The sequence below is a fragment of the Burkholderia sp. CCA53 genome (assembly GCF_001685525.1).
In the GTDB taxonomy this organism is placed as follows: domain Bacteria; phylum Pseudomonadota; class Gammaproteobacteria; order Burkholderiales; family Burkholderiaceae; genus Burkholderia; species Burkholderia multivorans.
In genome coordinates this window covers 516066-572572 of sequence record NZ_BDDJ01000003.1, presented here as the reverse complement: position 1 = coordinate 572572, position 56507 = coordinate 516066, and the positions used below count along the sequence as shown (strand labels likewise).

The following is a 56507-nucleotide window of genomic DNA, read 5'->3' as shown; positions in this document are numbered from 1 at the left end:
ACGAGCAGCGAGCCGTAGCGGCCGAACTGGGCGCGGCTCTGGATCATCTGCGGTACGCCGACGAGCGGCCCTTGCGCGGAAGTGAGCGCGTGAAAGATCGCGCCGAAGAATTGCCCGGCCACGATCGCGAGAATCGCGCTGACCAGGTCGAGATGAAACACCAGCACCGACGTGGCGCCCGAGATCACGGCCAGCGGTGCGACGTTCGTGCAGAACCACAGGGTGAAGAGATCGGCCGGCTTGCCGTGGCGGGCCTCCGGCGGAACATATTCGATCGAGTTGCTTTCGATGGCGAGAACGCCGCGTCGCTGTCCTGCTTTGTCATGCTGTCTCCATCGTTATTGCCGGACCAAGCGGCGCCGCGCGGGCGCAGCCTGGTCTCCGTCGCTTATGAATCGATACGGCAGGCGATCGGATCGCCGCTTAGCGCATCACGAACGGGTCGCCGATCGGATCGTCCGACGTGCGCAGCCATACGGACTTCGTGGTCGTGTATTCGAGCGCGGCGCTCAGCCCGCCTTCGCGGCCGTGTCCGGATAGCCCAAAGCCGCCGAACGGCACGAGCGGCGACACGGCCCGATACGTGTTGATCCACACGATGCCGGCGCGCACGCGCTTCGACACGCGGTGAGCCCGCGTGAGACTGGTCGTGAAGATGCCGGCCGCGAGGCCATACGCGGTGCCGTTCGCCTTGTCGATCGCTTCCTGCTCGGATTCGAACGTGTCGACCGACAGCACCGGCCCGAACAATTCGGTCGTGATGCTGTCGGCGTGCGCGACGCCGGTGCAGTCGAGGATCGTCGGCGCGTAGTAATACCCGTCGCGCTCCAGCTTCTTTCCGCCGGCGAGCACGGTCGCGCCCTGACGCACCGAGCGCTCGACGACCGTCTCGATGTGGCGAAGCTGTCGCTCGGTACACAGCGGGCCGTATTCGGTTTCCCGCTCGCCGGGGGAACCGATGCGAATCCGCGATACGCGTTCCACGAGCATCGCGAGGAATCGATCCTTGACCGAAGCCTCGATCAGCAGGCGCGAACCCGCGACGCAGCTCTGGCCGCTCGCTGCGAAGATGGCCGCAACCTGCGCATTCACGGCGCTCTGGATGTCGGTATCGGCGAACACGATGAACGGCGACTTGCCGCCGAGTTCGAGCGACACCTTCGCGAGGTTATCGGCCGTATTGCGCACGATGTGGCGCGCGGTCTCGGGGCCGCCGGTGAACGCGACCTTGTCCACATCGGGATGGCTGCTCAGCACCGCACCGCATTCCGGGCCGAAGCCGGTGACGACGTTGACGACACCGGGCGGGAAGCCGGCCTCGTGCACGATGCGCGCGAACTCGAGCAGCGGTCCCGGTGCTTCCTCGGATGCCTTCAGCACGACGGTGCAGCCCGCGGCGAGTGCGGGGCCGAGCTTGACCGCGGACAGGAACAGCTGGCTGTTCCACGGCACGATCGCGGCGACCACGCCGACCGGCTGCCGCTCGAGCCATACCTGCATGTCGGGCTTGTCGACGGGGATGCTGCTGCCCTCGAGCTTGTCGGCGATGCCGGCGTAGTAGCGGTAATACTCGGCAACGTATGCGATCTGGCTCGACGTTTCGCGGATGATCTTGCCGGTGTCTTTCGTTTCGATTTCGGCGAGCCGCGGTGCAGCCTGTTCGACGAGGTCCGCGAGCCGGTACAGCAGTTTGCCGCGCGCCGACGCGGTCAGGCCTGCCCAGGCGCGATCGGTCAGTGCACGGCGGGCCGCCGCGACCGCGCGATTCACTTCGTCCGTGCGGGCTTCCGGCATCTGCGCCCACACGGCGCCGGTTGCCGGGTCGATGCTGCCGAAGGTGGCGGCGCCGGGCTCGAACTGCCCGTCGATATACAGCTGAAAATGTGCATTCATGACATCGTCCCCTTACCGGAACGCCGGCATCACGTCGCGGATCATCCGCTCGAGCGACGCCTTCTTGCGTTCGAACGGCATGCCCGTGTCGATCCAGAACGAGTACTCGTCGAAGCCGAGCGCCTCATAGGTCTTCAGACGTTCGATCACTTCCGCCGGCGTGCCGATCACGTTGTTCCGGCGCATCGCTTCGGGCGTGTAGAACGGATGCGCGGCGATTTCCTCGCGGCTCAGCGGCTGGATCATCCCGCGACTGACCGGACGTTCGTTCTTGAACCACGCGCCGAAGTAGTTGTAGAACACGTTGATTTCGTCGGCGGCTCGCTGCGCGTCGTCCTCGTTGCTCGCGACGTAGGTGTGACGCAGCAGCATGATCTGCGGACGCGGCACGTCGCTGTACTTCGCACACGCGGCGTTGAAATGGCCGACGAGCTTCTCGACTTCGTCGTCGCCGAGATGCAGCGGTGTGACCTGCACGTTGCAGCCGTTGGCCACCGCGAACTCGTGGCTGTTCGGATCGCGCGCGGCGACCCAGATCGGCGGATGCGGTTGCTGCAGCGGCAGCGGCGACGATGTCGTCGACGGGAACTTCCAGAATTCGCCGTCGTGCGCGTAGTTGCCTTCCCACAGCTTCTTCACGGCTGGAATCAGCTCGCGCATGCGCTGGCCTGCGCTCCACGCGTCGAGACCCGGCATCAGGCGCTCATATTCGAACGAGTAGGCGCCGCGCGCGATGCCGAGCTCGAGGCGCCCGCCCGAGATGATGTCCGTCATCGCGGCTTCGCCGGCGAGCTTGATCGGATGCCAGAACGGCGCGACGACCGTGCCCGTGCCGAGCCGTACGCGCTTCGTCTTGTTCGCGAGATCGGCGAGGTTGATGAACGGGTTCGGCGCGATCGTGAAATCCATGCCGTGGTGCTCGCCGGTCCAGACGGCGTGCATGCCGCCGCGGTCGGCGATCTGGCACAGCTCCACCATCTCGTCGTACAGCTGCTTTTGGCTGGTCTGGTCGGAGACGCGCTCCATGTGAACGAAAAGCGAAAAACGCATGATGGGACCTTTCAGGAAAGAAGCGGACGGACGGTGCCCGTGCTGTGATCGCCGAAGTACAGGCCGTAACTCTTCAGCTGGCTCTCCTTGCGATAGCGTTCGAGCATGCTGGCGAGCGCGCTGTCCTGGAACGCGTCCGCGTCGAGATCGTCGAGGCTCACGAATTCGCCGGCGGCCGCCGCTTCGTCCGGTGCGCTGCAGAGGAACGAGATGTACTGGTAGTGCGTCTCGGTATTGTTGTAGACCGAGTAGATAAAGCTTGCCGATGCGTCGGGCTGGTATTGCCGGAAAAGTTCGGCGAGCGCCTTGTCGGCGCCTTCACGGCCGATCTCCTTCGCGGGCAGTGTCCACTTGCCCTCGGCGGTGCGGATCATGAGCACCTTGTCGTCGCGCGCGATGATCGCGCTGACGACGACCTTCGGGCCTGCAATGACTTCGGTCGACAGCTTCGCCGGCGTGAAATACCCGCCGCGGTAGTAACCGAGCCCCGCATAGCCTGCCGAATGAAACGCCTCGACCTTGCCGATGATGATTGCGTGATCGCCCGCATCGATCACCTCGTGCGTCGTGCAGTCGAACCACGCGCTGACGTCGTCGATCAGCGGATTACGATGTGCGCTCAGATGCCAGCCGACGTTCGCGAAGCGGTTCTCGCTCGGGCGCGCGAACCTGTTCGACAGCTCCGTTTGCCCTTCCGCGAGGATGTTGATCGCAAAGTGGCCGGCCGTGGAAAACGTCTGGAAATTGCTCGACGTCTTCGCGATGCTGACGAGCAGCAGTGCCGGATCCAGCGACACCGACGAGAACGAGTTCGCGGTGAAGCCGAGCGGCTGGCCATCGTCGCGCGCAGTCGTGACGATCGTCACGCCCGTCATGAACGCGCCGAACGCATCGCGCAGCTCCCGGGTGTTGATCGTCGAGGCTTCCTGGCTGATTGCTTGGCTCATGTCACACTTCCGATTTCAGGGTTTCCGCCTGCGGCACGGTCTGCAGCCACGCACGCAGCGCGCGATTGACCGTGTCGGGCGCGGTCAGGTTGACCATGTGGCGCTCGTTCTCGATCACGACGGCCTTGCCATCCTGTGCGGCTTGCGCCATCTGTCGCGCCATCTCGGGCGTCGAATTCGGATCGTCCGAGCCGGTGAGCACGAGGGCGGGGCAGGCGATCCGGTGCCAGGCGTCCGCATACACCTCGTCGCCGTTCGCGAAGGCGTGGTACGCGGTCGCATAACCGACGAGGTCCACCGACTGCAGCCACGATTGCACCTTCCGTGCTGCGGCCTGCTGCGCTTCTTCCGCGTTGAACCAGCGCTTGAGCGGCGTATCGACGTCGATGGTGCCCGACCGCAGTTCGGCGGCGCGTTGCAGCACGGCTTCGCGCGCCTGCTCGGTTCGGCGGTAGACGCCGTTCAGGACTGCCACGCGCTTGACGAGATCCGGTCGCGTCACGGCGACGCCGGCCGCGATCAGCGAGCCCATCGAATGGCCGGCCAGGTTGACGGGGCCGACCTTCAGCGCTTCGATGAACTCTGCCGCCCACTGCACGAACTGCGGCAGCTCGGCGCCGGTGTCGAGCGGATCGCTTCTCCCGTGGCCCGGCATGTCGACGGAGATCACGCGAAAGTCGCGCGACAGGTCGTCGATCTGCGGATACCACGCGCTCGCCTGCATGCCGACCCCATGAATCAGCACCAGCGGTTCGCCCGCGCCCTGGTCGAGATAGTGGGCGACGCGCTTATTTGACAGCGGCAGGGTTCTTGACGTCATTTCCGAGCTCTGCGAGATCTTTGTAGCGGTCGCCGATGCGGTGATGCGGCCGGCCGGCGGTGGCCGCGCCGAGGGCAATGACGAGTTCGTCGGCGGCCGGCGCGTCCGGAATCGCGAACTGAAGCGTCAGGTAGTGCGAACGGCGGCCTTCGTCGTTCTTGTCCATCATCGGAATCAGCAGCGGCGCATTGGCCGGGCCGCGCGTGTTGTTGAACGCGAGATACGACTTCGCGCCGACGGCCGTCCGATACGTATTGCCGAAATGCAGCGTGTGGATCAGCGCGGATGCGTGCTCGATCTCGCCGTCGAGACCGACGATCGCACTCTTGCCGAACGCTTCGACGGCCTCGCCCGAACCGGCTTCGTCGAGGATCAGCTTCGTCAGGTGTTCGCTCAGTTGCGGCGCGAGCCTGCGGATCTCCGGCGACAGGTCCTCGACGTATCCGCGGCCCACCCACGGGTTCTTGATCACCGCGGCCGCGCCGATCATCTTCAGCGGTTTCGCAGCCACCTTGTCGCCATCCACGTACAGCGTTTCGACGTGGAGGACGGATTTCCGAATCAGGCTCATGGCACCTTCCTTTCATGCGTTGATTGTCGGATTCATTGTGGTATACCATGTTACGGCATGCCATGAGTGTTAACCCGTGTCTCGAAATTGCGCGAAAGCAGAGGTGAAAAATGAGTGCGTACTGGATTGCTCACGTGCAGGTGCTGGATCCCGTGAAGTACAAGGACTACACGGATCTCGCGCCGCAGGCGTTCAAGAAGTTCGGCGCCGTATTTCTCGCGCGCGGCGGCGCGTCGCAGACGCTCGAGGGCGAGGCGTTCGAGCGCCACGTCGTGATCCGCTTTCCCGATATGGACGCCGCGCTCGCGTGTTATCACTCGGCCGAATACCAGACGGCGAAGGCGAAGCGGGATGGACATTGCCGCGCGCAGATCTCGATCGTCGAAGGGCTGGAGGACTGAAACGGCGGCGTCGCCGGGCACGCTGCCGGCGGGATGGAAAGCTCGATGACAGTTAGGTCATAATATGGCATTCCATGTCGGCCGCCGCCTTTTGGGCTGGCGGCAGGCCCATTTCGTTTCCAGAGTGCCGTCCATGCAAGACCTGAAAATCGACCGCAATGCCAAGACCCTGCGCGAACTGACGCTCGACAAGCTGCGTGGCGCGATCGTGCAGGGTTATTTCCGACCGGGCGCGCGGCTCGTCGAACGCACGCTCTGCGACGAACTCGGCGTGAGTCGCACGGTGGTGCGCGAGGTGCTGCGGCATCTCGAGACGGAAGGGCTGGTCGAGACCGTGTCGCGGCAGGGGCCGGTGGTCGCGCGGCTCGATCCGGGGCAGGTCGGCGAGATTTACGAACTGCGCGGGCTGCTCGAAGCCAATGCGGCGCGCGCGTGCGCGGAGGGCGCGACGCCCGAAGTCGTGCAGCGACTGCGCGAAATTCGCGCGGTGATCGAGGATGCGTTCGAGAAGGAGGATCTGCCGCGCGTGCTCGAATACACCGAACGCTTCTATGAAGCGCTGTTCGAGGCGGCGGGCAAACACGTGTCGCTGACGGTCGTCAAGACGCTGAATGCGCGCATCAATCGGCTGCGTGCGCTGACCATCGCAATGCCGGGGCGCGGCAGCGATTCCAATACGGAGATGAACCGCCTGCTCGACGCGATCGAGCGGCGCGATGGCGACGCGGCCGCGGCGGCGTCGGCGGCGCACATCAAGCGCGTTTCCGAGCTGGCGCAGTCCGCGCTCGCGCAGCAGCAGGACGAGGCCGTCGACGACCGTTGACGACACGCCGGCGCGGGCGTCGATACGCGCGATTCACCACGAAAGGCCGTCGGCACACTTGCCGGCGGCCTTTTGTTTTGTGTGCCGATTCGACTCATGGTATTCCATAATACAGCGTCCATTGTTGTAGCCCATAAGATGGCATACCATAATCTCATCAAGCAGCACAGCCATCCCGGGAGGACGCCATGACCGAGTCGATAACCGAGCCGATCGAGCAGCAGCCATTCGACACGTCCGGCTTTCGCCGCGCCCTCGGTGCATTCGTCACCGGCGTGACGGTCGTCACGACGATCCAGCCCGACGGTTCGCCGCGCGGCTTCACCGCCAACTCGTTCACGTCGGTGTCGCTCGATCCGCCCTTGATTCTCGTGTGCATCTCGAAGACGGCGTCGAGCCATCCGGTGTTCTCGGCCACGCAGCGTTTTGCGGTGAGCGTGCTGGCGGAGAACCAGGCCGACGTGTCCGGCGTGTTCGCCTCGAAAGCACAGGACAAATTCGCCCGAGTACCGTGGGATACGCGCAAAACGGGTGCCCCGGTGATCCGGGATGCGGCCGCGAGCTTCGACTGCGTGACGCACGACGTGGTCGACGCGGGGGACCACATCATTCTGATCGGACGCGTGGTCGACTTCGCGCAGACGAGCGCGTCGCCGCTCGGCTATTGCCGCGGCGCATACGTGAACTTCAGCCTGTCGCAGGACGCGTTGTCCGCGGCGGGGTGCGCACGGGTGGGCGCGATTCTCGAACATCGCGACGGGCTGGTGCTCGTCGATACGCCGCACGGCCTGCGCCTGCCGACCGGCAGCCGGCTCGAACCGGCGAGCGACGCGGCGAGCCTGCGCGGTGTGCTGACGAAGCTCGGGCTCAACGCGCATCTCGACTTCCTGTTCGCCGTCTTCGAATCGGCCGGCGGCCGCGAGCCGGGCGTGCACATCTATTACCGCGGCCGCGTGATGCCCACCGGTTCGCCGTGGTTCGACAGCAGTATTCGCATCGTGCCGCTGTGGCAAGTTCCTTGGGACGAAATCGCCGATACCGCCGTGCGCTCGATGCTCGAGCGCTACGTGCGCGAACGCAGGCAGGACGCATATGGAATCTACGTCGGCGACACGGAGGCCGGTACGGTCCAGCCGCTGGCTGCCGCGTAACGGCATCGGCGGCGCGCGATGCGCCGCAGTGACGAACGAGGCGATCGAGCAGCCGGCGCGGCGGGCGCTGCCGGACCGAGCACGCGTATTCGGAGGGCTGCCGTTCCGGTGGCCGCAAGCCGCACCCGTTTCATCTGGAGAGAGACCATGAGCAGCAGAAGCATCCCGCGTTTCGCAGCACCGCGTCTGGCATCGCAGCTTGCCTGTATCGCACCGTTGGCCGTTCTTTGCGCCGCACCGGCGGTCGCTGCGGACCCGATCGTGTTCACGAGCTGGGGCGGGACGACCCAATCGTCGCAGCAGAAGGACTGGGCGCAGCCGTTCACGCAGGCGAGCGGCATCAAGGTGCTGATGGACGGACCGACCGACTACGGCAAGCTCAAGGCGATGGTCGAAAGCGGCAACGTCAGCTGGGACGTCGTCGACGTCGAAGGCGACTTCGCGTATGCGGCGGAAAAGGCCGGACTGATCGAGCCGATCGACTATTCCGTGGTGAAGAAGGCCGACCTCGACCCGCGCTTCGCGACGCCGTCTGCCGTGGGCAGTTTCTATTATTCGTTCGTGCTCGGCTACAACAAGGCGAAGTACACGGGGGCGCAGCCGCAGAACTGGGTCGATCTGTTCGACACGAAGCGTTTCCCGGGCAAGCGTACGCTTTACAAGTGGTCGGCGCCGGGCGTGCTCGAGATCGCACTGCTCGCCGACGGCGTCGCGCCGAACAAGCTGTATCCGCTCGATCTCGACCGCGCGTTCAAGAAGCTCGATTCGATCAAGGGCGATATCGTCTGGTGGAGCGGCGGCGCGCAATCGCAGCAGTTGCTCGCATCGGGCGAAGCGCCGATCGGCATGTTCTGGAACGGCCGTCTGCATGCGCTCGCGCAGACGGGCGTACCGGTCGGCATGTCGTGGAATCAGAACCTGACCGCGGCCGACATGCTTGTGATTCCGAAGGGCGCCAAGCATCGCGACGCGGCAATGAAGTTCCTGGCCGCCGCAACGAGCGCGGAGGCCCAAGCCAGGTTCGCCGCCAATACCGGCTATGCACCGATCAACGTGAAGTCGGCGGCGCTGATGCCGCCGGCGATCGCGAAAGCACTGCCCGACCAATACAAGGGTTCGCAGATCAATCTCGACATGAAGTACTGGGCCGAGAACCGCGATGCGATCGCGAAGCGCTGGTACGCGTGGCAGTCGAAGTAAGCCGGCGCGTGGCGTTGTACCGACCTGAACGCCGTTCAGGAGCCCGAACTGGACGGAACCGCCCGGTAGCGCAACGAACCTGCATGGGGCCAGTGGAAACAGGCACTGAAGTGCCGGCGCTGGCCGACAAAGGAGACACCATGCCAAACGTATTGAGTACCGTCGCGCATCCTGCCGCGACACCGCCGCGCAAGCGGCGCGACTGGCGCAGCGTGCGGCTGCTGGCACCCGCGATGCTGCTGCTCGTGATCTTTTTCCTGCTGCCCGTGCTGTCGCTGCTGTTGCGCAGTGTGCTCGAGCCGGCGCCAGGGCTGCACAACTACGCGCAGCTACTCGGCTCGACGACGTACGTGCGCGTGTTCGGCAATACGTTCATCGTCGCGACGGTCGTGACGCTCGTCACGCTGACCGTCGGCTTTCCGATGGCGTGGCTGCTCGCCATCGCTCCGCGCAAGCTCAGTTCGGTGCTGTTCGCGATCCTGCTGTTGTCTATGTGGACGAACCTGCTAGCGCGCACGTTCGCGTGGATGGTGCTGCTGCAGGGAACGGGGCCGATCAACCGCGCGCTGATGGCGCTCGGCGTGATCCGCGAGCCGCTGTCGCTCGTCAACAATCTGACCGGCGTGACGATCGGCATGACCTACATCATGCTGCCGTTTCTCGTGATGCCGCTGCATGCGACGCTGCGCGGCATCGACCCGTCGACGCTGCGCGCGGCCGCGGTGTGCGGTGCGAGCCGTTGGCAGGCGTTCTGGCGCATCCTCGTGCCGCTCGCGATGCCGGGCGTGGCGTCCGGTGCGCTGATGGTGTTCGTCATGGCGCTCGGCTACTTCGTCACGCCGACGCTGCTCGGCGGGCCGTCGTACATGATGCTGGCCGAACTGATCGCGCAACTCGTGCAGGAGCTGCTGAACTGGGGGCTCGCCGGCGCCGCGGCCTTCGTGCTGCTTGCCGTCACGCTCGCGCTCTATGCGTTGCAGCTGCGCTTCACGGGCAGCGCACGCGCCGCCGCCGGAGGCCGCTGACATGTTGCTCGATTTCGATCGCCTCGGCGCGCTGCGCTGGATTCTGGTGGCCGTGGGCGCGGCCGTCGCACTGTTCCTGCTGTTGCCGATCGTGTTTATCGTCGCGTTGTCGTTCGGCGATTCGCAGTGGCTCATTTTCCCGCCGCCGGGCTGGACGCTCGAATGGTATCGGCAGCTGTTTACCGACGCCGGCTGGATCGACTCGCTGCTGACCAGCGCGAAGCTGGCGATTATCGTGACGATGCTGTCCGTCGCGATCGGCTTTCTTGCCTCGCTGGCGCTCGTGCGGGGCAGGTTCCGGGGCCGCGAGGCGGTGCGCGGCTTCTTCCTGACACCGATGGTGCTACCCGTCGTCGTGCTCGCCGTTGCGCTCTATGCATTCTTTCTGCGTATCGGGCTCAACGGCACGATGACCGGCTTCGTGATCGGTCACCTGATCATCGCGCTGCCGTTTTCGATCATCTCGATCAGCAATTCGCTCTTGAGCTTCGACACGGCGCTGGAAGACGCCGCGCTGATCTGCGGCGCATCGCCGCTCACGGTGAAGCTGCGCGTCACGCTGCCTGCCATCCGGCTCGGCCTGTTTGCTGCCGCGGTCTTCGCGTTTCTCGCGTCGTGGGATGAAGTCGTGGTGTCGATCTTCATGTCGAGCCCGACGCTGCAGACGTTGCCCGTGCGGATCTGGGCAACGCTGCGGCAAGACCTGACGCCCGTCGTCGCGGCCGCGTCGTCGCTGCTCGTCGGACTGACGACCGTATTGATGCTGGCGGGCGCCGTGGTGCGCCGCGCACGCGCTCACTGAGGTACTACGCCATGACTGCTTTCCTGCAAATCCAGCGCCTGCGCAAGACCTACGATGACGTCGTTGCGATCGACCACGTGTCGCTCGACGTGCGCAAGGGCGAATTCATGACCTTCCTCGGGCCGTCGGGTTCGGGCAAGAGCACCACGCTTTATATCGTCGCGGGCTTTCAGGAGCCGACCGACGGACGCGTGCTGCTCGACGGCAAGTCGCTGCTTTCGGTTGCGCCGAACCAGCGCAACATCGGAATGGTGTTTCAGCGCTATACGCTGTTTCCACACCTGAGCGTGGGCGAGAACGTCGCGTTCCCGCTGCGCGTGCGGCGCCGGCCCGACGCGGAAGTCCGCGCCAAAGTGGAGCAGATGCTGAAGCTCGTACATCTGTCCGAATGCCGTGACCGGATGCCTGCGCAACTCTCCGGCGGCCAGCAGCAGCGCGTCGCGATCGCGCGTGCGCTGGCCTACGATCCGCCCGTGCTGCTGATGGACGAGCCGCTGTCCGCGCTCGACAAGAAGCTGCGCGAGGAAATCCAGCTCGAACTGCGCCGCATTCACCAGGAGACCGGTGTGACGATCCTTTACGTCACGCACGACCAGGAGGAGGCGCTGCGGTTGTCCGACCGTATCGCCGTGTTCAACCAGGGGCGGATCGAGCAGGTGGGCACGGGCGAGGAACTGTATGCGAATCCCGCGTCGCGCTTCGTCGCGAGCTTTATCGGCAACTCGAATTTCCTGCCGGTCAAGGTGACGAAGACACGCGACGGTCGCATGGGCGGCGTGTTTCCCAACGGTATCGAAACGGCCTCGGACGCGTTCCATCCCTCGCTCGCTGCCGGCGACGATGGCACGCTGATGATTCGTCCGGAACAGATACGCATCCGCCCGGTGCAATACGCGGGCGCGGCAACTGCGTCGGCCGTCGGCGCGGGTCTTCCCGTCACGGTGCGCGACATCACCTATCTCGGCGATGCGATGCACTACGCGGTCGCGACACCGTGGCAGCAGGAAATCTCGATCCGCACGCCGGCCGCCCATCGACACGGCAACGGCATCGTGATCGGCGCACAGGCGCTCGTCGAGTGGGATGCGCGCGACGCGCGCCTGTTCGCGCAAGCGTGACGGCAACGGCCATGCGTCACGCACTGCCGTCACTGAAAGTCGAGCGGCCTACTGCCACGCTGCGGGAGCTCGCGCTCGAGAAGATGCGCACCGCGATCCTCGACGCGCATTTCCAGCCGGGCGAACGGCTCGTCGAACGCTCACTGTGCGAGATCCTGGGCGTAAGCCGGACCGTCGTGCGCGAGGTCCTGCGCCATCTGGAAACGGAGGGCCTCGTCGACTCGGTCCCGAACCAGGGGCCCATCGTCGCGGTCCTCGACTTCGACACGGCCGCCGAGATCTACGAGATCCGCGCCTTGCTCGAGGGCGAGGCCGCGATGGCCTGCGCGGAGCATGCCGATGCGTCGCTCGTCGCAGATCTTTCGACGTGCATCGACCGGATCCGGCACGCGTTCGATACGCAGGATCATCACGCGGTGAAGGCGCTGACGTCGGCGTTCTACGAGCGCATGTTCATCGCCGGTAAAAAGCACGTTGCGTGGGAGATCGTGCAGACGTTGATCGCTCGCATCAATCGGCTGCGTGCACTGACGATTGCTTCCGACGATCGCGGTCAGCAGGCGGTCGAAGAAATGCGCGAGATTCTCGCCGGGATCGCGGCCGGCGACGGGAGGGCGGCACGCGAGGCAGCCGTCGCGCATGTGGCACGCGTGGCCGAGATTGCGCGCAAGCTGCTGACGCATGGCCGCGAGAGCGCCGCGTGGCGCCAGGCCGGGTAGCGCGCAGGCTGCAGCGTCGCGGCCGTGGCCATTGCCACGCGCATCAATCGACCGGCGGAATCACTCCTTCATTCAAGGTCTTGAGAAGACGCGCCCGACGCTTTTCCAAATCGGCGATCTGACGCTCGATCGCCTCGAGCCTTGCCCGCTGAACGTCGGTGATCTGATCGCAAGAACGGGCACCCTCGATCAAAAGCATGCAGTCGGGGAAACCGCGAATATCGTCGATGGTGAATCCGGTCGCGATCATGCGCTGAATCTGCTTGACCTGCGTGACGGCCTTCTCGGGAAACATGCGATAGCCATTGCTCGCACGTACCGAAGCGAGCAGACCATGTTCGTCGTAGTGGCGGATCGACCGCACGCTGGCGCCAGTGAGTTGCGAAAGTTGTCCGATCGCCAGCAGCTGCCGGGAAGGCGTGTTTTTCATGCAAAGCAGCGTAGCACGATTCGCTTGACTCTCACATCAGTGTAAGGGTTGAGAGTAAGCGTACCGACACTCTCCCAGGCAAGACAATGAGCTTACGGACGTTCTCTCACCTTTTGATTTCCGCGCTCTCGGCGGTTACGCTGCTTGCGTCCGCCCCCGACGCGTTTGCCGCACCGAACAGCTATACGGTGACATCGGCGGACGGGGTAAGGATCGCCGTTCAGGAAAGCGGTAATCCGGGCGGCCCGCCGATCATTCTGGTGCATGGACTGCTCGGCAGCCGCCTGAACTGGGATGCGCAGGTGCGAAGTCGCGAATTGAGCCAATACCGGATCATTACCTATGATCTGCGCGGCCACGGTCTGTCCGGCAAGCCGTCCGGCCCGGAGCCCTATCACGACGGGAACCGCTGGGCGGACGACCTCGCAGCGGTAATCCGCGGCTCGCATGCGCGCAAGCCCGTCGTGGTCGGCTGGTCGCTCGGCGGCGTGGTGATCTCGAACTATCTCGCGAAATACGGCGATAGCGGGATCGCGGGTGCCGTGTATGTCGACGGCGTGGTCGAGCTCGCGCCCGGTCAGATCGTCGCACACCCCGACGTTTATCGCGACATGAATTCGGCCGATCTGAAGACGCATCTGGACGGCGAGCGCACCTTCGTCGGCCTTTGTTTCAATCATCGGCCCGACGCCGACACGTTCGCGCGGCTGCTCGCGAACGCCGCCATGGCATCGTGGGACATGCAGCGAGAAGTGCCGACCATGACCGTGTTCGCCGCGGAAGGGCTCGCCAAGGCGCGCGTACCGCTGCTCTTCATCTACGGAGGTCGCGACGTACTGGTCGACACGCGTGCGACGCTCGCCCGCGCGGCCGCGCTGAATCCGCACATCGTAAGTGAGGTGTACGCGGACGCCGGCCATGCGCCGTTTATCGAGGAGCCCGAGCGTTTCAACCGCGATCTGGACGCGTTCGTCAGGTCGGCATCGCAGCAAGGCCGCGACGTTTTACAGGGAGGTAAGGATGGAACGTGACGTCGGATGTTTTCGGCCGACGGTTCGCTACCTCGTCGTCGAAGGTCCTGCGCCTTTCCGCTTCGTTGTACGGCGCGCTTCGCGCAGTATTACGAGATCGCCGAGCGCGACGGCGTGTCCATATCGGCCGTCTCGACCACGACGCGTCCGAGCGCCCTGAACGGCGCAAGAAGCGCCTCGTCGGCCATGCTGGACGTGATCAACCGCCAGTCTCGTTCGAGCGGCGTCCAGTGTTGCTGCCGCGAGCGACCGAGCTTGTCGGCGTCGGCAAGCACAAACGTCTGAGCCGCGCGCCGGATGATGCAGTCCTTCAGATACGCTTGTTGCGCGCTCGCTTCGCACAGCCCGAACTCCGCGACCACGCCGTCCGCGCCGAGAAACGCCTTGTCGACGCTCAAGCGGCTCAGCGACAGCTCGGCGAGCGGCCCGAGCGTGCTCATGCTCGATTTGCGCAGATCGCCGCCGATCAACGTGAGATGGACGCCGGGCGCGTTCGCCAGCGTCATGACGGCAAGCAGGTTGTTGGTCACCACATGAAGATCGACGCGCGAGACGAGATGCCGCGCCAGCGCGGCGCAGGTCGTGCCGCCGTCGAGCAGCAGCGTATCGCCGTCGTGCACGTGAGCGGCCGCCGCGCGGGCAATCGCTTCTTTCTGCTCGCGCTGCGTCGCCTTGCGTTCCTCGAGCGACGCCTCCGGTTCGTGTGCGCCGATCAGCGCCGTCGCACCGCCATAGGTGCGCACGAGACGGCGCTGGTTCGCGAGCGTCGTCAGGTCGCGCCGCACGGTAGCTTCGGATACGCCGAGCGCGGCGCTGAGTTGTTCGACGCTGGCGTCGCCCGTCAGGACGAGATCGAGAATCGCGCGATGGCGCTCGGACGCTTTCATGGCTGACATCTGCAGGATGGGAGGTTGCCGATGTTACACCACGGCCCGCGCGCATTCCGTCACGCTGGTTGTGCGCTCAGCCGCGCCGCGTCGCGAGTTCGGCGCCCTGGCGCAGCGCTTCGAGCAGGCTGCGCTCGTCGGCGACGCCCGTGCCCGCAATGTCGAACGCGGTGCCGTGATCGACCGATGTGCGGATGACCTCCAGTCCCACCGTCACGTTGACGCCCGCTTCGAGCCCGAGCACCTTCACCGGGCCGTGACCCTGGTCGTGATACATCGCGACCACGAGATCGAAGTCGCCGCGGCCCGCACGGAAAAACAGCGTGTCGGCAGGCAGCGGGCCGGTCACGTCGAGGCCGCGTTCCTGCAACACCGCGACCGCCGGCACGATCTTCTCTTCTTCCTCGCCGTATCCGAACAGACCGTTCTCGCCGGCATGCGGATTGATCCCGCATACGCCGATGCGCGGCTTTGCGATGCCGGCCTTCACGAGGGTCGCGTGGCCGCGCTCGATCGTGCGCTGTACGAGGCCCGGCTCGATTTTGCGGATCGCGTCGATGATCCCGATATGCGTGGTCACATGAATCACGCGCAGTTGCGGCGCGACCAGCATCATCGATACTTCGTCGACGCCCGTCAGATGCGCGAGCATTTCGGTATGGCCGGGATACTTGTGGCCGCCGGCGTGCAGTGCTTCCTTGTTGAGCGGCGCCGTGCAGATGGCGTCGATCTGCCCGGCTTCCGCCAGCTTCACCGCGCGCGCGATGAATTGATAGGCCGCATCGCCCGCGACGGCCGACAAGCGGCCGAAGGGCAGGTCGGCCGGAATCAGGCCGAGATCGATGCAGTCGATCGTGCCCGGCTCGTAGCGCGCGTCGGCCGCTTCCTGGATGCGACGGATCTTCGCCGTGCCGCCGACGATCTCGTTTGCTCGTTCGAGCCGGCGCGCATCGCCGATCACGAGCGGACGGCATTGCCGATAAACGACGTCGTGTGCGAGGCTCTTGACGATGATTTCCGGGCCGACGCCTGCTGCGTCGCCCATCGTAATGCCGATCACGGGAAGGTAGTTGCTCATGATGTTTTGCCTTGATGTCCTTGAATTCTGCTCTACTGCATGCCCGATCGCGTAGGAACGATCAGGCCGAACCGTGTGAGCGGGCGCCTGCGCTGACGCTCGCTGCCGGCGTTTCGCGGAGATAGCGCCACGCGGCGAACAATGCGTGATCGGTGCCGAACGCCCCCGCCTTCGTGACGATACGCAGGTGAGGCTGGCAAGTGGCGGCACCGATCGGCTTGCCGACGGCCACGCCCGCCTCTATCTCCGCAATCAGTTCGACGCTGCCGACGCCAACCGCGCTCAGCATCGCGCGGGCGGTTTCGCCGCCGGTCGCGATCAAGCCGCCGAGCGTCGCGAAATGCGGCTTGACGAGCGCGGCAAGCGCGGCCGACAGCACCGCGCCTTCCGCCGGATCGAACGCGTCGTCGCTGCCGATGCGCAGCAGCAGGTCCGCGCCCGTTCGCAGCGCGTCGCCAATGCGCGCCTGCCATTGCGGTACGTCCGCGTGGCGCTCGCCGCCGCGCAGCACGGCGGGCGGTACCGTCAGTTCCATCATGCCGGCGCGTTCTCGCAGCATCGCGCACTGCCGCTCCGACACCGCCGACAGGCTGCCCACCAGCACCAGCACGGGTGCGTGTCGTGGCTGCCGTTGCGAAGCGACGGCGTCTGTTCGCGCCGCGCGCGGGGCGAACAGACTTTCCACGCTCGCGATTTCGCGCGCGAGCCCGCCCGAGCCGACCCAAAACAGCGCGTCGTCCATCTGTGCAGTCGCCCGTGCGAGTGCGATCAGGTCGTCCTTCGTCTCGGCGTCGACCACCAGCGCCTCGGCGCCGCTCGCCGCCACGGCGGCGATTCGCGCGATGAGCGTCTGGCTGCTTTCGCGCAATGCGTCCACGTCGAGTTGGGCGGTCGAAACACCGGCTTGCGCGAGCATCGCGTGCAGGTCTGCGGTGCGGCCCGCGTTTTCGAGCTTCCAGGTATCGGTGGTTTCGAGCGGCTCGCCGCGCACGAAGACACGGCCGCCGAGTACGGTGCGGCCCGTCGCCGGAAACGCCGGCGCGACGATCGCAAGACCCGCGAGCGGCTGCAACGCGGCGACTTCGGCGGCCCAATTGCCGCGCAGCGTCGAGTCGATCTTCTTGTAGAGACGCCGGCCCGGTTCGCGCAACGCCCGCCACGCGGCCGACGTGCGCTGCGCGGCCTCGGCCGGCGTGAGACGGCGGGTGTCGGTATCGGCTGCGATCACGTCGGCGGCGCTCGCGTCGAGGCCTTGCGCCGGCACGTCGAGCGTGACGACCGTCCGATAGCCGGCGTTGGCAAAGCCGATCGCGCAATCGGCGGCGCCCGACAGATCGTCCGCGATGATCAGCATGCTCATTGCGCCATTTCCGTTGCTTCGCGGCCGACCTGCACGCGTTTTGCGACGGCCGCGGTCAGGATCGGCGAAAGGACCGCGGTCACGACGACGCACGCGGCCACCAGCAGCGTCGCGCTCTTGGCGGCCTCCGCGTAGACCGGATTCGCCGCGGCGATCAACGCCGGCACGGCGGCCGCGTTACCTGCCGTATTCGCCGCAGCGGTACCGGCGACGCCGGTGCCACCCGTCAGACGGTCCGCAAGGTAAAGGGGAATGCCCGTCACGATCACGACAGCAATGCCCAGACCGACGCCGAGCACGCCGGCCTGCCAGACCTTGTGCAGATCGAGACTCGCGCCGAGCGCCAGCGCGAAGAACGGAATCATCACGGGTACCGCTTTGCCGAGAAACGCACGCATCTCGCGATCCAGATTGCCGAGCAGCATGCCGAATGCGAGCGGCAGAATGCTGCCGACCAGCGTCGGCCACGGGAACGCCGACAGTCCGGCCACGCCGAGCGTGACCATGGTCAGGAACGGCCCGGATTCGAGCGACATGATCGTATACGCGCCAACGTCTTCGGAGCGACCGTACTGGCCCATGAGCGCCATGTACAGCCCGCCGTTGGTGTCGTTCATCGCCGCGACGACGGCGAGCGTCGACAGGCCGGCGAACAATCCCGACGAGATCGGCTGTTCGCCGAGGAAATGCCCCATGACGACGCCCACGACGATCGCGGCACCGACCTTCGTGACGAACAGCGCGCCACCCTTCTTGAGCAGGTAGGGCGTTGCCTTGACATCGATGCTCGCGCCCATGCAGACGTAAAACACGGCGAGGATCGGCAGCGCACCGGTGAACAGCGCATTGGTAAAAGAGCCGAAAAACTTCGGCATGTCAGGCAAAAACGTGGCGACGAGTGCGCCCACGAGCAGCGGCACGATCATCATGCCGCCGGGTACGCGCTCGATGCCGCGCTTGATGTGTATTTGAGCCATGCCAGTCTCCATTCTCTGATCGGACTTTGATTGAATCGGTCACTTATATGATTGAAACGATCAATCTGAAGTGTACTTCGGCCGCGCATTTTGCGCAAATCGATCATTTGTGTGATCGATGTGATCATCCGCGTGGCGGGTGACCGCGCCCGAACCCGGTCATTGTCCCGAGACAAAGGAGCGCGCTGGCGCCAATGCTTCGTGTCTCGAGGCGGATGTCTGAACCGCGCGCTCGAGCGTTCGCGACGAGACCAGCGACCGGCCTGACGGCGCGCGGAAAGGAAGCGCCGCTGCACTCTGCGAGCGGCTATTGCGACGCGCGACGACGAACGGCAATCGTGGATCGATAACAATGGCTCGCCGCGAACGAACACAAATGCCGACCGAGCACGCGCCCGCCACGCTCCGGACACTGCTGCCCCAGCAGCACCGAATCAGCATCACTGTTCACGCTCGTTCATCTCGCCCGCCGATAGCGTTATGAGCGTCTTGCTCACACGCATATCGTCGCGCGTGGAATAACGCCGCGGCGCCCGCCAGACGTCGCGCACCATCCCGACACCCGCCCTTCGCCGCTGCACCTCTGCGCGACTCGCCGAAATGGCACGCCGCTTGCAACGCAGTCCGGCGACGGGCACCTGGCCCGCTTCGACAGGAGAGACGCAAGCAATGAGCAAACCGGTGAATGTCGTCGCGGTATCGGGCAGCCTGCAACGACCGTCGCGCACGCTCGTGCTGATCGACGCGCTCCTCGCGGCGCTCGGCAACGTGGCACGCATCGAAACGCGACGCATCGAGCTCGCGGAAATCGGCGGCCGGCTTGCCGGCGCCGCGACGCGCGCACAGGTGCCGCCGGACCTCGACGCGCAACTGCGCGCGATCGAAACGGCCGACGTGCTGATCGTCGCGAGCCCCGTCTATCGCGCGTCGTACACGGGCCTGCTCAAGCATCTGTTCGATCTCGTCGATCGCGACGCATTGATCGACGTTCCCGTGCTGCTTGCCGCGACCGGCGGCAGCGAGCGGCACGCGCTCGTGATCGACCACCAGCTGCGCCCGCTGCTCGGCTTCTTCCAGGCGCGCACGCTGCCGATCGGTGTGTATGCATCCGAAAGCGATTTCGACCGCTACGCGATCGCGAATCCCGCGCTACACGCGCGCATCGCACGCGCAGCCCGGCATGCCGCGCCGCACCTCGGCGCACGTCAGTTCCCGGTGGCGGCAGGCGCCGCCGCGTAATCCCGCTTTTCCCGACGAGGACAATTCATGAGCGTTACCGAATCGCACGCCGATGGCGTCAAATTTGCGTACTGGGTGCCGAACGTCAGCGGCGGACTCGTGGTGAGCACGATCGAGCAGCGTACCGACTGGAGCCTCGAATACAACCAGCAGCTCGCGCGCGTCGCCGAAGCGGCCGGCTTCGACTACGCGCTGAGTCAGATCCGCTTCACGGCCGGCTACGGCGCGGAGTATCAGCACGAGTCGGTATCGTTCAGCCAGGCGCTGCTGCACGCGACGACGAAACTGAAAGTGCTCGCGGCAATCCTGCCGGGGCCGTGGCATCCGGCCGTCGTGGCGAAGCAGCTCGCGACGATCGACCATATTTCGAACGGACGCATCGCGATCAATGTCGTCAGCGGCTGGTTCAAGGACGAATTCACCGCGATCGGCGAGCCGTGGCTCGAGCATGACGAGCGCTATCGACGCTCGAAGGAATTCATTCAGGCCTTGAAGGGCATCTGGACGCAGGACAACTTCACGTTCAAGGGCGACTTCTATCGTTTCAACGACTACACGCTGAGCCCGAAGCCGCTGCAGAAGCCGCATCCGGAAATCTTCCAGGGCGGCAGTTCGCGCGCCGCACGCGACAACGCGGCAAGCGTGTCCGACTGGTACTTCACGAACGGCAATACGCCCGAAAACCTGAAGGCGCAGATCGACGACATTCGCGCGAAGGCGGCCGCGAACGGCCATCGCGTGCGAATCGGCGTCAATGCGTTCGTGATCGCGCGCGACACCGAGGACGAGGCGCGCGCAGTGCTCGACGATATCGTCCGTCACGCCCATGTCGAAGCGGTGCACGCGTTCGGCGACGCGGTGAAGCAGGCCGGCAAGGCTTCGCCGGAAGGCGAGGGCAACTGGGCGAAATCGACGTTCGAGGATCTGGTTCAGTACAACGACGGCTTCCGCACGAACCTGATCGGTACGCCCGAGCAGATCGCGCAACGCATCGTCGAGCTGAAGGCGATCGGCGTCGATCTCGTGCTCGCCGGCTTCCTGCATTTCATCGAGGAAGTCGAATACTTCGGCAAGCGCGTGCTGCCGCTCGTGCGCGAACTGGAGGCGCAGCGGCAGCCGGTCGCGGCCTGACAGGGCGAACGTGCGCGTAGCGAAGCGCGTGGCGACGGGCCGGCGCGCCGGCCGCTACCGGCGCGCTTTGGCCGCGCGCCGCCGCGGCGTACCGTGCTGCATCGCGCGCAGCTCCGCTGCGTCGAGGAAGAAGTCGCGATTGTCGGCGAGCCGGTCGACGACGAAGTCGATGAACGTCTTCACGCGCAGCGACCGCTCGGTGCGGTGACCGTAGTACAGATAGATCATCCCGTGCTCGACCACGTGTTCGGTCAGCAACGGAACGAGCCGGCCGCTGCGGATATGCATTGCCGCACTGAAGCTGCCGAGCTGTCCGACCCCGAGGCCCGACAGTACCGCATGCGTTTCCATGTCCGTGTCGTTCACGGTGAGCGCGGCGGGCACGTCGCGGTACGGTCGCGCCCGGCTGCGGCCGGGCCGCTTTGCCGCTCAGCCTGCCGGGACGAAGGCCGGATTGAAGACGACTTCCCACACGTGGCCGTCGGGATCCTGGAAGTAGCCGGAATAGCCGCCCCAAAATGTCTCGCCGGCGGGTTTCACGATGCGTGCGCCGGCGGCCGCTGCCTGCTGCATCACGTCGTCCACTTCGCGTGCGCTCGCGACGTTGTGGCCGATCGTCGATGCGATGCCGTCGCGCGTCGCAGGCGGCAGGCCGGTGTCGTGCGCGAGGTCGGCGCGGCCGAACAATGCGAGCTTGACCCCCGGCTGCAGATCGAAGAACGCGACCGCGCCATGTTCGAATTCGCGGCCGACGATGCCGTCGGTCTTCAGGCCGAGGCCGTCGCGGTAGAACCGCAGCGCGGCGTCCAGATCGTCGACGCCTAGCGTCAGCACGCTGATTCGCGGTTGCATCGATCGGGCTCCGTCGTCGAATAACGAAGCCGACATCGTAAACCGTACGACGCGCGACGGGCGCCGAACCGGCAACAGCGGGCCTCCGTTCCTGGCGCTACTGCGTTGCGACGCATGGCGACTACGATGCGGACGAAGTCGATCCTGCTGTCGGACGCTCGATGCCGGTTCGCGACGAAGCGCCGGCATCGACCTCGACGCGCGGTTCAAGAAGGGCGCGCCGGCGCCGATGCCGATGAAGCGACGCGCTCGGGTTCGTGGTAGACCGCGAGCCACACGGTCGGCACCGACGGATCGGTCCACGCGACGCGGTGCCGGCAATGCGCGTCGATCAGCACATGGTCGCCGGCGTGCAGCGCGTGGCGCGTGGCGCCGTGTTCGAACTCGAGTACGGCCGCGCCCGACAACAGCACGACCCATTCGGCGCGCGGATCGTCGTACCAGAAGCCGGGCGGACTGGCGTGTCCGGCCGAGACGATCCGCTCGATCGTCACGTTCGATCCGGCGACGAGCGTGTCGAAGCGTTCGCCGTCGCCGGGCGTGCGTTCGATATCGAACAGGTTGCCGATCCTGAGCATCGTTGCGGGCCTCGCTGCGGGCGTCGCATGCAGGCCGCGCCGAACGATTACAGCGCAGCCTGCGGCGTGTTGCGAAAGCTGATTGCCATTCGGTTATAGGCATTCATCAGGCTGATCGCAATCGTCAGATCGACGATTTCCCGCTCGTCGAATACCTGCCGCGCGGCCTCGTAGGCAGCGTCGGGCGCGCCGGTCTCGGCGACGCGCGTGACCGTTTCGGCCCAGGCGAGCGCCGCGCGTTCGCGTTCGTCGAACAGCGAGCCGGCTTCGGCCCATGCCTGGACGAGCGCGAGCTTCTCGATGCTCACGCCGCGTTCGATCAGGTCGCGCGTGTGCATGTCGAGGCAGTATGCGCAATTGTTGATCTGCGAGACGCGCAGATAGACGAGATCGACGAGGATCGGCGAAAGGCCGCTTTGCATCACGTATCCGTAGACGCTGCCGAGCGCCTTCGTGCCGGCAGGCGCAATCTGCGCATAGTCGAGACGGCGGGTCATGTCATTCTCCATGTTCAACGGGGGTTGTCAGTACGCGTGTTTCGATACGCGTGTCGGGTATCGTCCGGTCGATCGCGGCGGGCGCGCGCATTCGTCGATACGCGGCTTCGGCGCATACGAACGCGACGACGATCAGCGCGGCCGCGACCACGCTCAGGTAGCGCGCATCGATCGTGCGCAGCACGAGGCCGCCGAGCACGCCGGAGCCCGCGAGCCCGATATAGGTCGCCGTATTGTTCAGCGCGAGCACGAGCGGCGCGACCTGCGGCGCGGCATGCACGAGGCGGTGCTGCTGCGGCACGATCAGCCCCCAGCCACAGAGGCCCCAGATCGTCAGCGACACGATCGCGCCGAATACGTGGGCCGCCGCCCACGGCAGCAGGCAGAAGTTGACGATCGCAATCGAGAGCATCGCGTCGATCACGCGGCGGCTGTCGAAGCGGTCGACGAGCCGGCCCGCGATGAAATTGCCGGCAGTCGCCGCGACACCCCACAGCAGGAACAGCGCGGCGAGCATGCGTTCGTCGCCGTGCGTCACGCGTTGCAGCACGACGCCCGCATACGTGTAGACCATCAGGAAGCCGCCGAACGCGAACAGCGAGGTCAGCAAGGTCAGTGCGATCCGCGCGTCGCGCATCGGCGCGATGCGCTCGCGCAGGCCGACCGGCGCGGGGCGCGGCACGGCCGGCAGCATGGTCCACACGCCGATCATCGCGACGGCGCCAAGCGCGGCGACGAACCAGAGCGTCGAGCGCCAGCCGCCGAAGCCGCCGATGAAGGTGCCAAGCGGCGAGCCGAGCGCGGTCGCGCCCGTCAGCCCGGCCGTCACGGCGGCCAGCGCGCGTCCGCGCCGTTCGGGTGTCGCGAGCGCCGAGGCGACGCCGAGCGCGGTCGGCGAAAACAGCGCCGCGCCGAAGCCGGCCAGCGCGCGGCTGAACAGCACGACGCCGAGGTCGGTCGCGAGCGCGCTCAGTACGTTGCCGGCGACGAAGATGCCGAGCGCGGACACCAGCAGCAGCTTGCGCGGCCAGCGGCCGGCGAGCGCCGCCATGATCGGCGCGGCGATGGCGTACGTGAACGCATAACAGGTCACCATGAGTCCGGCGAGCGCGACCGACGTATGAAGGGATGCCGCGACGCCGGGCAGAATGCCGGCGACGACGAAGTTGTCGGTCCCCATCGCGAACATCCCGACGGCGAGTATCGATAGTCGACGATCCATACGAAAGCTCTGACGGTAAGGGTTTCGGGAGCGATACGCGGAGAGGATAGTCGTGATTGACCGTGTCTCAAATGTCATATATACAAGCAATTTCGGACATCGCCGGAGCACGCGCATGCACACGATCGGTTTCGTCGTCTTTCCGAATTTCTATCTGCTCGGCTTCGCGGCGATCACTGCGTTCGAGCTCGCGAACGTCGTGCTCGGCGAACCGGCGTATCACGTGACGGTGCTGTCGGAGGAGGGCGGGCTCGTGCTGTCGTCGGCCGGCATCCGCGTCGAGACGCAGCCGTTTTCCGACACGTCGTTCGATACGGTGATGTTCGGTTCCGGTGTCGAGATCGACATCGCGTCGCCTGCGCTGACCGCGTTCGTGCAACGCGCGCTGACGACGTCGCGACGCATCGCGGCGCCGTGCACGGGTGCGTTCATTCTCGCGGAGGCCGGCGCGCTGGACGGCCGGCGCGCGACGACGCACTGGCGCTTCGCGGCCGACCTTCAGCGCCGTTATCCGGAGGTGACGGTCGAGGACGATCAGATCTTCATCGTCGACGGGCCGATCTGGACGTCGGCCGGGATGACCGCGACGATCGACATGGCGCTCGCGATGATCGAGAAGGATCACGGACACGAGGTGTCGCGCGCGGTCGCGCGCAAGCTCGTCGTCTACCACCGTCGCGCAGGCGGCCAGTCGCAGTTCTCGACGCTGCTCGATCTCGAACCGAAATCGGATCGGATCCAGAAGGCGATCGACTATGCGAGCGCGAATCTGCGCAAGCCGCTGACCGTCGAGGAACTCGCGGACGTCGCGGGACTGAGTCCGCGCCAGTTCAGCCGCGCGTTCAGCGCGGAAACCGGCCAGTCGCCGGCGAAGGCGGTCGAGCATCTGCGCGTGGAAGCCGCGCGGCTGCTGCTCGAGAAAGGGCGTCTATCGCTGGACGTGATCGCCGATGAAGTGGGCTTCGCCGATCGCGAACGGATGCGGCGAGCCTTCCTGCGGACGATCGGTCAGCCGCCGCAGGCCGTTCGCCGCTTCAGCCGCAGCGCGCGTGCGGGCAATGCGGACGGCGGCGAACGCACGCTCGCGCCGCCGCCCGCCGACGTGCAAGCGGCGACGGCGGGCGGCGCCGTACCGCGGTCGTAGGCGCCGCGCCTTGGCGGCTGCGCGTGCGTCAGCCGCCGGTCGCGAAGCCGAGCGCGGTCGCCTTTGCGCGCAGGTCGGCGAAGCGGTCGGCGGTCGGATTCACCGCGGGCTTCGCGGCCATTTGCGACGGATCGATCTGCGAGATCGAGTCGGACGGCGCCGGTGCGGTTGCGCCGGCGCACAGCCCGCCGAACGGCCCTTGCGGCACGGTGAAGGTGGGCGCGTCGGTGCGCGGCGCACTCGCGAGATCGAGCGCGTAAGCGAGATTGACAGTCGCCGGATCGCTGCCGCGCACGCCGAGCGGCTTCAGCCCGAAGCGCCATTGCAGCAGCGCATGAATCGAACTCGGATCGAACGGGTAGCGCGTGACCGTTCCTGCGCGCACGCGCGGGCCGAGCAGCGCGAGCGGCACGCGGCAGCCGAGCTTGCCATCGTTGCCGAGCGCGAGCTCGTTGTTGCTGATCGGCCGCGTCGGCGGCACCACGTGTTCGAGAAACCCGCCCCATTCGTCGTACACGATGATCAGCAGCGTGCGGCTCCAGGTCGGGCTCGTGCGCAGTGCGTCATACACCTGATTCAGGAATGCCTGGCCGTCGCGAATGTCGGCGTGCGGATGATCGTCGGAGGACGTGCCCTCGCGTTCGCCTGCGAAAGCGGGGTCGACCATGCAGAACGCCGGCAGCGTACCGGCCGCTGCATTCGACAGGAACTCCGAGAACCGATGCGAGATGCCGACATAGCGCGTGCCGTACAGCGCCGTGAACGGCACGTCGTGATAGTAGTAATGGCAGCTGACGTTCGCATCGGCGAGGTTGTCCCAGATCGTGCGCAGCGTGGACGTATCGATGCCGTCGCCGAGGCGGTCGGTTGCGCCGCTGTGCAGATACAGGCGGTTCGGAAACGTGCTCGTCAGAATGCCGGTGAAGTAGAAGTCGCCGATCGTGTAGTGGGTCGCCGCCGCGCTGAAGAACGGCAGATCGGCGGACGTGTAATAGCCGATCGGCAGCAGGTCGCCTTGCGTCTGGCTCGTGCCCGGCGTCAGCAGCCAGCCGTTCATCGCGCCGGACGCGAGTTGCGTGCGCGCCCCTTCGTAGCTGTGGTTCGGGTCGTGATACGCGCAGGCCTGATAGCCGTATGCGGGATTGGACGCGAGCGCGAACGGCGCATGTGTCGCGCCGAACGCGTCGTTGTATTGGCGGTTCGCGGGCATGCCTTCGGCGCCGGGCACCCAGCTCAGGAAGTGATCGAACGAACGGTTTTCCATCGTGACGAGCACGATGTGATCGATGCCGGCGTTCGACGGGTCCGGCAGCGGCGGCCGCGGCAGGCTGTAGCGATCGCCGCCGTTCGGCGAAGGCGTGTTGCCGATCGACGGCGCGGCCGCATTGCCGTCGGCGCCCGATCCGCCGTTAGCGCCGCCGTCGCCACCCCCGCCGCCGCAGCCCGATAGCGCGACACTGCCCGCAACAGCAGCAACGCCGGCGAGAAAGCGCCGCCGGTCGTAATGGCGATATGCTCCGGTCCCGTCCATGACAACGTCTCCCTGAGTGAATGCGGCGCTGGCCAGCCGTGTGCGCTCCGAGCCGCGAAGCGAAGCGCGCTCGCCGTGCCGTACGGCAGGCCGGCCGACAGGGGCAAGCGTCGTGCCTGGCGCGCGTATCGAGGGACCGCCGATCGCGATGCGGTGCTGCGGCGACGGATCGCGTGCGATGGCGGCGCACGTCGTGCGGCGCTTCGGCGTTCGTTGCGCGGGCGGCGCCCGGCACCGCGTGCTGCGCCGCAATTCGTCGGGAGGAGAGGTATCGGGAGGTCGGTACGCGATGCCGTTTGGAGCGCCGCAAGTCAAAAAGACACAGTCGATGCGTGCGCAATGATCGGCGGAATCGAGCGGCGCGTGCGCATCGGGATGCCGAATCGTGGGCGCAGATGCTTTGGATCGAGATGCCGCAGCGGCCCGATGCGCGATGCCGAGCAGTTGAAGCCGTTACGCGCAAGCGCACGGTCGATCCGCAACGCCACTGATTCTCGAAGCGACACTGCTTCTCATTTTCGGTTTGCGCAGCGAGACGGGAGGCGAAACACGATTATCGCGATGCGCCCAAAGCCCCTCGCCGGACAGCCGGTTCCCTCCCGAATGGGAGTGCCGCATATGCGTCGGCCGTTCGAAAGTACAGGTAACGGCGCGCGCTGCTTCGAGCGGGGTGGAGGCTGGGGTTAACCCGTTCGGATCGCCTCGACGAACCGTTGCGACTGCGCGCGCTCACCTCATGCGGACGCCGCCTCCCGCAGCCGAAACTGGGCGACCGCATTGCTGAGCCGCGCGCCCTGTTCCTCGAGCGACAGCGCAGCGGCGGCCGTCTCTTCGACGAGCGCGGTATTGCGCTGCATCGTCTGCTCCATCTGCGTGACGGTCGCGTTCACCTGCTCGATACCCGACGACTGTTCGTCGAACGCGGTGCTGATGTCGCTCATGATCGCGTTCACGCGCTCGACGGCTGCGACGATCTCCGTCATCGCGGAACCGGCATGCGCGACGAGGCCGCTGCCGTGTTCGACGCGCTGCGTCGAATCGCCGATCAGCTCGCGGATCTCCTTTGCCGCCGCCGCGCAGCGCTGCGCGAGCCCGCGCACCTCGGTCGCGACGACCGCGAAGCCGCGGCCCTGTTCGCCGGCGCGCGCCGCTTCGACCGCCGCGTTGAGCGCAAGGATATTGGTCTGGAATGCGATGCTTTCGATCACGCCGACGATGCCCGCGATTTGCGCGGCACTTTGGGAGATCGCCGACATCGTATCGACGACGCGCTGCATCGCCTCGCCGCCGCGCGCCGCGATGCCGGCCGCGCCTTCGACGTAGCTGCGCGCATCGCGCGCGTTGTCGGCGTTCTGCCGCACGGTCGCCGTCAGCTGCTCCATGCTCGCGGCCGCTTGCTGCAGCGACACCGCATGCTGTTCGGTGCGCGCGGACAGGTCGACGTTGCCGCTCGCGATCGTACGCACGTCGCCGACGATCGTTTCCGTGCTCGCGCGTACCTGGCTGACCGTGTCGACGAGCCCGTCCTGCATCCGCTTCAGCGCGTTGAGCAGATAGGCCATCTCGTTGTCGCCGCCGATCGCGACCGCACTGGTCAGATCGCCCTTCGAGATCTTGTCGAAATGATCGACCGCGAGCGCGATCGGCTCGATGATCGCCTTGGCGAGCAGACGCTGCGCGACGAAGCCGACGACCAGCGCGATCGCGGCGACCGCCGCCATCGCCCACACGATCCGGTGAAAGCGCTCGCCGGCCGCTTCGTAGCGCGCCTTCTCGCGCTCGACCTGGAACGCTTCGAGCGCATCGATCGCCTTCTGGTAGGCGGCGAACAGCTCGGGCGGCGCGGTGCGCTGCGTGTCGAGGAAATTGAACGCGTCGTCCTGATCGAGCTGCGCGAGCGCCTTCGAGAACACGCGATCGAGCAGCGTGCGGCGACTGGCCTGCAGTGCGTCGAACAGCGTCTGCTCCTGCGCGTCGCGCTTATGCAGCCGCGAATACGCGAGCAGTTCGTCGTTGCTCTGCTGCAGCAGCGTGTGAAGCTGCGCGATTTCGTCCTTCGCGGGCCGGCCGGCGCTGATGATCTGCGCGACGTCGGCCATGCGTTCGCGCAGCACGAGCATGCGCTCGGAGCTGGTCTTCAGGTGCAGCAGCGACGCGGTGTCGTCGCGGTACATCGCTTCGAGCGAGTCGTTGCCGAGGTACAGGCCGCCGATGCACGCGGCGACCACGAGGACGAGCAGCAGCGTATAGCCGGCGATGGTCGCGACGAGCCCGCCGCGGATCGTGAATCGTTTTCGCATGTCGTTCCCTTGCCGGCGGCCGCGCGCGGCCGTTGGCGCAGAAGTGTTCCGGGTCGGAGGGACGAACGCCGCATGCAGCGCGCGGCGCCCGGGCTGCGAACGCGTTAACGGCGCCGCGGCGGCCGCGCTTTTATCCGGACACGACGCGAATCATCACGATTGCGACAGGTTGTGCGTTTTTGGTTCAGCGCGGTTCGATCGCGTTGGCCGGTGCAAGGCGTTCGGCGGCGCGGCGCGTCGCGGCGGGGCCGCCCAGTTCGTGCAGCGGCGTGCGGTGCGTCTCGCGTGCCGTCCATGCGGCGAGGGCCGCGAGCGCGCTGATCGCGAGCGTGACGGTGCCGATCCGCAGCGGAATGTCGTGCGTGCCGGGCGGCGCGATCGCCGCGAACAGCGAGGGCAGCAGCGCAGTCAGCGCCATGCCGACGTTCTGCCCGATCGACATCGCGGAGACGCGCGTGCGCGTCGGAAAGAGTTCCGGCATGAAGCTCGGGAACACCGCATTGAAGCCCTGATAGACGACGCCCCACATCAGCACCGACGTGAGAATCGCGGCCGGCGCGTTGCCGGCGCTGATCGCATACAGATACGCATACGACAGCAGCCCCGCGCCCAGCGAACCGACGACGACCGGAATGCGGCGGCCGATGCGGTCGGACAATCGTCCGACGAAAGGAATCAGGATCACTGCGACGACGTTGCCGACGAACGGGATCACCAGATAGGTATCCGCATGAAAGCCGATCCCGTAGGCGGGCTGCACCGCATATGCGGCGCCGAAGATCGTCGCGACCATCGCGATTACCGCGGCGGTCGCCATGACCGCGATCCGCACGATGTCGCGCCAGCTGTCGCGCAGCGCGACGCGGATCGGCGATTCGGGCATCGCGTGTTGTGTGCCTTCGCCGATGAACGCAGGCGATTCCTGCACATGACGGCGGATCATGTAGCCGGCGGCGAGCACGAGTGCGCTGAGCAGAAACGGAATGCGCCAGCCCCACGACACGAACGCATCGGCCGGCAGCCAGTATGCGAGCGGCATGAAGATCGCCGCCGCGAGGATCTGGCCGGCCTGCGTGCCCTGCAGCGCGAAGCTTGCGTAGTAGCCGCGCTTGCCGAACGGCGCCTGCTCGAGAATCATCGAGCTCGCGCCCGAGATTTCGCCGGCAACGGCGAAGCCCTGGATCAACCGCAGCACGACGAGCGCGATCGGCGCCGCGATGCCGATCTGCCGGTACGTCGGCAGCAGGCCGACCGCGAACGTCGACACGCCCATCAGGAACATGCACAACAGCAGCAGATGCTTGCGGCCGTGCGTATCGCCGCGGCGCCCGAGCACAAAGCCGCCGATCGGCCGCGCGACGTAGCCGACGCCGTACGTCGCGAGCGACGCGACGATCGCGAGCGTCGGATCGCCGTGCGGAAAGAACAGCTGCGGAAATACCATCGACGCGGCCTGCGCGTAGATGAAGAAGTCGTAGTATTCGAGCACCGAGCCGATCCAGCCGCTGGCGGTCGCGCGCCGGGTCTGCTGCATGGATGGCGCAGCGGTTGTCGCATCGAGGTTCATCTGTCGTCTCCTGTCTTTGCTATCGGGTAGGTGGGCTGCGCGCAGTGGTTCGCGCCGGCGCGCGCGGCGCACGGGCTCACGCGGCGAGCGGCGCCGTCATGAACGCGCGCAGGTCGTCGAACTGCGCGAGCGCCATCTCGGCGCCGGTCTGGATCCGGCAACCGGTACGGCGCGCGATCGCAAGAAAGCGCGTGATGTCCGGCGTCGTGACGACGTCCGCGACGAGCGTGGTCGCGCGCAGCGTCGCGAGCCGATGTTCGGTGAGCGGCAGCACGTCGTTGTCCGGCATGCCGGCCGGCGACGCGTTGACGACGAGATCGAACGCGGCGAGCGAATCGACCTGCGTGCCGGTGTCGACCGCCGGAAAACGCGCGCGCAGCAGCGCGCGCAGCCGCTGCGTGCGCGACGCGTCGAGATCGACGAGCGTGAGCGCGGTCGCGCCGTGCTCGCACAGCGCCCACGCGATCGCGCTGCCCGCACCGCCGGCGCCGATCACGAGCGCCCGCGCGCCGCGCGGTGAAAAGCCGTGCTGGCGCGCGGCCTTCAGGAAACCGTCGCCGTCGACGATGTCGCCCGCGAGCGTGCCGTCGGCTTCGCGGCGGATCACGTTCACGCACGCGAGTGCGTGCGCACGCTCGCTGAGCATGTCGATGCGTGCGGCGATCTCCTGCTTGTACGGCACGGTGATCACGCAGCCGCGAAGATTGCGCCATGCGCGCAGCGTCCGGACGAACGCGTCGAGCGATTCGCGTTCGAGATCGATCGGAATCATCGATGCGTCTTTGCCATGACGCGCGAACCATGCGTTGAAGTTCTGCGGGGATTTCACCTGCGCGATGGGGGAGCCGACGATGGCCAATAATTCGGTCGTACCGCTGATCATGAATGCACCGGAGGGGGAGGGCGAACAGCACGCATGGTGCGACCGCGGCCGCCGGGCCACAACGCCGGAATCGGCCGATTCGAGCGATCAGCGCAATGACGATGCGATAATCGCACTCGTTTGCCGTTTCGGACCCAAACCATGCCCCAGCCGCCCATCCACGAGCGCGACCTGATCGTCGGTCTGCAGAAAGGGCTCGCGATCATCCAGCTGTTCACCGAGGAAACACCGCGGCTGAGCGTCGCCGACGTCGCGCGTCTTGCCGGGCTCACGCGAAGCGCGGCTCGGCGCTTTTTGCTGACGCTCGTGCACGACGGCTATGCGCAGACCGACAGTCGCCAATACTGGCTGACCGCGAAGACGCTGCGGATCGGCCAGGCGTATGTCGATTCGGCGCGGCTGCCGCGCATGCTGCGGCCGATCGTCGAGAAGGTCGCGAGCGAAACGCGCGAACACGTGTCGGTAGCCGTGCTCGACGGCGACGAGGTCGTGCATATCGTGCGCAGCCGGATCGCGAACGTGTCGTCGATGTCGATCCGGCAGGGCTATCGGCTACCGATGTACTGCACGGGCAGCGGCCGGCTGTGGCTCGCGTCGCTGCCCGACGACGAGGTCGACGCGTATCTGGCGCGCGTCGAGCGCAAGCCGCTGACGCCGTTTACGCGCACGTCGGTCGACGAGATCAAGGCGATCGTCGCGCAGATCCGGGAGCAGGGGTACGTGGAACTGGATCAGGAGTACGAGGTCGGCATGCGGATCCTCGGCGTGCCGCTGACGAATCGCGCCGGGCAGATGTGCGCGAGCCTCACGATCACGACGCAGGTGTCGTCGCTGTCGCTCGGCGACATTCGCGAGCGCTGTCTGCGTTATCTGTATGAAGGGCAGGCGCTGCTTCGGCCGATCATCGACATGTGAGGGTTCCGAACGAGGTCGACTCATCACCGCTACATGCGCGCGGCTGAAGTGTTAATCGGGCCGGACTCATCTGAAAACGCCGATGTGCGCCGAAGATCCGTTTAAGCGCGAGTCCTACATCGAGCGCTGTCGGCTGAGCGCTGGTCGTCCCGGCAGTTGCAGGAACGGATGCGAACACCGGACCTGCTGCTCAAGGATCAGCGCAAGCTGGCCGCGCTATCGAGGAACGCCGGCGTCTGCCCTTCGCGCATGTACGCCGCGTTGAAGCGCAACCAAGGGCATGCCTGATTGCCAGGCCGGTAATGGGCACCCGGTGCGATGTTGATTCCATACTCGGCCGCGTGTTCGACCAGGCGTGCGGAGTCCTCGATATGCGGCACACGTGCCCACACGAACATCCCGCCACATGGTTCCTCGTATGTTTCCCAGCCCGATCGTCGCAATTGTTCGACCGCACGCATTAACGCATCATTTACCTTGTGTCGCAACTTTTCCATGTGCCTTCGATAGAGACCTCGTTCAAGAAGTGTCGCGACGACGTTTTCTGCGAATCGTGTGCCTCCCATGCTCGTCAATGTTTTCACGTCGACGAGATGACGAATTAGATCAGCATGTGCAGCGATATATCCGAGTCGCAGCGACGAAGACAATGTTTTTGAAAATCCACTGACGTAGATCACGCGATTGAGCTGATCCAACGCGGCAAGTCGTTGCGTCGGGGCCGATTGCAAGTCGGCGTAGACGTCATCCTCCACGACATAGAAATCGTACTGTTGCGCCAGTTGCAGAATCGCAAATGCGATTTGCGGCGCTATGTTCGTGGCGGTTGGGTTATGGAATACCGTATTAACGAAGAACAGTTTAGGGCGGTGCGCTGCAAGTAATGCTTGCATCGCATCAACGTCCGGTCCGGTGCGCAGACGTGGAACCCCGATTAACTGAATCCCCTGCAGTTTGAGCAGGCCAAACAGGTTGAAATAACCGGGATCCTCCACGAATACCGTATCGCCAGGGCGCAGCATCATGCGTGCGACAAGATCGAGAGCGTGACTTGTACTATGTGTGACAAGAATCTGCTGAGGCGGAGCACCGATTTCGAAGCGGGCAAGCTGACGCGAAATTTGCGTTCTCAGAATTCCGTCACCCTGCGGCACTGCGTAGTCGACGAGGCTCATGATATCGGTGCGTGAAACGTGTCGCACGGACTGTGCAATGCCCTCAACGTCGCGCCACGCGGCCGGAATAAAGCCGCTCGACAAGGGTGGCGCTCCCCCCGGGGCATCGAACTGCCGCAGGATCTGTCCGGACTCTGCGCGGGCCACTTCAGGATCTGCACCGGGAGGCCAATGGTCGTAGGGGCCAACACAGTTTGTGACATAGAAACCGGAGCCATGCCGGGGCTCGATCAAACCTCGAGACACGAGATGGTCATAGGCCTCCATGACCGGAAAACGGCTGACCCGGTTGGCCGTGGCGAGTTGGCGAATCGAGGGAAGCCTTGTGCCGACCGGCGCCTGCCGCGAGCGAATCATGTCCTCGATCTGATAAACGAGTTGTTCCTTAAGCGATACAGGCTTCAGGGGATCAAGGGCGATTTTCATGGCGGCCATTTACAGGAAGTGTTCAGTGCATTCTAGCTGACACTTCGTGGTGACAGTTGATCAAGTGTTCATTCCATTACAGCGTATGCAGCGGAACAATGAGTTCGCACGCCGTTCATCCTATCGGGCGATCTTAAATCGCTAATCGGATAAAAATATATGCATATGGCTCGCCGGCGAATTTTGTTTCTATGCAAGCATCCTCACCATGGTCGAAAGCGGCATGACGTCAGCGTCACATCAATTTATCGATTCTCTTCTGACTATCCACAAACGATATCGTGAAAACTAAACACATTCTCCTTGCGGTCCTCGTGACGGCAATCTGGGGCGCAAATTTTTCCGTGATCAAACTCGGATTGACGTCAGTCGATCCGTTCCTTCTTGCAGGTATACGTTTCGCGCTCTGTGCCATTCCCGCCGTTTTCATACTTCGACGGCCGCAAGTGGGCATCGGATACCTGGCCAGTTACGGCTTGCTGTTCGGCGTGGGGCTCTGGGGCGTCGTGAACCTGGGAATCCAAGCGGGCCTCTCAGCGGGCATCGCATCACTGGTTTTGCAATTTAGCGCGTTTTTCACGATTCTTCTCGGTTCATTCGTATTCAAGGAATCGATCTCGAGATACCAGTACGCAGGTATTGTCCTTGCGCTTATCGGACTGGCCGCGATCATCACCATCACCGACGGGTCCGTCAGCACGCTGGGAGTCGCACTTGTCGTGATCGGCGCGCTTTCATGGAGTGTGGCCAACATAATCATTAAGCGAGCGGGCACCAAAGACGTGTTGGCGTTTCTTGTCTGGTCGAGTCTATTTTCGCCGGTTCCGCTCTTTGCGATCGCGTTGTTCCAGCACGGCACACAGATCTATGTGGAGACCCTGTCTCGTTTGAATTGGTCGGCGATCTTCTCGATACTGTTTCAAGTTTATCCGACGACCTTGTTCGGCTATTGGGCTTGGAACAAGCTTTTGAAAACGTACCCGGTGTCGCGTGTAGCACCGCTGTCGTTGCTCGTACCCATTTTCGGCATGGTGGGCTCGGTACTGGTCTTCGGTGAGCATATCGGTACGCCGAAGGTTGCCGCCACAGCCCTCGTCGTGCTGGGATTGGCTATCGGCCTGTACGGAAAGCAGATCAGTGGGGTGATCTTGCGACGCGCGCAGATTTGATCAGCAGCTCTCGCCCACGGAGAAGCGGCCCCATGTGACGGAAGAAATGGCAATCGATGCCGGGGCCCTGCTGTCGACGGCGACCTTCGTGCCTGCAGATCGGCTCACGGGGGGGGCGAGTATGGGGCAATCTACAGCCGTCAGGGCATCAACCCGGCCCGTCGCTCGCGGCCGCGAGGAGCGGCACAAGGACGTCGCTGATCGGCGTCGGAATGCCGTGCGCCCGGCCGCGACGCGAGATGACACCGTTGCGGATATCCCATTCCAGCGGCCGGCCGGCTTCCCGGTCCGTGAGGATGGAGGTGCCCATGTCGGCAGGCGCTGCGCGGAACTTGTCGAGAATCTCCTGTGGCACCTCGTCGCCGAGTTCAGCGCCTTCGGCACGAGCCACCGCCAGGCATTCGCACAGATAAGCCAGTGCAAGCCCCGCGATGTCGGTGCGGCCGAACATGCCCGAGCGGCGGACCGTGAGCGCCATAAGACCGGCTACCGCGTTCTGCAGCAATTTGCGCCAGGCCAGAGAACCGAAGGCGGCCGTCACGTCCACGGCGCATCGCGTCCCGCGCAACGCGTCGGCCACCGTGCGGGCATCCGCCGTATCCGGCAGGCTGAGGCGCACGTCGCCTCGCAAGCGTACCGAGCCGTCCGGTTGCGCCTGCGAGGGAAACCATACGACCGCGGGAACGATCCGCCCTTGCGAACAATGCGGGGCGACCGTATCCAACTGCTCGATTCCGTTCTGCAAGACACACACCACGGTTTCCGGGCCGGTCAGCGCCGTCAGCCATTCTGCGGCCGCGGCAGTTTGTGTTGCCTTGACCGACAGAAAGACAAGATCGACCGTGCGATCGATTTCCGCGGGATCCGTTCGGACCGGGCCCGGCACGACGATGAGGCGGTCGCCATCGCGCAGCGTCAGCTCATCGCGGGGCGTGCGGCCACACAGCAAGGGCGTGCGGCCCGCTTCGTGCAGTGCCGCCGCGACCGTGGTGCCGATGGCGCCGGGGCCGACGACAGCGATTTCAGTACCGATTTCGGCGTTCATGAGAGGGACTCCTGTAACCGCGCATGCCGACGGAATGGTTGCGCGCGTGGCAGACGGTACGTAATATATTACACATGAGCGAAGATATTGGTAATGGCGTTTCAGGCGGCGAACGACGTCTGCAGCAATGGATCGGCAGCATTCAAGCCCGCAGCGGCGATCTGGCCGCGAGCGAGGCGAAGGTGGTCGAGCTCTTGCTGAGCGACCCGCTGTTCGTCGGCGCGAGCACGACCGCACAGGTCGCCGCGCGTGCCGGTGTTTCGCCGCCCACCGTCATTCGCGCCGCACGTGCGCTTGGGTTCACGGGGTTCACCGAGCTCAAAATCGAGATCGCGCGTGCTCGCGGCACCGCCCGCTTTTTCGCGCCGCCTGAAGTACTCACTGCGGACGCGAGCTCGGCCGCGGTGCTGGAGACGTCCATCCGCACGGGCGTCGATGCACTGTCCGCGCTCAGCGGGGCCATCGAAATCGCCGCGCTCGACAAGGCGGTCGCGTCGATTCAGCAAGCGCGCCAGGTATTCGCGTTCGGTGCCGGCCCTTCGGCTACCGTCGCCGCCGACGCGGTCTTCCGGTTGCGCGCGGTCGGCGTGACAACCGTCGGGATTCCCGACTATCTTTCGGCGATGATCGCGGCTCGGCTTCTCGGGCCCGGCGACGTTGTCATCGCGGTCAGTTCGACCGGGCGCACGTCCTCGACGCTCGCCGTCGCGGATGCGGCATCCTCGGCCGGCGCCACGCTCGTTGCCGTCACCAACCAATACGGGACGCCGCTGGCGAACCTCGCAGACATCGCGCTGGTCGTCGGCGGCGCGCCGTTGCCGGCGCAGATGGCCGCTGCGGGCAGTCGCCTGGCGCAGCTCGTCGTTATCGACGCGCTGGTCGCCGCCCTCGCGCTGCGCGATCCGGCGCGCAGCCGCTGCGCAGAGCGCGCCGGTATCGATCTGCCCGACATCGATTGATGCAGTCCGGCACGATTGCGATCGTCCTTGCCGCGGCCGTCGCCCACGCCGTGTGGAACCTCGCCTCGAAGTACAAGCGGGAAGACACGCTGGTGTTCGTCTGGGCCTATAGCTGCGCGTCGACACTGCTCTGTGTCCCGATCGGCATCGTGCAGATCGTCAAGGGGCAGCAGACGATCGACTGGCAACTCGCGGTGGGGGCGGCCGTTTCGGCGGCGCTGCACATCGTTTACTCACTGGCCTTGCAGGCCGGTTACGATCGCGCCGAACTCGGGGTCGTATATCCAGTCGCCAGAGGGACGGGGCCGCTACTCACGATACTGTTCGCGATGCTCTTCATGGGCGAGCGGCTTACCCCGGTCGCGATGCTGGGTGCATGCCTCGTGGTTGCGGGTATTTTTGTCGTCACTGGCCATCCAGCCACGCACGGGCGTGCGCCGCTCAAGGGAATGCTGTGGGGTGTCGCGACGGGTGCCGCCATTGCCGGTTACACGCTGTGGGACGGCTACTCGGTCACCACGCTGCACCTGGCGCCCGTGAGTTACTACGCCGGCACACTGCTGCTACAGAGTCTGATCATGACGCCAAGCGCGCTGCGGCGAGGGCATCGAATCCAGGCCGCCATCCGCGTCGATACCGTGCCGATTCTCATCGTCGCCGTGTTCTCTCCGCTGGCCTACGTCCTCGTGCTGACCGCCATGCTCTCTGCGCCGCTGGCGCTCGTCGCGCCCTTGCGCGAATCGTCCATCATCATCGGCTCGCTTCTCGCGTACTGGCTCTTTCGCGAAGATCATCTGGCGCGCCGCATCGCCGGCGCCGTCGTCGTGCTGGCCGGGATCGCTGCGATCAGTCTTTGAGGTTTGGAGAAACAGCGCTGCACTCGCTTCGCCGGCACATGAGCGACGAGCGCGGCGCACGATCGCGCGGAAGCGGCGTTTCAAACAGATCCGAACCCGAACCCGACCTCGATCGCACGTTTCAGCGCGCGTTCATCAGCCAATCCCGAAACGCCGCCAACGACGGCAACGATTCGTTCTCCGGCGGATACACGAGGTAATAGCTGCGCCGGCTCGTGATCGCTTCGCCGATCGACACCAGTTCGTTGCGGCTCAGTTCATCCTCGACGAGCACTTTCGGCACGAGCCCGATCCCCATTCCGGCGCGCACGGCCTGAATCAGGTGCGACGTCAGTTCGAAGCTCGGGCCGATCCGCATCTGGCGGTGGTCGAGCCGGTAGTGCGCAAACCATTCCGCCCACGCGTGCTGATTGCTCGTCACGCCGAGCAGCGTCTGCCGAGCGGCCCACGCAGGGGCGCGCTCGCCGTTTGCGTCGGGCGGCGCGTCGGGGCTCGCGATCGCGATCAGAAACTCGTTGTATAGCCGGTGCGCATGCAGGCCCGGCCAGTCGCCGGTGCCGACCGCGATCGCCGCGTCGAGATCGTCGACGTGGAAATCGATGTTGCCGATCCGCGAATGCAGATGCACGGTCACGCCCGGATGCGCGGCATAGAAGTCGTGCAGATGCGGAAGCAGCCATTTCGAGCCGAACGTCGGCAGCGTCGCGAGCCGCAGCGTGCCGGCGCCCGCCTGATGCGACATCGCCTGCAGCGTCGCGCCGCGAATGCGGCCGAGCGCGCCGCCGACCTCGGCGAAGTAGCGGCGGCCGACGTCGGTCAGCTTCACCGAGCGGCCTTCGCGCCGGAACAGCGGCACGCCGAGCTGATCCTCGAGCGTCTGGATCTGCCGGCTGATCGCGCTCTGGCTCAGCGACAGCTCGTCAGCCGCGCGCGTGTAGCTCTCATGACGCGCGGCGGCCTCGAAGACGAGCAGCAACGACATGGACGGAGTCAGACGCCGATAATTCATGAGTTTTATGCAAGTGTCGACGGACAAGAATACGTTTGTTTGCGGCTATTATCCGAACGATACTGGAAACCTCGGCCGCGCGGAAACTTGCTCAAAATTCATGATTCGGCGGTGGCCGCGGACCGATTCATTCTCTTGACCTGTTCCTCCGATGCCGATCGCTCCGTTGCCCCGTCCCGCCGCCCCGACCGCCGCGGCCTATCGTGACTTTCTCGATGCGCTGCGGGCGGCCGGCTTTGCCGGCGAAATCCGCGCGGACTACGCGAACCGCACCGTGCAGGCGACCGACAACTCGATCTACCAGCGCCTGCCGCAGGCGGTCGTATGCCCGGCCGACGTAGGCGACGTCGAACGGCTCGCGCGGCTGCTCGCGCAGCCGGCGCATCGCGGCATCGTCGTCGCGCCGCGCGGCGGCGGCACCGGCACGAACGGGCAATCGTTGACCGACGGGCTCGTCGTCGATCTGTCGCGCAACCTGAACCGGATTCTCGAGATCGATGTCGAGCGGCGCCGGGTGCGCGTGCAGGCGGGCGTCGTCAAGGATCAGCTCAATGCGGCGCTGAAGCCGCACGGACTGTTTTTCGCGCCGGAGCTGTCGACGTCGAACCGCGCGACGATCGGCGGGATGATCAACACCGATGCGAGCGGGCAGGGCAGCTGCACGTACGGCAAGACGCGCGATCACGTGCTCGCGCTGGAATTCGTGCTGCCGGGCGGCGAGCGCTTGCATAGCACCGCGCTGCCCGACGACGAGCTGGCGCGCCGTTGCGCGCGGCAGGACCGGATCGGCGAGGTCTATCGCACCGCGCGCCGGATCAGCGACGACCACGCCGCGCTGATCGAGGCGAAGTTCCCGAAGCTGAACCGCTGCCTGACCGGCTACGATCTCGCGCACCTGCGCGAGGCCGACGGCCGGTTCAACCTCAACAGCGTGCTGTGTGGTGCGGAAGGCTCGCTCGGCTTCGTCGTCGAGGCGACGCTCAACGTGCTGCCGATTCCGAAGTATTCGGTGCTCGTCAACGTGCGCTACGCGGGCTTCATGGAGGCGCTGCGCGATGCGCGCGCGCTGCTCGAGCTCAAGCCGCTGTCGATCGAAACCGTCGACTCGACCGTGCTGATGCTCGCCATGAAGGATTTCGTGTGGAGCAGCGTCGCCGACTATTTCCCGCAGGACGACCGGCGCCCGACGCTCGGCATCAACCTGATCGAGTTCAGCGGCGACGATGCCGACGAGGTCGACGCGCGCGTACGCGCGTTCGTCGAGCATCTGCGCGCCGACACGACGGTCGAGCGCCTCGGCCATACGATCGCGGCCGGCGACGATGCGGTGAAGCGCGTCTACGCGATGCGCAAGCGCGCCGTCGGGCTGCTCGGCAACGTGCAGGGCGAAGCGCGCCCGCAACCGTTCGTCGAAGACACGGCCGTGCCGCCCGAGAATCTCGCCGCGTATATCGCCGAATTCCGCGCGCTGCTCGACCGCTACGGGCTGCGGTACGGGATGTTCGGCCACGTCGATGCGGGCGTGCTGCACGTGCGCCCGGCGCTCGACATGAAGGACCCGAAGCAGGCCGCGCTGGTGCGGCCCGTGTCGGATGCGGTAGCCGCGCTCACGCAGCGGCATGGCGGGCTGCTGTGGGGCGAGCACGGCAAGGGCGTGCGTTCGGAATATGCGCCGGCGTTCTTCGGCGAGCTGTATCCGGCGCTGCAGCAGCTGAAAGCCGCGTTCGATCCGCACAACCAGTTCAATCCAGGCAAGATCGCGACGCCGCCGCAGCCCGCGATGCGGCTGCTGAAGATCGACGAAGTGCCGACGCGCGGCGAGCACGACCGGCAGATCGACGAACGCGTATGGCAAAGCTACGGCACCGCGATGCACTGCAACGGCAACGGCGCGTGCTACAACTTCGATCCTGACGACGCGATGTGCCCGTCATGGAAGGCGACACGCGAGCGCGTGCATTCGCCGAAGGGGCGCGCGTCGCTGATGCGCGAATGGTTGCGTCTGCAAGGAGAAGCGGGCGCCGACGTGCTCGCCGCCGCACGCGAGCGGCAGCCGTGGCTGCGCGGCTTCGTCGACCGCTGGCGCAACACGCGCGCCGCACGTCGCGGCGAAGCGGACTTTTCGCACGACGTGTACGACGCAATGGCCGGATGCCTCGCGTGCAAGTCCTGCGCGGGGCAGTGTCCGGTCAAGGTCAGCGTGCCGGAGTTCCGTTCGCGCTTTCTCGAGCTTTATCACCAGCGCTACTTGCGGCCGCTGCGCGACTACCTGATCGGCTCGCTCGAATTCACGGTGCCGTGGTTCGCGCGCGTGCCGGCGCTATACAACGGACTGATGCGTGCGGGCTGGGTGCGCACGCTGTTCGAACGGCACGTCGGCATGGTCGACAGCCCGTTGCTGAGCCGCTTCGATCTCGCGGCCGTCATTCGGCAGTGGAACGTGCGGCCGGCCGATCCGCATGCGCTCGCCGCGCTGTCCGATGCGCAGCGCGCGCGCAGCGTCGTGATCGTGCAGGACACGTTCACGCGCTATTTCGACACCGAACAGCTGGCGACGCTGATCGAGCTGGCCGCGCGGCTCGGCTTTCACGTGTGGCTCGCGCCGCTCGCGCCGAACGGCAAGGCGCTGCACGTGCAGGGCTTCCTGCGCGCATTCGAGCGGGCCGCAATCCGCAACGCGACGCAGCTGGCTGCGCTCGCGCGTGCGGGCGTCGCGCTCGTCGGCGTCGATCCCGCCATCACGCTCACGTATCGGCAGGAATACCGCAAGGTGCCGGGGCTGCACGACGTGCCGCCGGTCGCGCTGCCGCAGGAGTGGCTGCTCGATGTGCTGCCCGATGTGAGGGGTAATACACGGGCCGATACGCGGGCCGGCGACGCGGCACGCGCGTATCGGCTGCTGCCGCACTGCACCGAGAAGACCAACGCACCGGACAGCGGCAAGCAATGGGTGCAGGTATTCGCGCGCCGCGGCTTGCGTCTGCAGGTCCAGCCGGCAGGATGCTGCGGGATGTCGGGCACGTATGGACACGAGGCTCGCAACGTCGATACGTCGCGGACGATCTACGCGCAGTCGTGGGCCGCGCACGTCGATGCACCGGAGCCGGCTGGCGAAGCGCTGGCGACCGGCTATTCGTGCCGCAGTCAGGTCAAGCGCATGTCCGCGCGGCAGGTGCGGCATCCGCTGCAAGTGCTGCTCGATCACGTGCGGGCGGCACAGTGAATCGCGGCTTCGGCGACGTGCAGACGCGCAACATCGCGACGATGGGGAAGATGCGGGAGCAGTTGCTGCAGCGAACTCAGGCGGCCGCACAGGCGGCTGCGATGGCATGACAGGGCGGGGCGGCGAGAAGCGATCGACCGATCGCGAACGCCGCTTGCGAAGCGCGCATCGAACGACGTGCCGTCTATCGTGAAGTCGCGCGTGCGCGCATGCGAGCGATCCGAACGGATAGTCTCGCCGCGCGGCGGCGTGCCGTTCGCGGCCGCCGGTTGACGCGCTTTACGACTGTTCGTCGCCGCGCTTTGCGGTGCGCGGATGGGCCGTTGCGGGAAACGCACCGACACCGCGCGGCCGTTTCGGCTCGATCCGCGTCTGCCGGATCACGCGGCGGAAGTCGATTTCGTGCGCGGCCAGCGCGCCGATCAGCGTCGCGATCACGGCGAGATGCGACGGTACCGTGCCCTTGCTCGAATAGTTCGTGATCGAGCTTTCATTCATCCGGATCAGCCGCGCGAACTCGCGCGCGGTCAATTGCGCCTTCTTCAACTCCTGCTGAAAATCGGCATACGCCATCGCACACATGATTGCTGTCCTCCGTCAAGCAAAGCCGGCCCGCGCGGCGCCGGCGCCGACGGGCGGCGACACCCGTCGAGCCGACGTCGCGGCCGCCGTTACATCCGGACCTGATCGAGGAAGGTCTTCTTGCCGCTCTTGTAGCCGTAGATCGAAATGATCCCGTGCGTCAGGTCGCCCTTCGAATCGAACGTCGTCGTGCCGATCACGCCTTCGTACTTGGTCGCCGGCATCGCGGCCAGGATCTTCGCGGGGTCGGTCGAGTTCGCGCGCTTCATCGCGTCGACGACGATGTACACGGCGTCGTACGCGAACGGCGCATCGAACTTGATGCCCTGGTTGAAGCGCTTCTGATACTTCGCGACGAACGCGGCGCCGCCCGGCATCTTCTCGATGGCCGCGCCGGCCTGCGAGCAGAGCACGTTGTCGGCCGCGGGGCCGGCGAGCTGCGCGAGCTGGTCCGTGCAGACGCCGTCGCCAGACAGGATCTTCGCGCGCAGACCGAGCTGCTTCGCCTGCTTCGCGAGCGGGCCGCCGGTGGCGTCCATGCCGCCGTACATGATCGCGTCGGGGTTTTCGCCCTTGATCTTGGTCAGGATCGCGCGGAAGTCGACCGCCTTGTCGTTCGTCGCGTCGTGCGACAGCACCTTCAGGCCGAGCGCCTTCGCCTTCTTCTCGAACTCGTTCGCGAGGCCCTGGCCGTACGCGGTCGAATCGTCGACGACGGCCACCGTCTTCACGCCGTTCGACTGCGCGTAGCTTGCGAGCGCCGGGCCTTGCTGCGCGTCGGTCGCGACCACGCGATACGTCGTCTTGAAGCCCTGCTGCGTGTAGGTCGGGTTCGTCGCCGACGGCGAAATCTGCACGATGCCCGCATCGCTGTAGATCTTCGAGGCGGGGATCGACGTGCCCGAGTTCAGATGGCCGATCACGGCGACGACCTTGTCGTCGACGAGCTTCTGCGCAACCTGCGTCGCCTGACGCGGATCGGCCGCGTCGTCCTGCGGGTCGAACTGCAGCGTGATCTTCTGGCCGCCGATCGTCAGCCCCTTCGCGTTGATTTCCTCGACCGCGAGGCGCGCGCCGTTCTCGTTGTCCTTGCCGAGGTGCGCGATGCCGCCCGTCGTCGGTTCAACGCTGCCGATCTTGACGACTTGATCGGCCAGTGCGCCCGACGCCGCGCCGAATGCGGCGACGGCGAGTGCGGCCGTGATCAGGGGTTTGCAGCGCATGCCGACAATGCTTCGTTCCATCAGCCATCTCCATATCGATTGATATTTCTATTGACGTCCGGCGCGCCGGTCGCCTTGTGGGCGGCCGATGACCGGACGAGTCTCCGTCACCCTTGAAGGGTTCGTTTGCCTGGCGCCGGCGGCCGCGCGCGCATGCGAGCGTCGAGCACGGCGTATTCGCCTGACGAAAAGCAAGGTGTGAATATAGCCGAACCGCTGTCGGTGCGCTTTGCGGTTCGCTTCGGCTTCGGCGATGTCGGTCGCTGTCGTCGACTGAAGGATTATTCGGCTGCGTACGGCGCGCTGGCCATGGACAGTCTGGTGCTGTCGGTACGGAACTGTTCGGTCGTTTTGGCGGCACACTTTCCGTCGATGTCATCGGCAGGCCGACGACCGCATCGTGACAATCGGCACGTTGACGCAACTAACGGTCCAGTTCGCCGGCCTCCGCCAGTGACGGGCCGCACACGCGGCTCACGCGATGGGGCGCCTTGTTTTCGAGCGAGCAAAAAAACGGGCGCACACCGCAGTGCGCGCCCGTCGCGACGCTTGCCGATACGCCGCTATCGCGGCGGCGGGCAGCGGTCAGAACTTGTGCCGGATCCCGACGATCGCCAGTTCCTGCGTATCGGTACCGGAATTGACGCCGTACGACCCGACCGAGGCGGTCGCGTTCACGCGCGCGCCGCTCGCGTCGAGCGTATGGCCGCTCGCCTTCTGATAGCCGAACAGCGCGTACAGATCGGTGCGTTTCGACAGCGCATAGTCGGCCCCGACGTTGACCTGGTTGTAATGCGCGGAGGTCGGCCCCGTCAGCGACGTGTAGTTGTAGCCGACGCCCGCGCGCAATGCCGGCGAGAACTGCCAGTTGAAGAACGCGGAGCCGTTGTTGAACTTCGCGGTCTGGCGGAACGCCGACAGCGTGTCGGCGCCGTATTGCGTATTCGAATACGCGATGCCGAACGTCGCCGGCCCGGCCACGTACTGGCCGGCCACGCGCACGATCTGAATCGACTTCGCGCTCGAGAAGCCCTGATTGATCACGGTGTTGAACAGCGTGTCCGAGCTGCTCGTCCACGAGCGGATGCCGTTCGCGGCCGTCGTGCCACCGTTCGCGAAGAAGTAGCCGGCGCCGAGCGACAGCGGGCCGTTGGCATAGCCGAGTGCGAAGCTGTACGTGCGCCCGCTGCCCGTCGCCCCGGCGACGCCGCCGAAGCCGTACAGCGCTTCGGCCTGGAAGCCGGCGATCAGCGGACTCGTGTACTTCACCGAATTGCTCACGCGCAGGCTGTTGTCGTAGTTGTCGAGATCGCCGGGCGTCGCGAATACGCCGCCGAAGTAGTTGTCCTCCGTGAGCCCCTGCACGAGATCGACGACCGGATCGTACTGGCGGCCGAGCGTCACGGTGCCGTACGTACCGCTCGACAGGCCGACGATCGCCTTGCGGCCGAACTCGCGCTGGCCCTGGCCGAGCGCGCCCGTGCCGATGTTGAAGCCGTTCTCGAGCTGGAACAGCGCGGCGAGCCCGCCGCCGAGATCCTCGGTGCCGCGCAGCCCCCAGCGGCTGCCGGACAGGTTGCCGCTGCTGAACTTGACGAGGTTCGACGCGTTGCTGCCGTTCGCGTTCTGCGCGTTGTGCACGTACGCGATGCCGGCATCGACGATCCCGTACAGCGTGACGCTGCTTTGCGCGTGCGCGCCGGCCGCGTAGAGCGATGCCGGCAGGGCGAGCAAGGCGAGTGACCTGATGCGTTTCATGACTGGATTCCCCCGTTGGTCGTTAGGTCTGACGATTCGGGGTGAACGATACGGACAGACACATCGTCGAGGGAACCAATAAATTGTCGGAACGTTATGAGGCGCCGCGGCGTACGGGCGGTCCGCTCCGATGCAACGGCGTTCACCGAGGCGATGCGGGTGTCGCGACGACCCGTCGAGCTTGCCGTTCACGGACGATTGCAGTTGCGGTTTGGCGTGCATGCACGACGTGGCGCTGCCGAGGCGCGTCGGCCACGCGCGCTACCGCATGGCAGCTTCGGACTCCGCCGTCTCGCCGAGAAACCCGCCGCTCTGATGCGCCCACAGCGCCGCGTAAATTCGGCCCGCCCTGTCGCACCGCGTTTGCGCGTTTCTCGTCGAGCCTGATCAGCCATGCCCAAGCGATCGCGCCGCGGTGCGAGGCCGAAATCGACGGGCTCGACGCTGCGGTGGATCGCGCAGCATGACGCGCATGCGCGCCCGCGAATGCCTGCACATTTGTCGCTGCCTCTTCAGTCTCCGCTTTTCCATAGCAGGCGCTCCGGCCTCGAAGCGGTCACGTCCCGGGCGCCGCGAGCAGCACGCCGATGTCTATGAGGGATTCCCCCGTAGCTGCGCGGTCTCAATCCCGCGCGCGTTCGCACAGCGCTGCTCCGCCGACCCGCGCGTCCACCACGCCGATTATTTGCATTTCGCGAATGGCGCGTTCGCCGGTTGTTCCATACCCAATCCGCATCCGCACACCTATCGTTCGGGCGTCGGCGCGTTAATTCGACGCTTCCGGCCGGCAGGCGACCGCCATTTCCGCGCGGCTCGTGTCGCATCGCACCCAAAGACAACGGACCTGGCTCATGCACGAACGCCGCGCCTCGCGCGGGCTGACCAGCTTCACGGAGACAGACATGAAAGCAAACAAGTGGGATACCGCGTACGAGTGGAAGGCGGTCACGCTGCTGGCGCTCGGTTTCGGGCTGGTCGGCCTCGACCGCTGGCTGATCGCGCCGCTGTTCCCCTCGATCATGAAGGACCTCAACCTGACGGCGCAGGACGTCGGCAACTGCATTGGCGTGCTCGGCCTGTCATGGGGCATCTTCGCCGCGCTGATGGGCGGCATCTCGGACAAGGTCGGCCGCCGCAAAGTACTGATTCCCGCGATCGTCGCGTTCTCGCTGCTCTCCGGCTTCTCGGGGCTCGCGAGCGGGCTGCTCGGGCTGATCGCGATTCGCGGGCTAATGGGCGTCGCCGAAGGCTCGTTTTGCCCGACCAGCTTCGCGGCGACGGCCGACGCGTCGCATCCGCGGCGGCGCGGGCTGAACCTCGGGCTACAGCAAAGCGGCTTCGCGCTGTTCGGGCTCGCGCTGTCGCCGATCATCGCGACGCAGCTGCTCGAGTTCGTGTCGTGGCGCTGGGTATTCGCGCTCGTCGCGGTGCCGGGCCTGGTTCTTGGCGCCGTCATGTTCTTCGTGATTCGCGAACCGAAACGCGCGAAGGCAGTCGAGTCGGAACACGCGCCGGCGTCCCTCGGCCACGTACTGAAGAGCCGCAACATCCTCGTCGCGATGGCCGCATTGTGTTGCGCGATGACGGGCGTGTTCGTGCTCGGCGCGCTATTGCCGCTGTATCTGACGGACTACCTGTCGCTAGGCACGCAGAAGATGGGGCTCGTCGTATCGGCAATCGGCTTCGGCGGCTTTTTCGGGCAGTTCGGGTTGCCGGGACTGTCGGATCTGGTGGGTCGCCGCGTCGCAAGTATCGTCGGCTTCGCCGGCACGGCCGTGATGCTCTACCTCTTCCGCGGCCTCGGTCCGCAGCCCGTCATGCTGTTCATCGTCCTGTTCGTCGCCTCGTTCTTCACGCTCGGGCTGGTGTCGCTGCTGTCGGGGCCGGTTGCAACCGAAGCCGCGCCGGTGGGCCTCGTGTCGACGTCGATCGGCGTGGTGGTCGGCTGCGGCGAAATCTTCGGCGGCGGCATCGCGCCGGCGATGGGCGGCTACGTCGCCGCGCACTTCGGGATCCAGAACATCCTGTGGCTGCCGATGGGCGCGGTGCTGCTCGGCATCGTGGTCAGCACGCTGATGCGGGAAACCGCGCCGGCCGTGCTGCAGCGCCGCGTCGGCGTGCAGCCGGAGCTGACGGCCGGCAAGCAGCCGTAACGTCCCGGAGGCGGCCGGCGCGATTGACACCCGCCAGGCGACAGAGTGACGCCTTTCGCATGATCCAACCGGCCGGCAGCTCCGGTTAGACTGGTGCTTTCGCTTGCAGCAAGGGCGCGGTATGGACCGGTTTCTGAGCATCGAGGCATTCGTCAGGGTCGCGGAGGCGAGCAGCTTCGCCGAAGCGGCCCGTCAGCTTGGGGTCACCAGTTCGGTCGTGACGAACCGTATCCAGCAACTGGAGAAGTTCGTCAACGCACCGCTGTTCCATCGAAGCACGCGGCACGTGCGCTTATCCGAAGTGGGCGAGACCTTCTACCGCGAATGCGCGGAGGTCGTCGGGCGCGTGAACGAGCTGACCGACCAGATGCGCGAGCTGCGCGCGACGCCGACCGGTCGGCTGCGCATCCAGATGCTGCCCGGCTTCGCGCTCGATCACTTCGGCGTGCCGCTCGCCGAATTCAATCGCCGCTATCCGGGCATCCAGCTCGACGTCATCGTCAACGATCGTGTCGTGGACCCGGTCGAAGAAGGGTTCGACATCGCATTCCAGATCTTCCCGCCGATTTCCGACTCGCTGATCGAGCGGCGACTGTTCGTCGTGCGGCGCCTGTTCTGCGCATCGCCCGCGTACCTCGAAGCGCATGGCGCGCCACAGCATCCGCGCGAATTGCTGCAGCACACCACGGCGCTGTATTCCGGTTATCCATCGCGCAATCGCTGGACGCTCACGCGCGGCGACGAGGTCGTCGAGATGGAGCTGCCCGGCATGATCCGTTCGAACTCCGTCCATCTGCTGCGCGAGTACGCCCTGACGGGCGGCGGTGTCGTGTGCCTCCCGACGCTCGTCGCGAGCGACGCACTCGTCGCGGGCCGATTGGTGCCGATTCTGACCGATTTCCAGATTGCGCCGCTGAGCTTCGCGGCCGTTTATCCCGCAACGCAGCGACAGGCGTTGAAGGTCAAGGCGCTCGTCGAATTCCTCGCCGAATACATCGGTGAGGAATCGCCGTGGGACCGCCCGCTGCTGGAACGCGGCTGGGTTCGCTGAACGACGCGATTATTCGCGAATCGCAAATGCCGTAGTCGCGGTCCGTTGCCTTGTTGAGGGGCGTCCTTGCCCCTAGAGTTGAATCCAACAAGCGGTTCAACTCAGGAGACAGCAATGACCGACACGGCACGTCACACCGTTTTTGGTTCGCTCGACAGCTACACGCGCGGCGAGATCGAAATCACCAGCGGCAGCGCGAAGCACTACGCGTTTTCGAACATCTTCGACATCGCATCGAAGTCGGCGCCCTACGAGAAAGTGGTCGCCGGCAAGAACCTCGAATACGTGATCGAGGTGCTGCGGACCGAGGGCGAGTCGCCGTGGTTTGCTTGCGCGCACGACGAGTTCGCGATCCAGATGGACGGCGAAGTCCGCATCGACTTCATCAAGCTCGACAGCCCGCCCACCACGGGCCGCGGCACCGTGAGCGCCGGCGTCGAGCCGGCGGGCCGCGAGATGGGCCACGTGGTGCTGCGCAAGGGGCATCAGGCATTGCTGCCGGCGGGCTGCGCGTATCGGTTCATCGCGAGCAAGCCCGGCGTCGCGCTCGTGCAGACCGTGCTCGGCGAGCTGTCCGTCGAGAAGTGGGCCGAGATCTGCGTGCACTGATCCGCCCGCTCGAAACCATTCAACTATTCCTGGAGACATCTCATGGCCACGCTCGAGACCCTCGATCTTTCCGCAGGCTTTGCCGCCGATCTGGTGCAGGTCACGCAAGCCGATGCCGTCACCGGTTACCGCCGCTTCCAGCTCGGCGAGTTCGCGTTCCAGCGCGACGAGTACTTCGTGAAGATCAGCTGGCCCGCGAGAGGCCAGACCCGCACGCATGCGATACCCGCCGACGCGTTCCTGCGCGCGATGATGCGCGACGTCGCGTGGGGCTTCTTCTACGGCTGGGTGAATTTCGATCACGTGTTCGGCACGCGCAATCACTACGGCAAGGTCGACGTCTATGCGGGAACGTTCAACGGCATCCTGAAGGAAGCCGGTGTCGACTACACCGAGACGTTCGAGACGCCGACGGTCATGGCGACGTTCAAGGCGATGCTGCACGACTGGACCAACGAAGGCTTCGATCCGTTCGCGGCGCCACAGGAGACGGGCAGCGCATTCGGCCGCAAACACGGTGAAAACGATTCGGCGATCGAGCGCACGCGTATCGCGACGCGCCGCATGCCGGGCCTCGAAGGCGATTCGCCGCTGCGCGACGCGCTGCCGGTCAACCGCGCGTTTCTCGACGTCGATCAGGACGAGCCGGAGGTGCACGTGGAGCCCGGATTCGAAGGGGAGCTGCACGCGTTCAACCTGTTCAAGTACCTGTCGCGCTCCGACGTGACGTGGAATCCGTCCGTGACATCCGTGTGCGGGCGCAGCCTGTTCTGCCCGACGACGGAGGAATACATCCTGCCGGTGTTCCATGGTAACGACCGGGTCGAATGGTTCCTGCAGCTGTCGGACGAAATCGTATGGGACATCGGCGACAAGAACACCGGTGCGCCGCGTGCGCGGATCACGATGCGCGCCGGCGACATCTGCGCAATGCCGGCCGACATCCGGCACCAGGGCTACTCGACGAAGCGCTCGATGCTGCTGGTCTGGGAGAACGCAACGCCGGACCTGCCGCAGCGATACGAAAGCGGCGAGCTGGCGCCGTATCCGATCGAGTTCTAAGCCGCGCTCGCGCAACCAATCGAGGACGATTCATGCAAACCCAACTCTTCATCGACGGGCGCTTCGTCGACGCCGTCGACCGCGGCACGATCGACGTGCTCAATCCGCACGACGGCTCGTTGATCGCGAAAATCGCCGCCGCCACCGCCGCGGACGTGGACGCGGCGGTCGAAGCCGCGACGCGCGCGTTTCCGAAATGGTCGGCGTTGGCGGCGGCCGAGCGCGGCCGGCTGCTGCTGCGTCTGGCGGATGCGATCGAGGCGAATGCCGAGGAACTCGCCCAGCTCGAATCGCTGGATACCGGACACCCGATCCGCGATTCCCGGGCGCTCGACGTGCCGCGCACGGCAGCGTGCTTTCGCTACTTCGGCGGGATGGCCGACAAGCTGCAAGGCTCGGTGATTCCGGTCGAACCGGGCTTCCTCAACTATGTGCAGCGCGCGCCGATCGGCGTAGTCGGGCAGATCGTGCCGTGGAATTTCCCGCTGATGTTCACGAGCTGGAAGATGGGCCCGGCGCTGGCCGCCGGCAACACGGTCGTGCTGAAACCGTCGGAGATCACGCCGCTGTCGACGCTGCGGATCGTCGAGCTGATGGCCGAGGTCGGATTTCCGGCCGGCGTCGTCAATATCGTGCCCGGCTATGGACACACCGCCGGCCAGCGGCTCGCCGAACACCCCGGGGTCGGCAAGATCGCGTTCACCGGTTCGACCGCGACGGGCCGCCGGATCGTCGACGCATCGCAGGGCAACCTGAAGCGCTTGCAGCTGGAGCTGGGCGGCAAGGGCGCGAACATCGTATTCGACGATGCGAACCTCGACGCCGCGATCAACGGCGCCGCGTGGGCGATCTTCCACAACCAGGGGCAGGCTTGCATCGCAGGTTCGCGTCTGATCCTGCACGAGCGTATCGCAGACGCGTTCCTCGAGCGCTTCGTGTCGCTGGCTTCGTCGATCCGCATCGGCAATCCGCTGGACCCGGACACCGAGATGGGTCCGCTGACGTCGAAGCAGCATCTCGATCGCGTGCTGTCGTTCGTCGACGTCGCGCGCGAGCAGGGCGGCCGCGTGCTCGCCGGCGGCAGCGCGCCGCAGGATGCCGCACTCGCCGACGGTTATTACGTGCGTCCGACCGTCATCGAAGCGAAGAGCGCAGCCGATCGCATCGCGCAGGAGGAAGTGTTCGGTCCGTTCGTCACGGTGCTGCGCTTCGGCAGCGACGAGGAAGCGCTGTCGATTGCGAACGCGACCGAATACGGGCTCGGCAGCGGTTTGTGGACCAACGATCTGTCCCGCGCGCACCGGATGGCATCGAAGATCGACGCCGGGATGTGCTGGATCAACTGCTACAAGCGCGTCAACCCGGGCAGCCCGTTCGGCGGCATCGGCAAGTCGGGCTACGGCCGCGAGATGGGCTTCGAGGCGATGCACGACTACACGGAAGCGCGCTCGGTGTGGGTCAACGTCGACGGCAACGTGCCGCCGCACTTCAAGCGTTGAGGTCGCGATGGAGCGCTTCGTCTACCAGGGAACGCCTTCGCGCGTCGTCTTCGAATGGGGCGCGCTCGAACGGCTGCCGGACGAGCTGAATGCATTCGGCGTGCAGCGGGCGCTGATCCTGTCGACGCCCGAGCAGCAGCCGCTCGCGGAGCGCGTGAGCCGCGTACTGGGCGAGCGCGCGGCCGGCGTGTGCGCGCAGGCCGTGATGCACGTGCCGGTCGAAGTGGCACGCGCGGCATGCGAGATGGCCGTCGAACTCGGCGCGGACTGCTGCGTCGCGATCGGCGGCGGTTCGACCATCGGGCTCGGCAAGGCGATCGCACTCGAATCGTCGCTGCCGATCCTCGCCGTGCCGACGACCTACGCGGGCTCGGAGATGACGCCGATCTTCGGGCTGACGGAAGGCCGCCTCAAGCGCACCGGGCGCGACCCGCGCGTGCTGCCGCGCACGGTGCTTTACGACCCGTCGCTGACGCTGTCGTTGCCGCCGGGGATCTCGGCGGCGTCCGGCGTCAACGCGATGGCGCACGCGGTCGAGGCGCTCTATGCCGACGATGCGAACCCGGTCATCAGTCTGATGGCGGAGGAATCGATACGTGCGCTCGGCGAATCATTGCCGGCGATCGTTCGCGCGCCCGACGATCGCGAGATGCGCAGCCGCGCACTGTATGGCGCCTGGCTTGCCGGCACGTGCCTGGGCGCGGTCGGCATGGCGTTGCATCACAAGCTCTGTCATACGCTCGGCGGCACCTTCAACCTGCCGCACGCGCAGACGCATGCCGCGATGTTGCCGCATACCGCGCACTACAACCATGCGGCGGCGCCCGACGCGCTGCGACGTGTCGCGCGGGCGCTGGGCGGCAGCGACGCCGCCGACGCCGGGCCGCTGTTGTTCGAACTGAACCGGCAGCTCGGGCTGCAGGCGGCGCTTGGCGACCTCGGGATGCCGGAGGCGGGCCTCGACGAAGCCGCCGACCTCGCCTGCCGGAATCCGTATGCGAACCCGCGGCCGATCGAACGTGCGCCGATCCGCGCGTTGCTTCAGCATGCATGGGAAGGGCGCGCGCCGCGGTGAGCGGCGGTCCGCGTCAAAGGAGACGAACGTGACGAATGATCATGACGACGGCGATACGCGGTTGACCGAGCAGGTCGTCGCCAGCTTCGACGGCGCGCCGAACCCGCGCTTGCGCATGCTGGTGCAGAGCCTCGTGCGGCACCTGCATGCGTTCGTCCGCGAAACCGAGCTGACCGAAGCCGAGTGGATGGCCGCGATTCGCTTCCTGACCGAAACCGGGCAGATGTGCGACGACGTCGTGCGGCAGGAGTTCATCCTGCTGTCCGACACGCTCGGTGTGTCGATGCTGGTCGACGCGATCAACCATCGCTTGGCGACCGGTGCGACGGAAACGACGGTGTTTGGACCGTTCTACATCGAAGGGATGCCCGATCGCGCGTATGGCGAGAACATGGCGCTCACGCCCGGCACGCCGGCGCTCGTGCATGGCCGTGTGCTGACCACCGACGGTGCGCCGGTGCCGGATGCCGTGCTCGACGTCTGGCAGACCGCCGACAACGGCATGTATTCCGGACAGGACCCGGCGCAGCCGCACGGCAACTTGCGAGGCCGCTACCGGACCGACGCGCAGGGGCGTTACGCGATCACGACGATTCTGCCGGTCAGCTATCCGATTCCGACCGACGGCCCGGTCGGCAAGATGCTCGACGCGACCGGGCGGCATCCGTGGCGCCCCGCACACCTGCACTTCATGATCGATGCGCCCGGCTATCGCAGGCTCGTCACGCATCTGTTCGACGAGGAAGACGCGTACCTGCAGTCGGATGCCGTGTTTGGCGTGAAGCCGTCGCTGATGGTCGCCTATCGCCGGCGCGAAGCGGGCGATGAGCTGGCGCGCCGGTTCGGCATCAACGGTGCGTACCGCGAAGCGACGTACGACTTCGTGCTCGACCGGAGCTGACCGATATGGCTCGATTCTTTGCGGTGTTCGCGACGGACCAGCCGGGGATGCGCGACGTGCGCGATCGCGTGCGGTCCACGCATCGCAGCTATCTGCGCTCGGCGGCTCAGCATGGCGTGTACGTGCGGCTCGGCGGCCCGACGCTCGATCCGCAGGGCGATGCGATGAACGGCACGCTGCTTGTGATCGAAGCCGATGATATCGATGCGGTGATGCGGTTCGTCGGCAACGATCCCTATGTGAAGGAAGGGCTGTTTTCGCGGGTGGAGGTGCGGCCGTGGGACTGGAGCCTCGGCAACCCGGAGCGGAGAGTCTGAGCATGAACGCGACGCAACTCTGCCGCGTCTCCGACGTGCCCGACGGCGGGGCGCGGGTCGTCGATGAAGCGTGCATCGGCCGGTCGGTGATCGTCGTGCGGCGCGGGGCGCAGGTGTGGGCGTACGTGAACCGCTGCCCGCATTTCTCGGTTCCGCTCGACTTCGTACCGGGCAACGTTTCGTGCTATCGGTCGCAGGTGCTGATGTGTGCGCATCACAGCGCGCTGTTCCGGTTCGACGACGGGATGTGTATCGACGGGCCGTGCGCCGGTGCGGGGCTGGAAGCCGTGCCGGTTGAAGTCGATCCGGCGGCGTGGGTGATTTGCCGAGACGCTTGAATCGAGGGTTCGCGTAATCGCGTCGACGCGATGAAGCCAGCGACGCGCGCGTGATATTTCGTTCGTTCTGTTGAATCAGTATCACTAAGCAACGTCGGATGTGCCGCCCTGAATCGTCGTCGATCCGGGGCAGGGAAGGTGTTGTTTCAAAAAAAGCATCGGGCGAGCGCCGGTGACGTAGCGGACGCCCGCTCGCGAATTTCCAAAAAAGACGGAGACACGATGAAACTCGGGTTTGGTGTAGTCGCGATGCTCGCCATCGCGCCGGGCGCGTATGCGCAAAGCAGCGTGACGCTGTTCGGGCTGATCGACAGCGGCATTTCGTATGTGGGTAACGAGGGCGGCGGGAAGAACGTCAAGTTCGACGACGGCATCTTCACGCCGAACCTGTTCGGCCTTCGCGGCACGGAAGATCTCGGCGGCGGCTATCACGCGACGTTCGCGCTCGTGAACCAGTTCTCGATGGCGAACGGCAGCATCGTCGGCACGGGCCTCTTTGCCCGTAACGCTTACGTCGGCATCGAGAGCGACCGGTTCGGCAGCGTCCGGCTCGGTAACCAGTACGACTTCATGGTCGATTCGCTGTTCGCGAAGGGCAACGCGATTTCGATGGACATCACGGGGCTGTACGGCTTCAGGAACGGGCCGTTTCAGCGGCTTGCGCTGCCGAACAATCCGACCGGGGCGTTCGATTGGGACCGCACGGCGGGCAGCAAGCCCGTTGCGAATTCCGTCAAATACAGTTCACCGACGATTGGCGGGTTTTCCGGCGGCGTGATGTATGCGTTCGGCGGTGTGGCCGGTTCCGTCGGCGCGAACAATACCGTCAGCGTCGGATTGAACTACGAGGCCGGTGCATTGGGTATCGGCGCGGCCTATACGAACGAGAAGTACGGCTCGACGCCGGGGACACCGTCGACCAGCGTGCGCAACTGGGGCGTCGGCATGCACTACGACTTCGGCGCGGTCACCGCCAAGGCCTTGCTGACCACCGTGCGCAATTCATTCAACGAAGCCGGCGTGTGGATGGCCGAAGCCGGCACGGTCTGGCGGATCCGGCCGGACGTCTTTCTCGGCGCGAAATACATGTACATGAAGGGCAACGAAGCCGTGAACGACAACCATGCGCATCAGCTCAGCGTCGCGCTGCAATACCTGTTGTCGAAGCGCACGATGGTGTATGTGTCCGCCGACTATCAACGCGCGAATAGCGGCGCGAATGCGCAGATCAACGGCGTGCTCGATCCGAACGGGGCCTCCAGCTCGGCGAGCCAGGCCGTTGCACGCATCGGGGTGCATACGATGTTCTAAGGCGGTGGCGGGCGAACTTGGCATGCGGCTTCTTCGAACATCTCGGGCTGATTGCCGCACTCGTTCTCGTCACCGTGCTGGGCGACGTTCAACGCGGGGACGCCCGCAGCCCGCGCCTGAGCGCCGGTCCGGCCGGTTGCGACGGGACGGGGATGCACTCGCGAAGCCGTTCGCCGGCCTGGCGTGCACCGATGCCGGCGGCCGGCTTCACCGCGACGCTCACTGCGCGGGTGCCGCCTCGTCCGCCGTCTCGCCGAGAAACCCGCCGCTCTGATGGGCCCACAGCGCCGCGTAAATCCCGCCTGCCTGCAGCAATTGCTGATGCGTGCCTTCCTCGACGATTCGTCCTTCGTCGAGCACGATCAGCCGGTCCATCGCCGCGATCGTCGAGAGCCGATGCGCGATCGCGATCACCGTCTTGCCCGTCATCAGACTGTCGAGGCTGCGCTGGATCGCGACTTCGACCTCGGAGTCGAGCGCGCTCGTCGCTTCGTCGAGCACGAGAATCGGCGCGTCCTTGAGCATCACGCGCGCGATCGCGACGCGCTGCCGCTGGCCGCCCGACAGCTTCACGCCGCGCTCGCCGACCTCGACGTCATAGCCCGAGCGCCCATGCCGGTCGC

General features: G+C 65.8%; 53 protein-coding genes and 1 pseudogene (2 of these 54 cut by a window edge). 27 read left to right on the top strand and 27 right to left on the bottom strand.

Annotated elements, in window-relative coordinates; all coding sequences use genetic code 11:
• The 6 genes from BCR55_RS33660 to BCR55_RS29210 all read right to left on the bottom strand — a co-directional run.
• Positions 1-221, bottom strand: the 5' portion of a protein-coding gene (locus BCR55_RS33660) for a cytosine permease (protein ID WP_254661864.1). It extends 418 nt beyond the left edge of the window; the window shows 221 of its 639 coding nt (coding positions 1-221); its start codon is at positions 219-221; the stop codon falls past the left edge of the window.
• A 202-nt stretch (positions 222-423) separates the two neighbouring features.
• Entirely contained in the window at positions 424-1893 is a 1470-nt protein-coding gene (locus tag BCR55_RS29230; protein WP_065496797.1) for an aldehyde dehydrogenase, read from the bottom strand.
• Between the two features lie 12 nt (positions 1894-1905).
• The gene (locus BCR55_RS29225; RefSeq protein ID WP_006405468.1) at positions 1906-2943 is read right to left on the bottom strand and encodes an LLM class flavin-dependent oxidoreductase; all 1038 of its coding nucleotides are present in this window, start codon (positions 2941-2943) and stop codon (positions 1906-1908) included.
• A gap of 11 nt (positions 2944-2954) precedes the next feature.
• Entirely contained in the window at positions 2955-3890 is a 936-nt protein-coding gene (locus BCR55_RS29220; RefSeq protein WP_006399291.1) for a flavin reductase, read from the bottom strand.
• Between the two features lies 1 nt (position 3891).
• Entirely contained in the window at positions 3892-4710 is an 819-nt protein-coding gene (locus BCR55_RS29215) for an alpha/beta fold hydrolase (RefSeq protein ID WP_006405467.1), read from the bottom strand.
• A complete protein-coding gene (locus tag BCR55_RS29210; RefSeq protein WP_006405466.1) occupies positions 4679-5281 on the bottom strand; it encodes an amino acid synthesis family protein in 603 nt (200 codons plus the stop codon). Before BCR55_RS29210 ends, BCR55_RS29215 begins: the two co-directional genes overlap by 32 nt.
• Positions 5282-5391: 110 nt before the next feature.
• Between BCR55_RS29210 and BCR55_RS29205 the strand changes: the two genes are divergently transcribed.
• The 8 genes from BCR55_RS29205 (at position 5392) to BCR55_RS29170 (ending at position 12520) form a co-directional block, all read left to right on the top strand.
• On the top strand, positions 5392-5682 hold the full coding sequence (locus tag BCR55_RS29205; RefSeq protein WP_006405465.1) for a DUF1330 domain-containing protein: 291 nt from the start codon (positions 5392-5394) through the stop codon (positions 5680-5682).
• A 133-nt stretch (positions 5683-5815) separates the two neighbouring features.
• On the top strand, positions 5816-6505 hold the full coding sequence (locus BCR55_RS29200) for a GntR family transcriptional regulator (RefSeq protein WP_172488739.1): 690 nt from the start codon (positions 5816-5818) through the stop codon (positions 6503-6505).
• 188 nt (positions 6506-6693) lie between these two features.
• Complete coding sequence (locus BCR55_RS29195) at positions 6694-7656, top strand: flavin reductase (RefSeq protein WP_006405462.1); 963 nt, start codon at positions 6694-6696, stop codon at positions 7654-7656.
• Positions 7657-7803: 147 nt separating this feature from the next.
• Positions 7804-8856, top strand: coding sequence for an ABC transporter substrate-binding protein (locus tag BCR55_RS29190; RefSeq protein WP_065496795.1), 1053 nt, complete (start codon positions 7804-7806; stop codon positions 8854-8856).
• Positions 8857-8996: 140 nt separating this feature from the next.
• Positions 8997-9881: an ABC transporter permease gene (locus BCR55_RS29185; protein WP_006405460.1), complete on the top strand. Its 885-nt coding sequence runs from the start codon at positions 8997-8999 to the stop codon at positions 9879-9881.
• A 1-nt stretch (position 9882) separates the two neighbouring features.
• Entirely contained in the window at positions 9883-10683 is an 801-nt protein-coding gene (locus tag BCR55_RS29180; protein ID WP_006405459.1) for an ABC transporter permease, read from the top strand.
• A gap of 11 nt (positions 10684-10694) precedes the next feature.
• Positions 10695-11801, top strand: coding sequence for an ABC transporter ATP-binding protein (locus BCR55_RS29175; RefSeq protein ID WP_065496793.1), 1107 nt, complete (start codon positions 10695-10697; stop codon positions 11799-11801).
• Between the two features lie 11 nt (positions 11802-11812).
• Positions 11813-12520: a GntR family transcriptional regulator gene (locus BCR55_RS29170; protein ID WP_053299117.1), complete on the top strand. Its 708-nt coding sequence runs from the start codon at positions 11813-11815 to the stop codon at positions 12518-12520.
• A 43-nt stretch (positions 12521-12563) separates the two neighbouring features.
• On the opposite strand, the gene BCR55_RS29165 is transcribed toward BCR55_RS29170, so the two are convergent.
• Complete coding sequence (locus BCR55_RS29165) at positions 12564-12950, bottom strand: MerR family transcriptional regulator (RefSeq protein WP_053299116.1); 387 nt, start codon at positions 12948-12950, stop codon at positions 12564-12566.
• Positions 12951-13036: 86 nt separating this feature from the next.
• Between BCR55_RS29165 and BCR55_RS29160 the strand changes: the two genes are divergently transcribed.
• Positions 13037-13981, top strand: a complete 945-nt coding sequence (locus BCR55_RS29160; RefSeq protein WP_065496791.1) for an alpha/beta fold hydrolase — start codon at positions 13037-13039, stop codon at positions 13979-13981.
• Between the two features lie 89 nt (positions 13982-14070).
• Here BCR55_RS29160 and BCR55_RS29155 read toward each other — a convergent pair whose 3' ends face one another.
• From BCR55_RS29155 to BCR55_RS29140, 4 genes are all read right to left on the bottom strand, one after another.
• Positions 14071-14868: a DeoR/GlpR family DNA-binding transcription regulator gene (locus tag BCR55_RS29155; protein ID WP_006405454.1), complete on the bottom strand. Its 798-nt coding sequence runs from the start codon at positions 14866-14868 to the stop codon at positions 14071-14073.
• A 76-nt stretch (positions 14869-14944) separates the two neighbouring features.
• Positions 14945-15946 carry a 4-hydroxythreonine-4-phosphate dehydrogenase PdxA gene (pdxA, locus tag BCR55_RS29150; protein ID WP_006405453.1) on the bottom strand — a complete coding sequence of 334 codons (1002 nt, stop codon included), beginning with the start codon at positions 15944-15946 and terminating at the stop codon, positions 14945-14947.
• Positions 15947-16007: 61 nt separating this feature from the next.
• Positions 16008-17306, bottom strand: coding sequence for a four-carbon acid sugar kinase family protein (locus tag BCR55_RS29145; RefSeq protein WP_065497185.1), 1299 nt, complete (start codon positions 17304-17306; stop codon positions 16008-16010).
• Entirely contained in the window at positions 17303-18283 is a 981-nt protein-coding gene (locus tag BCR55_RS29140; RefSeq protein WP_006405451.1) for a 2-keto-3-deoxygluconate permease, read from the bottom strand. Before BCR55_RS29140 ends, BCR55_RS29145 begins: the two co-directional genes overlap by 4 nt.
• Before the next feature lie 669 nt (positions 18284-18952).
• On the opposite strand from BCR55_RS29140, the gene msuE reads away from it, so the two are divergent.
• Together msuE and sfnG are read left to right on the top strand one after the other, a co-directional pair.
• The gene (gene msuE / locus BCR55_RS29135; protein ID WP_065497183.1) at positions 18953-19522 is read left to right on the top strand and encodes an FMN reductase; all 570 of its coding nucleotides are present in this window, start codon (positions 18953-18955) and stop codon (positions 19520-19522) included.
• Positions 19523-19549: 27 nt separating this feature from the next.
• Positions 19550-20653, top strand: coding sequence for a dimethylsulfone monooxygenase SfnG (gene sfnG / locus BCR55_RS29130; RefSeq protein ID WP_065497177.1), 1104 nt, complete (start codon positions 19550-19552; stop codon positions 20651-20653).
• Between the two features lie 54 nt (positions 20654-20707).
• Here the strand turns inward: sfnG and BCR55_RS29125 are convergent.
• The 5 genes and pseudogenes from BCR55_RS29125 to BCR55_RS29105 all read right to left on the bottom strand — a co-directional run.
• Positions 20708-21046 (bottom strand): annotated as a pseudogene (locus BCR55_RS29125) (LysR substrate-binding domain-containing protein); the annotation flags it as partial.
• 36 nt (positions 21047-21082) lie between these two features.
• Entirely contained in the window at positions 21083-21505 is a 423-nt protein-coding gene (locus tag BCR55_RS29120) for a VOC family protein (protein WP_059936080.1), read from the bottom strand.
• 206 nt (positions 21506-21711) lie between these two features.
• Positions 21712-22083: a cupin domain-containing protein gene (locus tag BCR55_RS29115; protein WP_006410033.1), complete on the bottom strand. Its 372-nt coding sequence runs from the start codon at positions 22081-22083 to the stop codon at positions 21712-21714.
• 47 nt (positions 22084-22130) lie between these two features.
• Positions 22131-22580 carry a carboxymuconolactone decarboxylase family protein gene (locus BCR55_RS29110; RefSeq protein ID WP_065497237.1) on the bottom strand — a complete coding sequence of 150 codons (450 nt, stop codon included), beginning with the start codon at positions 22578-22580 and terminating at the stop codon, positions 22131-22133.
• A 1-nt stretch (position 22581) separates the two neighbouring features.
• Entirely contained in the window at positions 22582-23802 is a 1221-nt protein-coding gene (locus BCR55_RS29105) for an MFS transporter (protein ID WP_065497175.1), read from the bottom strand.
• A 115-nt stretch (positions 23803-23917) separates the two neighbouring features.
• Here BCR55_RS29105 and BCR55_RS29100 point away from each other — a divergent pair, with 115 nt between their 5' ends.
• On the top strand, positions 23918-24946 hold the full coding sequence (locus BCR55_RS29100) for a GlxA family transcriptional regulator (RefSeq protein ID WP_065497174.1): 1029 nt from the start codon (positions 23918-23920) through the stop codon (positions 24944-24946).
• A gap of 28 nt (positions 24947-24974) precedes the next feature.
• Here BCR55_RS29100 and BCR55_RS29095 read toward each other — a convergent pair whose 3' ends face one another.
• From BCR55_RS29095 to BCR55_RS29080, 4 genes are all read right to left on the bottom strand, one after another.
• Entirely contained in the window at positions 24975-26477 is a 1503-nt protein-coding gene (locus BCR55_RS29095; RefSeq protein ID WP_065497173.1) for an alkaline phosphatase family protein, read from the bottom strand.
• Between the two features lie 734 nt (positions 26478-27211).
• Positions 27212-28777 carry a methyl-accepting chemotaxis protein gene (locus BCR55_RS29090; protein WP_045592767.1) on the bottom strand — a complete coding sequence of 522 codons (1566 nt, stop codon included), beginning with the start codon at positions 28775-28777 and terminating at the stop codon, positions 27212-27214.
• A 184-nt stretch (positions 28778-28961) separates the two neighbouring features.
• Positions 28962-30344, bottom strand: a complete 1383-nt coding sequence (locus tag BCR55_RS29085; protein ID WP_065497172.1) for an MFS transporter — start codon at positions 30342-30344, stop codon at positions 28962-28964.
• A 76-nt stretch (positions 30345-30420) separates the two neighbouring features.
• Positions 30421-31227 carry a shikimate dehydrogenase gene (locus BCR55_RS29080; RefSeq protein WP_006405434.1) on the bottom strand — a complete coding sequence of 269 codons (807 nt, stop codon included), beginning with the start codon at positions 31225-31227 and terminating at the stop codon, positions 30421-30423.
• Between the two features lie 141 nt (positions 31228-31368).
• On the opposite strand from BCR55_RS29080, the gene BCR55_RS29075 reads away from it, so the two are divergent.
• Positions 31369-32142 (top strand): IclR family transcriptional regulator C-terminal domain-containing protein, encoded by a 774-nt coding sequence (locus BCR55_RS29075; RefSeq protein WP_065497170.1) that lies wholly within the window; start codon positions 31369-31371, stop codon positions 32140-32142.
• A 197-nt stretch (positions 32143-32339) separates the two neighbouring features.
• Here BCR55_RS29075 and BCR55_RS29070 read toward each other — a convergent pair whose 3' ends face one another.
• On the bottom strand, positions 32340-33752 hold the full coding sequence (locus BCR55_RS29070; RefSeq protein WP_081000758.1) for a PLP-dependent aminotransferase family protein: 1413 nt from the start codon (positions 33750-33752) through the stop codon (positions 32340-32342).
• Positions 33753-34024: 272 nt separating this feature from the next.
• On the opposite strand from BCR55_RS29070, the gene BCR55_RS29065 reads away from it, so the two are divergent.
• Positions 34025-34912 (top strand): EamA family transporter, encoded by an 888-nt coding sequence (locus BCR55_RS29065; protein WP_006405432.1) that lies wholly within the window; start codon positions 34025-34027, stop codon positions 34910-34912.
• 148 nt (positions 34913-35060) lie between these two features.
• Here the strand turns inward: BCR55_RS29065 and BCR55_RS29060 are convergent, their stop codons facing one another.
• Positions 35061-35957 (bottom strand): oxidoreductase, encoded by an 897-nt coding sequence (locus tag BCR55_RS29060; RefSeq protein WP_065497167.1) that lies wholly within the window; start codon positions 35955-35957, stop codon positions 35061-35063.
• A 74-nt stretch (positions 35958-36031) separates the two neighbouring features.
• Between BCR55_RS29060 and BCR55_RS29055 the strand changes: the two genes are divergently transcribed.
• A complete protein-coding gene (locus BCR55_RS29055) occupies positions 36032-36916 on the top strand; it encodes a MurR/RpiR family transcriptional regulator (RefSeq protein WP_006408968.1) in 885 nt (294 codons plus the stop codon).
• Positions 36916-37773, top strand: a complete 858-nt coding sequence (locus BCR55_RS29050; RefSeq protein ID WP_065497165.1) for a DMT family transporter — start codon at positions 36916-36918, stop codon at positions 37771-37773. Before BCR55_RS29055 ends, BCR55_RS29050 begins: the two co-directional genes overlap by 1 nt.
• 121 nt (positions 37774-37894) lie before the next feature.
• Here BCR55_RS29050 and BCR55_RS29045 read toward each other — a convergent pair whose 3' ends face one another.
• Entirely contained in the window at positions 37895-38782 is an 888-nt protein-coding gene (locus BCR55_RS29045; protein WP_035488494.1) for a LysR substrate-binding domain-containing protein, read from the bottom strand.
• Between the two features lie 151 nt (positions 38783-38933).
• On the opposite strand from BCR55_RS29045, the gene BCR55_RS29040 reads away from it, so the two are divergent.
• On the top strand, positions 38934-42005 hold the full coding sequence (locus tag BCR55_RS29040; protein ID WP_065497164.1) for an FAD-binding and (Fe-S)-binding domain-containing protein: 3072 nt from the start codon (positions 38934-38936) through the stop codon (positions 42003-42005).
• A gap of 279 nt (positions 42006-42284) precedes the next feature.
• Here BCR55_RS29040 and BCR55_RS29035 read toward each other — a convergent pair whose 3' ends face one another.
• From BCR55_RS29035 to BCR55_RS29025, 3 genes are all read right to left on the bottom strand, one after another.
• Positions 42285-42587 carry a DNA-binding protein gene (locus BCR55_RS29035; RefSeq protein WP_006399241.1) on the bottom strand — a complete coding sequence of 101 codons (303 nt, stop codon included), beginning with the start codon at positions 42585-42587 and terminating at the stop codon, positions 42285-42287.
• Between the two features lie 89 nt (positions 42588-42676).
• Entirely contained in the window at positions 42677-43831 is a 1155-nt protein-coding gene (locus BCR55_RS29030) for a branched-chain amino acid ABC transporter substrate-binding protein (protein ID WP_006405425.1), read from the bottom strand.
• Positions 43832-44395: 564 nt separating this feature from the next.
• On the bottom strand, positions 44396-45568 hold the full coding sequence (locus BCR55_RS29025) for a porin (RefSeq protein ID WP_053299103.1): 1173 nt from the start codon (positions 45566-45568) through the stop codon (positions 44396-44398).
• A 902-nt stretch (positions 45569-46470) separates the two neighbouring features.
• Here BCR55_RS29025 and BCR55_RS29020 point away from each other — a divergent pair.
• From BCR55_RS29020 to BCR55_RS28975, 10 genes are all read left to right on the top strand, one after another.
• Positions 46471-47721, top strand: a complete 1251-nt coding sequence (locus BCR55_RS29020; RefSeq protein WP_035945838.1) for an MFS transporter — start codon at positions 46471-46473, stop codon at positions 47719-47721.
• A gap of 121 nt (positions 47722-47842) precedes the next feature.
• Positions 47843-48772, top strand: coding sequence for a LysR family transcriptional regulator (locus BCR55_RS29015; protein ID WP_006405420.1), 930 nt, complete (start codon positions 47843-47845; stop codon positions 48770-48772).
• A gap of 114 nt (positions 48773-48886) precedes the next feature.
• On the top strand, positions 48887-49381 hold the full coding sequence (locus tag BCR55_RS29010) for a hypothetical protein (protein WP_006405419.1): 495 nt from the start codon (positions 48887-48889) through the stop codon (positions 49379-49381).
• 42 nt (positions 49382-49423) lie between these two features.
• Positions 49424-50443, top strand: coding sequence for a hypothetical protein (locus BCR55_RS29005; RefSeq protein WP_006405418.1), 1020 nt, complete (start codon positions 49424-49426; stop codon positions 50441-50443).
• Between the two features lie 32 nt (positions 50444-50475).
• Entirely contained in the window at positions 50476-51942 is a 1467-nt protein-coding gene (locus BCR55_RS29000) for an aldehyde dehydrogenase family protein (RefSeq protein WP_006408964.1), read from the top strand.
• Positions 51943-51949: 7 nt separating this feature from the next.
• Positions 51950-53017: a maleylacetate reductase gene (locus BCR55_RS28995; RefSeq protein WP_065497162.1), complete on the top strand. Its 1068-nt coding sequence runs from the start codon at positions 51950-51952 to the stop codon at positions 53015-53017.
• Between the two features lie 28 nt (positions 53018-53045).
• Positions 53046-53918, top strand: coding sequence for an intradiol ring-cleavage dioxygenase (locus tag BCR55_RS28990; protein WP_065497233.1), 873 nt, complete (start codon positions 53046-53048; stop codon positions 53916-53918).
• A 5-nt stretch (positions 53919-53923) separates the two neighbouring features.
• Entirely contained in the window at positions 53924-54235 is a 312-nt protein-coding gene (locus BCR55_RS28985) for a YciI family protein (RefSeq protein ID WP_006405414.1), read from the top strand.
• A gap of 2 nt (positions 54236-54237) precedes the next feature.
• Entirely contained in the window at positions 54238-54573 is a 336-nt protein-coding gene (locus BCR55_RS28980; RefSeq protein ID WP_006405413.1) for a Rieske 2Fe-2S domain-containing protein, read from the top strand.
• 222 nt (positions 54574-54795) lie between these two features.
• Positions 54796-55884, top strand: coding sequence for a porin (locus BCR55_RS28975; RefSeq protein ID WP_006405412.1), 1089 nt, complete (start codon positions 54796-54798; stop codon positions 55882-55884).
• Between the two features lie 219 nt (positions 55885-56103).
• On the opposite strand, the gene BCR55_RS28970 is transcribed toward BCR55_RS28975, so the two are convergent.
• Positions 56104-56507 carry the end of an ABC transporter ATP-binding protein gene (locus tag BCR55_RS28970; protein ID WP_065497160.1) on the bottom strand. 1450 nt of this gene lie beyond the right edge of the window, so 404 of the gene's 1854 nt are visible here — the last part of the coding sequence; its start codon lies beyond the right edge, outside the window; its stop codon occupies positions 56104-56106.

Bases quoted from the DNA above. Each gene is read 5' to 3' on its own strand.
- BCR55_RS29230 (WP_065496797.1), bottom strand. From the start codon at position 1,893: ATGAATGCACATTTTCAGCTGTATATCGACGGGCAGTTCGAGCCCGGC.
- BCR55_RS29225 (WP_006405468.1), bottom strand. From the start codon at position 2,943: ATGCGTTTTTCGCTTTTCGTTCACATGGAGCGCGTCTCCGACCAGACC.
- BCR55_RS29220 (WP_006399291.1), bottom strand. From the start codon at position 3,890: ATGAGCCAAGCAATCAGCCAGGAAGCCTCGACGATCAACACCCGGGAG.
- BCR55_RS29215 (WP_006405467.1), bottom strand. From the start codon at position 4,710: ATGACGTCAAGAACCCTGCCGCTGTCAAATAAGCGCGTCGCCCACTAT.
- BCR55_RS29210 (WP_006405466.1), bottom strand. From the start codon at position 5,281: ATGAGCCTGATTCGGAAATCCGTCCTCCACGTCGAAACGCTGTACGTG.
- BCR55_RS29205 (WP_006405465.1), top strand. From the start codon at position 5,392: ATGAGTGCGTACTGGATTGCTCACGTGCAGGTGCTGGATCCCGTGAAG.
- BCR55_RS29200 (WP_172488739.1), top strand. From the start codon at position 5,816: ATGCAAGACCTGAAAATCGACCGCAATGCCAAGACCCTGCGCGAACTG.
- BCR55_RS29195 (WP_006405462.1), top strand. From the start codon at position 6,694: ATGACCGAGTCGATAACCGAGCCGATCGAGCAGCAGCCATTCGACACG.
- BCR55_RS29190 (WP_065496795.1), top strand. From the start codon at position 7,804: ATGAGCAGCAGAAGCATCCCGCGTTTCGCAGCACCGCGTCTGGCATCG.
- BCR55_RS29185 (WP_006405460.1), top strand. From the start codon at position 8,997: ATGCCAAACGTATTGAGTACCGTCGCGCATCCTGCCGCGACACCGCCG.
- BCR55_RS29180 (WP_006405459.1), top strand. From the start codon at position 9,883: ATGTTGCTCGATTTCGATCGCCTCGGCGCGCTGCGCTGGATTCTGGTG.
- BCR55_RS29175 (WP_065496793.1), top strand. From the start codon at position 10,695: ATGACTGCTTTCCTGCAAATCCAGCGCCTGCGCAAGACCTACGATGAC.
- BCR55_RS29170 (WP_053299117.1), top strand. From the start codon at position 11,813: ATGCGTCACGCACTGCCGTCACTGAAAGTCGAGCGGCCTACTGCCACG.
- BCR55_RS29165 (WP_053299116.1), bottom strand. From the start codon at position 12,950: ATGAAAAACACGCCTTCCCGGCAGCTGCTGGCGATCGGACAACTTTCG.
- BCR55_RS29160 (WP_065496791.1), top strand. From the start codon at position 13,037: ATGAGCTTACGGACGTTCTCTCACCTTTTGATTTCCGCGCTCTCGGCG.
- BCR55_RS29155 (WP_006405454.1), bottom strand. From the start codon at position 14,868: ATGAAAGCGTCCGAGCGCCATCGCGCGATTCTCGATCTCGTCCTGACG.
- pdxA (WP_006405453.1), bottom strand. From the start codon at position 15,946: ATGAGCAACTACCTTCCCGTGATCGGCATTACGATGGGCGACGCAGCA.
- BCR55_RS29145 (WP_065497185.1), bottom strand. From the start codon at position 17,306: ATGAGCATGCTGATCATCGCGGACGATCTGTCGGGCGCCGCCGATTGC.
- BCR55_RS29140 (WP_006405451.1), bottom strand. From the start codon at position 18,283: ATGGCTCAAATACACATCAAGCGCGGCATCGAGCGCGTACCCGGCGGC.
- msuE (WP_065497183.1), top strand. From the start codon at position 18,953: ATGAGCAAACCGGTGAATGTCGTCGCGGTATCGGGCAGCCTGCAACGA.
- sfnG (WP_065497177.1), top strand. From the start codon at position 19,550: ATGAGCGTTACCGAATCGCACGCCGATGGCGTCAAATTTGCGTACTGG.
- BCR55_RS29120 (WP_059936080.1), bottom strand. From the start codon at position 21,505: ATGCAACCGCGAATCAGCGTGCTGACGCTAGGCGTCGACGATCTGGAC.
- BCR55_RS29115 (WP_006410033.1), bottom strand. From the start codon at position 22,083: ATGCTCAGGATCGGCAACCTGTTCGATATCGAACGCACGCCCGGCGAC.
- BCR55_RS29110 (WP_065497237.1), bottom strand. From the start codon at position 22,580: ATGACCCGCCGTCTCGACTATGCGCAGATTGCGCCTGCCGGCACGAAG.
- BCR55_RS29105 (WP_065497175.1), bottom strand. From the start codon at position 23,802: ATGGATCGTCGACTATCGATACTCGCCGTCGGGATGTTCGCGATGGGG.
- BCR55_RS29100 (WP_065497174.1), top strand. From the start codon at position 23,918: ATGCACACGATCGGTTTCGTCGTCTTTCCGAATTTCTATCTGCTCGGC.
- BCR55_RS29095 (WP_065497173.1), bottom strand. From the start codon at position 26,477: ATGGACGGGACCGGAGCATATCGCCATTACGACCGGCGGCGCTTTCTC.
- BCR55_RS29090 (WP_045592767.1), bottom strand. From the start codon at position 28,777: ATGCGAAAACGATTCACGATCCGCGGCGGGCTCGTCGCGACCATCGCC.
- BCR55_RS29085 (WP_065497172.1), bottom strand. From the start codon at position 30,344: ATGAACCTCGATGCGACAACCGCTGCGCCATCCATGCAGCAGACCCGG.
- BCR55_RS29080 (WP_006405434.1), bottom strand. From the start codon at position 31,227: ATGATCAGCGGTACGACCGAATTATTGGCCATCGTCGGCTCCCCCATC.
- BCR55_RS29075 (WP_065497170.1), top strand. From the start codon at position 31,369: ATGCCCCAGCCGCCCATCCACGAGCGCGACCTGATCGTCGGTCTGCAG.
- BCR55_RS29070 (WP_081000758.1), bottom strand. From the start codon at position 33,752: ATGGCCGCCATGAAAATCGCCCTTGATCCCCTGAAGCCTGTATCGCTT.
- BCR55_RS29060 (WP_065497167.1), bottom strand. From the start codon at position 35,957: ATGAACGCCGAAATCGGTACTGAAATCGCTGTCGTCGGCCCCGGCGCC.
- BCR55_RS29055 (WP_006408968.1), top strand. From the start codon at position 36,032: ATGAGCGAAGATATTGGTAATGGCGTTTCAGGCGGCGAACGACGTCTG.
- BCR55_RS29050 (WP_065497165.1), top strand. From the start codon at position 36,916: ATGCAGTCCGGCACGATTGCGATCGTCCTTGCCGCGGCCGTCGCCCAC.
- BCR55_RS29045 (WP_035488494.1), bottom strand. From the start codon at position 38,782: ATGAATTATCGGCGTCTGACTCCGTCCATGTCGTTGCTGCTCGTCTTC.
- BCR55_RS29040 (WP_065497164.1), top strand. From the start codon at position 38,934: ATGCCGATCGCTCCGTTGCCCCGTCCCGCCGCCCCGACCGCCGCGGCC.
- BCR55_RS29035 (WP_006399241.1), bottom strand. From the start codon at position 42,587: ATGTGTGCGATGGCGTATGCCGATTTTCAGCAGGAGTTGAAGAAGGCG.
- BCR55_RS29030 (WP_006405425.1), bottom strand. From the start codon at position 43,831: ATGGAACGAAGCATTGTCGGCATGCGCTGCAAACCCCTGATCACGGCC.
- BCR55_RS29025 (WP_053299103.1), bottom strand. From the start codon at position 45,568: ATGAAACGCATCAGGTCACTCGCCTTGCTCGCCCTGCCGGCATCGCTC.
- BCR55_RS29020 (WP_035945838.1), top strand. From the start codon at position 46,471: ATGAAAGCAAACAAGTGGGATACCGCGTACGAGTGGAAGGCGGTCACG.
- BCR55_RS29015 (WP_006405420.1), top strand. From the start codon at position 47,843: ATGGACCGGTTTCTGAGCATCGAGGCATTCGTCAGGGTCGCGGAGGCG.
- BCR55_RS29010 (WP_006405419.1), top strand. From the start codon at position 48,887: ATGACCGACACGGCACGTCACACCGTTTTTGGTTCGCTCGACAGCTAC.
- BCR55_RS29005 (WP_006405418.1), top strand. From the start codon at position 49,424: ATGGCCACGCTCGAGACCCTCGATCTTTCCGCAGGCTTTGCCGCCGAT.
- BCR55_RS29000 (WP_006408964.1), top strand. From the start codon at position 50,476: ATGCAAACCCAACTCTTCATCGACGGGCGCTTCGTCGACGCCGTCGAC.
- BCR55_RS28995 (WP_065497162.1), top strand. From the start codon at position 51,950: ATGGAGCGCTTCGTCTACCAGGGAACGCCTTCGCGCGTCGTCTTCGAA.
- BCR55_RS28985 (WP_006405414.1), top strand. From the start codon at position 53,924: ATGGCTCGATTCTTTGCGGTGTTCGCGACGGACCAGCCGGGGATGCGC.
- BCR55_RS28980 (WP_006405413.1), top strand. From the start codon at position 54,238: ATGAACGCGACGCAACTCTGCCGCGTCTCCGACGTGCCCGACGGCGGG.
- BCR55_RS28975 (WP_006405412.1), top strand. From the start codon at position 54,796: ATGAAACTCGGGTTTGGTGTAGTCGCGATGCTCGCCATCGCGCCGGGC.